Below are 55,650 nucleotides of genomic sequence, written 5' to 3'. Positions count from 1 at the left end.
GAGCGTGCTGGAGCTCTGAGCCCGGGTTAGCGATTTCTCCAACTCTTTCAGTCACCTTGGCGCGGACACCCATGCCGCACCGTCGCACCCATCTTCAGCCCAAGGCCATCGCCGTCGACGCCGCGTGGTTCGAGGCGATGGTCGTCGCCCATGAATCCTTCATCGCCGGACGGCGGGGCGGGGCCCGCGCCGTGCCCCGCTTCATCGTCGCCCACCGCATGGGCGCGGATCGTCGGGTCCTGGCCGACATCGATTTCACCGGGGCGGACCTGACGGGATCGAGCTTCATCGGCTCGGACCTCAGTCGCGCCGCCCTCTATTGCGCCAATCTGTCGGCCTGCGACCTGCGCGCCTCGAAGCTGGTCCGCGCGGACATGCGGGGCGCGACCTTCGCCGGCGCCCGGCTGGCCGGGGCCGTGCTGGACGAGGCCGACATGCGCGCGGCGATCCTCTGCGCCGCCGATGAGGACTTTGGCCTGAGACGGGTCGGCGGCGCGGGCGGCGCCAGCCTGGCCGGCGGCAGCCTCAACGGCGCCCAGCTGGATGACGCCCAGGCCTTCGCGGTCGATTTCTCCAATTGCTCGCTGAAGGGCGTGCGGCTGCGCAACGCCAATCTGAAGAACGCCAACTTCACCAACGCCAATCTCGACGGGGCCGACTTCGCCGGGGCTCGCCTCACGGGCGTTCAGTTCTCGGGCGCCATCCTGACCAATGTCGATGTGCGCGCCCTTTGCCTCACGCCCAAGGACCTGTCGGGTTGCGTGCTCGATCCGTCGCCAGCGGCTCAGGCCCGCCTGGGCGAGATCGCGGGCGCTTTGGAGGCGGTTGAGCTCTGGGCGCGGTCCGACGGCGGGGAGGCGGCGCCGGCCAGCCTGGACGCCTTCGACCTGCGGCCCGCGACTGACCTGTTCAAAGGCCGACTGCTGGCGGGGCTTGCGGCCCGCGGCGCCGTGGGGGTCGGGCTGGACTTCTCGGGGGCCCAGCTGATGGGCGCCGATTTCGAAGGCGCGGATCTGAGATCGGCCAATTTCACCGGCGCGGACCTGCGCGGCGCCTCGTTCCGCCACGCGCGGCTGTCGCACGCGATCTTCCGCGACGCCAATCTGAAGCCCCTGCAGCTGGTGCACGGCGGAACCCGGCCGGTCACCTTCGCCGGCGCCAGCCTTGAGGGCACGGGACTGGTGCGGGCGCCGCAGCCAGCGCCCCAACCGGCCTAGTCGGCGTCCATCTTCAGGGCGGCGATGAAAGCCTCCTGCGGGATCTCGACCTTGCCGAACTGGCGCATGCGCTTCTTGCCGGCCTTCTGCTTGTCCAGCAGCTTGCGCTTGCGGCTCATGTCGCCGCCGTAGCACTTGGCCGTCACGTCCTTGCGCAGCGCCCGGACAGTTTCGCGGGCGATGATCCGCCCGCCGATGGCCGCCTGGATCGGGATCTGGAACATGTGCGGACTGATCAGGTCCTTCATCTTCTCGACCATTCCGCGGCCGCGGGTCTCGGCCCGGTCGGCGTGGACCAGCATGGAGAGCGCGTCGACCGGCTCGCTGTTCACCAGGATCGACATCTTCACCAGATTGCCGGTCTTGTAGCCCTCGATGGCGTAGTCGAACGAGGCGTAGCCCTTCGAGACGCTCTTCAGCCGGTCATAGAAGTCGAACACCACCTCATTGAGCGGCAGGTCGTAGACGACGAGGGCGCGGCTGCCGACATAGGACAGCTCCCGCTGCTCGCCGCGTCGGTCCTGGCAGAGCTTGATCACCGAGCCGAGATACTCGTCGGGCGTCAGGATGGTGGCCTTGATCCAGGGCTCGGCGATGCTGTCGATCTTGACCGGGTCGGGCAGGTCGGCCGGGTTGTGCAGCTCGATCTCCGAGCCGTCGATCAGCTTGATCTTGTAGACGACGCTGGGGGCCGTCGCGATCAGGTCGAGGTCGAACTCGCGGGAGAGGCGCTCCTGGATGATCTCCAGGTGCAGCAGACCCAGGAACCCGCAGCGGAAGCCGAAGCCGAGCGCGGCCGAGGTCTCCATCTCATAGGTGAAGCTGGCGTCGTTCAGGCGCAGGCGGCCGATGGCGGCGCGCAGGTCCTCGAAATCGGCGGCGTCCACCGGGAACAGGCCGCAGAACACCACGGACTGCGCGACCCGGAAGCCGGGCAGGGCGGTCTCGGTCTGGCGGCGCTCCTCGGTGATGGTGTCGCCGACGGCGGCGTCGGCCACCTGCTTGATCTGGGCGGTGATGTAGCCGATTTCGCCGGGGCCGAGCTCGCCACTTCGGTCTGCTTGGGCTTGAAGACGCCGATCTTGTCGACCTGGTGGGTGACGCCGGCGTTCATCATCCGGACCTTCATGCCGGCCTTGAGCACCCCGTCGATGACCCGGACCAGGACGACGACGCCCAGATAGGGGTCGTACCAGGCGTCGACCAGCAACGCCTTCAGCGGCGCCTCGCGGTCGCCCTTGGGCGGCGGCAGGCGGGTGACCACGGCCTCCAGCACGTCGGCGATGCCTTCGCCGGTCTTGGCCGAGCAGAGGATGGCGTCAGACGCGTCGATGCCGATCACGTCCTCGATCTGCTGCCGCACCCGGTCGGGCTCCGCGGCCGGCAGGTCGATCTTGTTCAGGACCGGGACGATCTCGTGATTGTTGTCGATCGCCTGATAGACGTTGGCCAGCGTCTGGGCCTCGACCCCTTGCGAGGAGTCGACCACCAGGATCGAGCCTTCGCACGCCGCCAGGCTGCGCGAGACCTCATAGGCGAAGTCGACGTGGCCGGGCGTGTCCATCAGGTTCAGGACATAGGTCTCGCCGTTGCGGGCCTTGTAGTCCAGGCGCACGGTCTGGGCCTTGATGGTGATCCCGCGTTCCCGCTCGATCTCCATGTTGTCGAGGACCTGCTCGGTCATCTCGCGCTTGGTCAGGCCGCCCGTCTCCTGGATCAGGCGATCGGACAGCGTGGATTTGCCGTGGTCGATGTGGGCCACGATGGAGAAGTTGCGGATGTGGGAGAGCGGCGTCGTCATGCTGGCCTGCCTCTAGCACATTCGCGGGCCTGTGCGAGCCGTGACGCATCGCCCGGCGTGCGGAACGGCTCCGCCCAATCCGGGGCAGTCACTTGGCGTCGACCCTTGTCATTTGAGACCCGCTCCCGCCCCATTGGCCCTCCAAGAGCAAAAAGGGGGAAACGACATGATGATCGCAGCCATCGCCGCGGCCGGGGCCATGAGCCTGGCGCAAGGCGCCAGCGCCTATTTCTGGGAGAGCCTGGTGTCGTCCGACCAGATCGGATCCTGGGCCTATGATCCGCTGACCGTCAGCGCCTCGGGCGGGGTGAGCCAGGTCACCGTGAAGTTCACGCCCCTGCAGCCCACCGTCTGGCCGGGCAGCACCCAGCCGGTGGCCTATGCGGTCCATCGCTACGCCATCAACTGCGCGGCCAACACCTTCGCCACCCTGGGCGGCGGCAACTACGGCGTGGACGGCTCGGTGGTCAGCCCGGCCCAGGCCGCGCCCTCTCAGCCCGTGCAGGCGGGAAGCTTCATGCCCTATGTGGTCCGCAAGGTCTGCAACTAGGCGACCCGGCCGGGCGGGTCGCATCCCGCCCGGCATGGTTAATCCGCCGTTAAGCCTAGCGCCGCAATGAAGACTCGATGGGATGGGATCGTTTCGACCCAAACCCCGGGAGAGCCTTGTCCATGGATCGTCGCACGCTGATCGTTTCGGCCGCCGCCGCCCTCGGAGCGGCCAGCGCGGCCCGCGCCCAATCCTATCCCGCCGGCACGACCAACATGCCGGTTCAGGGACCGCCCCCGCCGCCCGTGACGCCGACCCCGGCCTATCCCGCGAACGCTCCGGCGGAGACCTTCAGCCGCGAAGAGATCGTCAACAACGTCTCCGACTTCATGGGCGTCACCGCCGAGACGGCGGGCGGCGTGGTCGAGCGGGTGTTCAAGGACAATGGCCGGCCCACCGCCTATATCGCGGGCGAAGAGGGCTCCGGCGCCGTGGGCGTCGGCCTGCGCTATGGCCGCGGCCTGCTCTATATGAAGAACAAGCCCCCGGTGGAGATCTGGTGGCAGGGCCCGTCGGTGGGCTGGGACGTGGGCGGCAACGCCAGCCGGGTGTTCACCCTGTGCTATAACCTCCAGTACCCGGACGTGATCTTCCAGCGTTTCCCCGGCGTCGACGGCTCAGCCTATTTCATCGGCGGTCTGGGCGTGAACTATCAGCGCGCGAACGACATCATCCTGGCTCCGATCCGGGCCGGCGTCGGCATGCGTCTGGGCGCCAATGTCGGCTACCTGTCCTACAGCCGGGCCCGGCACTGGTGGCCGTTCTAGTCGAGCGATCCGTAGACCTTGCCGCCGGCGTCGAACACGCCGCGTCCGGGCACGTGATTGACCTCCAGCCGAACCCCGTCGGGGTCTTCGAACAGGACGGAATAGTAGCCCGGGGCGTAGGCATCCTGCTGCGGGGCGTGGACGATGCGGGCGCCGATCGCGACGAGGAAGGCGTGGACCTCGTCGACGTCGCCCCGCTCGCGGACGCGGAAGCAGATGTGGTGCAGGCCGACCCGCCCCTGAACGAAGCGCTCGCCGGCGTGGCTGGGATCCGGGCGGCGGATCCCCACCCCCGTGCGGCCGCCCACGCAGTAATAGGTGTCGTGGCTTTCAGCGACCTCGCTCAGGCCCAGGAAGGGCAGCAACTGCCTGTAGAAGGCGACTGAGGCCTCGAAGTCGCCGGCGGTGATGAAGGTGTGCGCGACGCCGTTGATCTCCACCGCCATGGCGGCCTCCCTCAGTGTTTCTCGGTCTTCGATGTCACATAGTCCATCACGGCCAGAAGCACGCCGGACGCCACGAAGGTGACGTGGATGCCCACGAGCCACGCGAGGTGGCGGTCCTCGATCGCCTCGCCCTCGGCCAGCTTCATGAAGTCCTTGAGCAAGGCGATGGCCGAGATCGCCACGATGGAGGCGATCAGCTTCATCTTCAGGCCGGAGAAATCCACCGTGCCCATCCAGCTTGGCCGATCCTCATGGTCGCCGGTGTCGATCTTGGAGACGAAGTTCTCGTAGCCCGAGAAGATCACGATCAGCAGCAGGTTGCCGGCCAGTGACAGGTCGATCAGCGACAGGACCATGAGGATCGCCCCTTCGGGGCTCATGGTCATGACGTGGCTGAATTCGACCCACGCCTCGCGGAAGAACACGATGATCAGAACGGCGAGGGCCGCCACCAGGCCCACATAGAAGGGCGCCATCAGCCAGCGGGCGCGGAACAGGCCGGTCTCAAGCCAGCGCTCGACGGCGGGCTTGGCGGAGGGGCGGCGGGGCGCGGGAGTCTGGGTCATGGCCCGGATACTTATGGGGGAATCGCGCTGGAACAAGGCGCCAGGTGATGAGTCTCGACCGGATTCATTACTGTTCACGATCTGTATAGAGTCCCCAATCTGGGCCAGGGCCGAAGAAAAACGCACAACGGCCTGTCGTCTTAAATCAAATTGAACCCCGTTCTGTGACCTTGAGCACGAAGGTCCTCGGCGCCGTCCGCCCAGGCCCACGGGAGCTCGAGGACAGGGTGCAAGCTTTCGCGTCAGGCGATCGGACGCTGTCCTGGCGGGACGTGGCCGGATGGGACGAAGGACTCGACCCCCTGCGGGCCGAGGTCCGGGCCGCCCAGATCGGCGCCATCACCCGCGCCACGCCTCTGATGATGCTGGCCAATATCCTGAACATGGTCATCCTGGTGACCGTGGTCTGGGAGCACATCGCCCCTCTGGAAAGCCTGGGCTGGGCCGCCTCCGTGCTGCTCTGCGTGCTGATCTCGCTCAATGGCTGGCGCTACACCCTGGGCCGTCCGGCGCCCCGCCGGGCGTCGGCCCGCGCCGTGCGCCGCGCCTCCGCCTACGCCTCCCTGCTCGGCGCCCTGTGGGGCGTTGCGCCGGCCCTGTGGTTCTCCCGCGTGGACGGTCTGGACCAGGCGCTGATTTCGGCCCTGGTGGCCGGCATGATGGCGGCCGGCGCCTTCGCCTTGGCCACCGTCCCCACCGCCGCGATCGGCTACATGTCGCTGCTGGGGATCGGCGCGACCATCGCCCTGGTGTGCACCGGCGATCCGGCCGGGATCGCCGTCGGGCTCCTGCTCACCATCTATAGCGGGGTGCTCACCGCCGGCATCATGGGCACGGCCCGGCAGTTTGTGGCCCGGTTCCGGGCCGAGGCGGCGCTGGCCGAACATGGCCAGCTGATCGGCATGCTGCTGCACGACTTCGAGGAGAAGGGCTCCGACTGGCTCTGGCAGATCGACGCCCGGGGCCATCTGATCCATGTGAGCGACCGGATGGCGGACCTGCTCGGCCGCGTGCGGGAAGACCTGATCGGCGCGCCCCTGCTGGAGCTGTTCCGCGTGGAGGGCGTGCGCCCCCTGTCCCAGGCCATGGAGCGTCGTCGTCCGTTCCGTGACCAGCTGACGCCGGTGGAGATCGCCGGCGAACTGCGGTGGTGGTCGCTGTCGGCCAGCCCTGCGCTCGACAAGGACGGCGCCTTCATCGGCTATCGGGGCGTCGGCTCCGACGTCACCGAGCAACAGCGCGCCAAGGCCCAGATCGAGCAGCTGGCGCGCTTCGACGGCCTGACCGGCCTGCTCAACCGCACCCAGTTCCACCAGGAGGTCCGGCGGGTCATCGGTCCCGACAGCCTGGCGCGGCCGGGCTCCGCCGCCCTGCTGTGCCTGGACCTGGACCACTTCAAGGACGTCAATGACACCCTGGGCCACCCGGCGGGCGACGCCCTGCTCTGCGCGGTGGCCGACCGGCTGCGGGGCGTGCTGCGATCCGACGATCTGCTCGCCCGCCTGGGCGGCGACGAGTTCGCGGTCCTGGCGCGCGGCGAGCAGGACTTCGAGGCCCTGGCCGACCGATTGATCGGGGCGATCTGCCCGCCCTACGAGATCGAGGGCGTCGAGGTCAGTGTCGGGGTCAGTATCGGCGTGGCCGTGGTCGGCGAGGACGGGCTGGACGTCGATCACCTGGTGCGCAACGCGGACCTGGCGCTCTATCGCGCCAAGGAGGACGGCAAGGCCCGCGCCCGGCGCTACAATCCCTCCATGCACGCTCTGGCCGAGGAGCGCCGCGCGCTGCAGACCGATCTGCGCCACGCCCTGGAGGCCGACGAGTTCTATCTGGCCTATCAGCCCATTCTCGACACCCGCACCCATCAGGTCGTGGCCTTCGAGACCCTGCTGCGCTGGCGCCATCCCACCCGCGGCGAGGTCTCCCCCGATCGCTTCGTGCCGGCGGCCGAGGAAGCGGGCCTGATCAACATGATCGGAGAATGGGTGCTGCGCCGCGCCTGCGCCGAGGCGGCGAGCTGGCCCGAGCATGTGCGGGTGGCGATCAATGTCTCGCCGGCCCAGGTCATGAACCCCAACCTGACCGGCCTGGTGCTCAGCGCGCTGGCCACCGCGGGCCTGGCCCCCAACCGGCTGGAGCTGGAGGTCACCGAGGCCCTGTTCCTCAAGGAGACCGAGGCGACCCAGGCGGCCCTCCACAAGCTGCGCGCCATCGGGGTGCGGATCGCGCTGGACGACTTCGGCACCGGCTATTCCAGCCTGAGCTATCTGCGCACCTTCCCCTTCGACAAGATCAAGATCGACAAGTCCTTCGTCGAGGGCGCGACCCACCGGCCCGACTGCATCGCCATCATCCGCGCCATCGTCGCCCTGGCCGAGAGCCTGGACATGGTGACGACGGCGGAAGGGGTGGAGACCCAGGCCCAGCTGGATGCGATCAGCGCCATGGGCTGCCGCCAGGTCCAGGGCTTCCTGCTGGCCCGCCCGGCCCCGCTGGCCGAGGCTACGCGCTACGCCTATCACGGCCTGGACGTCGCCCAGGCGGCCTAGACGGGTCTAGCGCGCGCCGGCCAGGAAGCGGGCGACGGCGCGGTCGCCGGCCAATCGCATGACGGGCGTGTGCGGCGCGTGCTCGGCCAGGGCGGCGTCCAGCCGAGGCCGCGTGACCGTGTCGAAGTCCGCTGCATATCGCCAGAGCTCCAGGCTCGGCCGTTCCGGACACCCCTCGCCCATGTCCGGCCGGGTGCGCCCGAAATAGCGGAGCATGCGCCCATAAGCCCGCAGCGCGCACAGCCACACAGGCTGCTCGATCCAGACGATCAGGTCTGTGCGCGGCAGGACGATGTCAGCCGTCCGTCCCAGATTGCCGTCGAATATCCAGGCCGGGGCTGCGGTCAGGTCACGGATGTCGCGCCGGTACTGGTCGGTGTCCGGATCGGTCCAGCCTGGTCGCCAGAACACCTTGTCGGCGTGAATGACCGGCCGCCCGAGCATGTCGCCCAGGCGACGGGCCAGTCGCGACTTGCCGGCCCCGGCGCTCCCTACGATCGCAATACGGTGCATGGGGCCAGGCTAGCGCCCGGCCGGGGGTTTGTCCCTAGCGGGGGGCCATGCGGATCGCGCCATCCAGGCGCACGTCCTCGCCATTGAAATAGGCGTTGGTGATCATGGTCTCGGCGAGCTGGGCGTATTCCTCCGGCTGACCGAGACGCTTGGGGAAGGGGACCTGGGCGGCGAGCGCCGCCTTCACCGCTTCCGGCGCGCGGCCGAGCAGGGGGGTGTCGAAGATGCCGGGCAGGATGGTGTTCACCCGGATCGCCTCGCTGGAGAGGTCGCGGGCGACGGTCAGGGTCATGCCGACAATGCCGGCCTTGGAGGCGGTATAGGCCGCCTGACCGATCTGGCCGTCCTCGGCCGCCACCGAGGCGGTGTTGACGATGGCGCCGCGCTCGCCGTCCTCCATGACATCGAGGGTCAGCATGCCGGCGGCCGACTTGGTGATGCAGCGGAAGGTGCCGATCAGGTTCACCTGGATGATGCGCTCGAAGTTATCGAGCGGATATTCCTTGATCTCGCGGGTCTCGCGGTCGCGGCTGACGGTCTTCACCGAGCCGCCGACGCCGGCGCAATTGACCAGGATGCGTTCCTGGCCGTTGGCGGCGCGGGCCTTGGCGAAGGCGGCGTCAACCTCGGCGGACGAGGTGATGTTGACCTGGCAGAACACCCCGCCCAGCTCCTTGGCCAGGGCCTCGCCCAATTCGGCGTTGAGGTCGAACAGGGCGACCTTGACCCCATGGCTGGCCAGCCGCCGCGCGGTCGCCGCCCCCAGGCCCGAGGCGCCGCCGGTGATCACGGCTGAAATGGTGTTGTCGAGTTTCATGGAACGGCTCCGCCGGGCGTTGAGGTCTGTGGCGGCGGACCAAACACGGCTTTCCGCCTCCCGCCAAGATTCACCCAGCGGAAGGCGCCTGGCCGTCGATTGACTCAATCATAAGTCATGGCTTATGAAATTCGCCATGCACGAGTTCGCGGTGACCCAGCTGATGCGGACGCTGTCGGACCCTACCCGGCGGGCGGTGTTCGAGCGCCTGAGCCGAGAGGGCGAACTGACGGTCGGCGCGCTGACGGAGGGCGCCGGTGTCTCCCAGCCGGCGGTGTCGCAACATCTGGCGGCGTTGAAGATCGCCGGCCTGGTGCGGGAGCGGCGAGAGGGGCGGCGCACTCACTATCGCGTCGAGCCGGCCGGACTGGCGCCCCTGATCGACTGGTTCGCCCACTATTCCACCTTCTGGCCCGAGCGGTTCGACCAGCTCGAAGCCGTGCTCAAGGACATGGACTGATGACCGAAATCCCTGCCCAACGCGCCCTTGTCGAGGAACGCGTCATGGCCCATCCGCCGGAGAAGATCTGGCGGGCGCTGACCACATCCGACCTCATCGCCCGATGGCTGATGGCCAATGATTTCGCGCCTGTCGTGGGACACAGGTTCAACTTCCGCGCCACGCCAATGATGGGCTGGAACGGTGTGACCGACTGCGAGGTGCTGACGCTCGAGCCGCCGCAGCGGCTGGCCTACAGCTGGAACGCCTCCGGCGACCAGGCGGCGGACGGCCTGAAGACCGTCGTCACCTGGACCCTCACGCCCGTCGAGGGCGGGACGCGTGTGCGGATGGAGCAGAGCGGCTTCCGACCCCAGGACGAGGGCGGCTTCCGTGGCATGGGCTCCGGCTGGCCGGGGATCCTGGTGAGGCTGGAGGGGATCGCTGCGGAGCTCTAGCTCCGCAGCTTGCCCCCGACCGCCTTGTCCACCGCGGCCACGATCTTGGCCGACAGGGCCTCGATCTCGGCGTCGGTGAGGGTCTTGTCCTTCGGCTGGAGGATCACCTCGACGGCGACCGACTTGAAGCCCTCCGGCACGCCCTGGCCCTGATAGACGTCGAAGACGCGGGCGTCGGAGATCAGCGCCTTGTCGACCCCCAGGATCGGCCGCGCCACCTCGCCGGCCGCGACCTTGGCCTCGACCAGGAAGGCGAAGTCGCGAGACAGCGGCATGAGCGGGGACAGCTCCAGCGCCGGCTTGGTCTTGGTCGCCTTGCGCTTGGGCTCAGGCAGGACGTCGAGATTGAGCTCGAAGGCGTAGAGCGGGCCCTCGACATCCAGAGCCTTGCAGATGCGCGGATGGATCTCACCGAACTCGGCGACCACGGTCTTGGGGCCGAGCTGCAGGCGGGCCGAGCGGCCCGGATGCCACCAGTCGCTGTTGGCGCCCTGGACAGTCTGCAGGTTGGGGCCGGCGAGCTCCTCCAGCAGGCCCATCAGATCGGCCTTCAGGTCGAACAGCGGATCGGTCTTGGCGCCGTCCCAACGCCGCGGCGCGTGGGGGGCGACGAGGGCCGTGACCGTCGTCACCTGATCTTCCGGCCGGTCGCCGCGATAGAGCGGGCCGATCTCGAACAGGGCGACATCGGGGAAGCCGCGACGGGCGTTGCGGCCCGCCGCCTCGATCAGGTTGGGCAGGGCCGAGGGGCGCATGCAGTCGAGGTCCGAGGCGATCGGGTTGGTGACCACCAGCTCCGGCTGGCCGCCGCCGAACAGCACTGCGGTCTCGCGCTTGGTGAAGCTCCAGGTGATGGTCTCGGCATAGCCGCGGGCGGCCATGGCGCGACGGGCGGTGCGCACCGGCCCTGGCGCACGGTCAGAACGCCGCCGGCCGGCTTGGCGATCTCCGGCAGGGCGGTAGCCGGCAGGGCGCCATAGCCCTCGATGCGCGCCACTTCCTCGACGAGGTCGGCCTTGCCCTCGACGTCGCGCCGCCAGGACGGCGGGGTGATCTGGGTGGGTTCGACCGTGAAGCCGAGGTCGGCCAGGATCTGGTCGATGCGCTCGGGGCCGATCTCCAGGCCCGACAGCTGGCGGACATAGGACCGGTCAAAGGCGATCGGGCCGGGCGCGGCCGGCGCCTCGCCCACGAACACCACTTCCGACGGCTCGCCGCCGCAGAGCTCCAGGATCAGCCGGGTGGCCAGCTCCAGGCCGGGCTTAAGGCTTTCCGGGTCCACGCCGCGGGCGAAGCGGTACTGGGCGTCGGAGGTGATGCCCAGGCTGCGGCCGGTCTGGGCCGTGCGGATGGGGTCGAAATAGGCGCTTTCGACGAAGACCTCGGTGGTCGTCTCGGAACAGCCGGTCGACTCCCCGCCCATGACGCCGCCGAGGCCGATGGCGCCCGAGCCGTCGGCGATCACGCAGATTTCCGAGGTCGCCTCATAGGTCTTGCCGTCGAGGGCCAGGATGGCCTCGCCCGTCGCATGGCCCAGCCGGGCCTTGAGGAAATCGCCCGACAGCTTGGCCGCGTCATAGACGTGCAGCGGCCGGGCCCGATCGTAGGAGATCAGGTTGGTGACATCGACCAGGGCGTTGATCGAGCGCAGACCGACCGAGGCCAGGCGCTGCTGCAGCCAGGCCGGGGAGGGGCCATTCTTCACGCCCTTGATCAGCCGGCCGGCGAAGGCCGGGCAGGCGTCCGTGCCGTCGAGCTTGACGTCTATGGGGCAGGGGAACTTGCCGGGGACGGGGGCGACCGACACGTCCTTCAGCTTGCCGAGGCCGGCGGCCGCCAGGTCGCGGGCGATGCCGACGACGCCCAGCCAGTCGGGGCGGTTGGGGGTGACCTCGAAGTCGATCACGGCTTCCAGCCCGAGCGCCTCGGCGACCGAGGTCCCGACCGCGAGCGTGTCGGGCAGCTCCATGATGCCGTCGGACTCGGTGGCCACTTCCAGCTCGGAGGCCGAGCAGAGCATGCCGTTGGAGACCACGCCGCGCACCGGCTTCTCGACCAGGGTCACGCCCAGGCCCGGCACATAGGCGCCGATGGGGGCGTAGATGGTGGTCAGGCCCGCCCGGGCATTGGGCGCGCCGCAGACGATCTCCTTGCGGCCGTCACGGGTGTCGACCTGACAGACGCGCAGGCGGTCGGCGTTGGGATGCTGGACGGCCTCCACGATCTTGGCGACCGAGAAGGCGGCGAGCTTGGTGGCCGGATCCTCGACATGCTCGACCTCAAGGCCGGCCATGGTCATGGCGTCGACCACCTCCGGCGCGGTCGCCGTGGTGTCCAGGTGCTCTTTGAGCCAGGAGAGGGTGAATTTCATCGGTCGGCTCCTTCGCCGAGAATCTCAATCAGGCGGAAGCGCTCGCACCAGAGCATCATGTCCGGGGCGTATCCGCCGTTGCGGGTGAAATAGCGCTCGTGGGCGCGCCGCCAGCTTTCCAGCGTGCGATCGTCCTCGCCCTCCTGGAAGGCGAACTCGGCGTCCACGGCGTCGAAGCGGCGTTGGGTGAGTTCGAGGGTCTCCAGCACGGCGCGCGGCCGGCCGGCCCCGTCCTCGGCGACCCAGCGCTTGCCGACCTCCGAGCCCTTGAGCCCCTCGGCCACGCTCCAGCAGGTCGCGGTCTTCTTGCCCTCCAGGATGAGGGCGAGAAGCGCGTCCGCGAGGTCCGGACCGTCACCGAAGGGGAACCGGTCGAGATCACGCCAGTCCAGTTCGGTCTGCATCACGACAGCCCCGAAGCCTGGTTGGGCGCGGCGAAGGCCGAGAAGCCGTAGTGGGCCAGCCAGCGGGCGTCGGAGGCGAACATGTCGCGCAGGTCCGGCATGCCGTATTTCAGCACGCCGAGCCGGTCGACCCCGCAGCCGAAGGCGAAGCCCTGCCAGACGTCCGGGTCGAGGCCGCAATTGCGCAGCACATTGGGATGGACCATCCCGCAGCCCAGGATCTCCAGCCAGTCCTCGCCCTGACCGATCTTCACCTCGCCCCCGGAGCGGTCGCACTTCACGTCCATCTCGGCGCTGGGTTCGGTGAAGGGGAAGTGGTGGGGGCGGAAGCGGGTCTCGACCGCCGAGGTCTCGAAGAACCGGGCGATGAAGGTCTCAAGGGTCCACTTCAGGTGGCCCATGTGGATGCCCTTGTCGATCACCAGGCCTTCGATCTGGTGGAACATGGGCGTGTGGGTCTGGTCGGAATCCTTGCGGAAGGTGCGGCCGGGCACGATCACGCGGATCGGCGGTTCCTGGCCGTTGGCGACCCAGGCCGGGACCTTCTCATTGACCGCGTGCATGACGCGGACCTGAACGGGGCTCGTATGGGTGCGCAGCACCTTGCGCTCGCCGTGTTCGTCCTCCGGCAGGAAGAAGGTGTCGTGCATCTCCCGCGCCGGGTGCTTGGGCGGGAAGTTGAGCGCCGTGAAGTTGTTGAAGTCGGTCTCGATGTCCGGACCTTCGGCGACCGAGAAGCCCATCTCGGCGAAGACCGCGATCATCTCGTCCATGACCTGCATGGTCGGATGCACCGAGCCCTTGCGGCGCGGCGGGGCCGGCAGGCTGAGGTCGACCCGCTCGGCGGCCAGACGGGCGTCGAGCTCGGCGGTCTCCAGTTCCGCCTTGCGGGCGGCGATGGCGGTCTGGACGCGGTCGCGCAGGCCGTTGATCTTCGGCCCCTGCTCGCGCCGTTCATCGGGGCTCATGCCGCCGAGGGACTTGAGCAGCTCGGAGATGGAGCCGGACTTGCCGAGCGCCGAGACCCGGACGGTCTCCAGGGCGGCGGCGTCGGCCGCGGCGGCGATAGCGGCCGAGATGTCGGCCTCGAGGGTGGTGATATCGGTCATGACGAAGCGGTTCTTAGATGGGCTGGGCCTTGAGTGGAACCTCTCCTCCCCCGGGAAGCGTAGCGGAACGGGGGAGGGGGACCACGCGACCCGCGTGGTGGAGGGGGCGAGACCGGACGCGGAGCTTGGGGCCGCCCCCACCACCGCCCTTTGGGCGGTCCCCCTCCCCCGCGGGCGGGGGAGGATAGGGAGACAGCAAAAAGCCCTCCGGCGGTTCGGCCGGAGGGCTTTGCAAAGCAGGGGAGAGAACTCCCGAGGCTTTAGGCCAGCGCGGCGCGAACCTTGTCGGCGATGGCCTTGAAACCGACCGGATCAGCGCCCGCGATGTCCGACAGGACTTTGCGGTCGATCTCGATCCCGGCCTTATCAAGGCCGAAGATAAACTGCGAATAGGTGAAGCCCTCGAGACGGGCCGCGGCGTTGATCCGCTGAATCCACAGCGAACGGAAGCTGCGCTTGCGGACCTTGCGGTCGCGGTAGGCGTACTGTCCGGCCTTGTCCACGGCCGCCTTGGCGGTGCGGATGGTGTTCTTGCGGCGCCCGTAGAAGCCCTTGGCCTGAGCCAGAACCTTCTTGTGCTTGGCGTGGGCGGTCACGCCCCTCTTAACGCGAGCCATGTGTCAGTACTCCCGATCAAAGGCCATAGGGCAGGTACGACTTGATGGTCTTGCTATCAGCAGGGCTCATCACTTTCGTACCGCGGTTTTGACGGATGTACTTGGAATTGTGGCTGATCAGGCGGTGGCGCTTGCCGGCGACGCCGGCCTTCAGCTTACCCGTCGCCGTCAGTTTGAAGCGCTTTTTGGCGCCTGACTTCGTCTTCAGTTTGGGCATTTCACGTCGGAGCCTTGCGGCCCCGTCCTCTGGCGTATTGATGAACCGCCATGGCATGCCTTTGGCCAGGCGGTTCCGAAGGGGCGGGTGAATACGTCAAACCCGGCGGGAAGGCAAGGGCGCGGGGGCTCGGTCCTGACGCTAGGCGGCCTGGGGCAGGCGCTTCCAGACCTGCCAGGCCAGCACCAGGGCTGGCAGGATCAGGAGCGCGGTCAGCGCAAAGGGCGCGCCGGGATCGACCAGGGAGAACAGCTGGCCCGCATAGACCGGCCCTCCGATCCGGGCGAGCGCATTGTTGGATATGTTCAGGCCCAGCATCTCGCCCTGGCGATCGGGCGAGGTGGCCTTGGAGATCAGCCCGACCAGGTTCGGGAAGCAGATCGACTGGCCGAAGCCGACAATGGCCAGGCCCAGCACCGCCTGGGGCCAGACCATCGAGCTGAACTGCACCAGCATGCCGACGAACATCAGGCTCAGGCCCGCGATCAGCACCCGCGGCTCGCCAAACCGGCGGACCAGCCAGGAGGTGGCGATCCCCTGGCTGAAGGCGCCGATCACCCCGATCACCACGAAGGCCAGGCCGATCTGCTGCGGCCCCCAGCCGAACCGGGCGGAGGTCCACAGGCCGTAGGTCGCCTCGACGCCTGCGAAGCCGGAGACGATGACGAAGCTGATGATCAGGATGCGGCGGATGATCGGGTCGGCGAAGGCCTCGCCGATCGCCGCCCGGCGGCTGCGGGGGCGGATGTCCGGCGTGCCCGGTCGGGTCTCCGCCACGAAGAACACCACGCCAGCGGCCGAGGCCAGGCCCAGGATCGCGGCGGCGAACAGCGGCAGGTGGAAGCCCACAGCGCCCAGCTTCGGATGGGCCAGGAGGCCGCCGAGCGCCGGGCCAGTCATGAAGCCGAGCGAAAAGGCCGAGCCCATCACCCCCATGCGACCGGCGCGTTTCTCCGGCGGGGTAATGTCGGCCATGCAGCCCTGCAGGGTCGAGATGTTGCCCGAGAAGAAGCCGCTGGCGAAGCGGGCCAGGAAGGCGATCCAGATATTGGGCGAGAAGGCGAGCGCCACATAGCAGAGGGCGGCCGTGGCGATGGTGGCGATCAGCACCGGGCGACGTCCGACCCGGTCCGACAAGCGCCCCCAGAACGGCTCGCCCAGGAACTGGCCGGCCGAGAACATCGAGAACAGGAGGGTGATCTGCCAGGCCTGGGCGTGGAAGGCCTGGCCGAAGAACGGCAGCAGCGGGATCACCACCCCGAACCCCGCAATGTTCAGGAACACCACCGAGAGCAGGACCACCAGGGCCCGCGGGTCGTGATCCCGAACCGGCGTCACGGGGCGGCTTGGTAGGGTTCAGGCCTGGCTGTCGCCCGCCGGGTGGCCGAGAGCGCCAGCAGGATCGCCGGGGCGACCACCAGGGCGCCCAGGATGAACGGGCCGTCGCGGATCACCGGCACCATCAGGCCGGCGCAGACCGGACCCACCACGCGGGCGAGCGCGCCGGTGGCGTTGTTGAGGCCCAGGATCTGGCCCTGGCGATGGGGGTCGGCGGTGCGCGAGATGATCGCGCCGACATTGGGGAAGGCCACCGACTGGCCGGCGGCGGTCATGCACATCAGGCCGATGGTCATGACGCCGTTCACCGACACCACCTGCAGGGCGGCGGCGAGCGCGGTGATCGACATGCCGACCGCCAGCATGGTCCCCTCGCCGAACCGCTCGGACATGCGGCCGGTGACCAGGGTCTGGAAGAAGAAGGCCGTGGCGCCGGTGAAGGCGAAGCAGACGGCGATGTCGCGCGGCCCCCAGCCGAAGCGCGCCTGGGACCACAGGCCGAACTGGGACTCGATGCCGGTGAAGGCGAAGCCGACCAGGAAGGTCAGCAGCATCATCCGGCCGATCACCGGATGCTGCACCACCTCGCCGACCGCCTTCCAGCGGCTGGGGCGATGGCTGATGTTCTGCTCGCGGACGCGGCTTTCCTTGATCACCAGGGCGATGGCGGTGACGCACAGGGCCGCCAGGCCCGAGGCGATGAACAGGGGGATGCGGAAGCCGGCCGGGCCCATGCCCTCATGGGCGAAGAAGCCGCCGACCGAGGGGCCGATGATCAGGCCGACGTTCCAGGCCGCGCCCTGATAGGACATCTGGCGCGCGCGCTTTTCGGGCGGGGTGACGTCGGCGATATAGCCTTGCACCACGGCGCCGTTGCCGGCGGCCAGCCCGCCCACCAGGCGGATGGCGAAGGCCACCCAGATGTTGGGCGCGAAGGCCAGGGCCAGATAGCAGAGGCAGTTGCCCATGATCGTCGAGATCAGCAGGGGCTTTCGCCCGTACTTGTCCGACAGCCGGCCCCAGAAGGGTTCGCCGAAAAAGGCCCCCACGGAATAGGCGCCGAAGATCGCGCCGATCTGCCAGGGCGCCGCATTGAACGACTTGGCGTAGAAGGGCAGCAGCGGAACGATGATTCCGAAGCCCAGCATGTTGATGAAGATGACGGCGATCAACGACGCCGCCGCAAAGCGGGGGGCCGGGGCCTTATACGGCTCGGAGTCAGACATAATGCGGCGGTGTTAAGGGGACCCGCCCGCCGGGGCAAGCCCGACTACGCCGCTTGGTTGTTTCCGCAGACCCGCGCGGAACCCTCCCGCGCGCGGCGGGAGGGCGGGCGCAGTCCTAGAACCGCTGGCCGGCGTCCAGGCGGATGGTCGTGCCGTTCAGAAAATCGTTCTCGACGATGTGGGCCGCCAGGATGGCGTATTCGTCGGGATCGCCCATGCGCTTGGGGTTGAGCACCATCGGACCCCAGTGGGCCTGGGCCTGTTCATCGGTCATACGCGAGGCGTAGGCCAGCGTCAGGAAGGTGCCGGGCGCGATGGCCATGGCGCGGATCCCCAGCGGCGCGAGGTCGCGGGCGACGGTGAGCGTCATGCCGATGATGCCGCCCTTGGCCGCCGAATAGCCGGCCTGGCCGGGCTGGCCCTCATAGCCGGCGATCGAGGCGGTGTTGATGATCACCCCGCGCTGGTTGGAAGCGAGCGGTTCGTTGGCCGCCATGGCCTCGGCCGCCTGGCTGGTCACGGCGAAGGCGCTGTTCAGATAGATGTTCACGGTGTGGGCGAACTGGCTGAGCGCCAGGCGCTTGCCCTCGCGGTTCACGGTGCGGGCAGGACCGGTGGCGCCGGGCGCGGGCGGGCCGCCATGGACGACCACAGCGGCGCGCAGCGGACCCAGGCCGACGGCGGTCTGCACCGCGTTCTCGATCGAGGCCTCGTCCATGATGTCGGTGTGGACGAAGACCGAGCCGTTGCCGAGCTCCTTGGCGAGCGCTTCGCCGCGGTCGGCGTGGACGTCGGCGATCACCACCTTGGCGCCGCGCTGGGCCAGCCGGCGAACCGTGGCGCCGCCGAAGCCGCCGGCGCCGCCCGTGACCAGGGCCGATGCGTTCGTGAGGTCCATCTTGTTTCCTTCCCGGATGTGGTCTTGTCCCGCGATCATGCGGGGCCGGGCGGACCCTCCTCAAGTGTGTCGTCGGGGAAGGGGCGGCAGGTTTTCGACGGCCGAAAAGCAAAACGGCCGCCCCGAGGGACGGCCGTTCGCAAATTCCGGTCCGATCAGATCCTAGCGCGGGGCCAGGATCATGATCATCTGACGGCCTTCCATGCGGGGCTCGTACTCGACCTTGGCCACCGGTTCGAAGTCGACCTTGACCTGCTGGAGCAGCTTCATGCCGAGTTCCGGGTGGGCCAGTTCGCGTCCGCGGAAGCGCAGGGTCACCTTGACCTTGTCGCCCTCCTCGAAGAAGCGGTGCATCGCCTTCGCCTTGACCTCATAGTCATGCGTATCGATGTTGGGGCGGAGCTTGATCTCCTTGATCTCCACCACCTTCTGCCGCTTGCGCGCCTCGTTCTTCTTCTTCTGCTCCTGGAACTTGAACTTGCCGTAGTCCAGGATCTTGCAAACGGGCGGATCCGCGTTGGGCACGATCTCCACGAGGTCGAGACCCGCCTCTTCGGCGGCTTCAAGCGCGGAGGAAGTGGGCATGACGCCCTGCTTCTCACCGTTCTGGTCGATCAGGAGAACGCGGGGAACGCGGATGTCTTCGTTGATGCGCGGCCCGTCCTTGACGGGAGGCGCCTGCATGGGGCGGCGAATAGGTTTTGGCTCCGTGAGCTATTTCAACAAGCATAGGCTCGGCGACGCAGCCGCGTCCCGATCGTGACCCTCTATATGAACGCGGGCCCTGCGCTTATCAAGCCGCGCCGGGGGCCGGCGCCAAAGCATTCGCCGCCTGTGCGACCGTGGCCACAGCCAGATCGGTGAGCTCGGTCGCCGCCAGAACCGCGACGTGGCCGCGCGGGGCCGACAGCGCCGGGTTCGAGGCCTTGGAGAACAGGACGATGGTCGGCGCGCCGGTGGCCGCCGCCAGGTGCAGCGGGCCGGTGTCATTGCCCACCACCAGGGCGGCCTTGGCGGCGATCACCGCCACTCGGGCGAAGTCGGTGCGGCCGGTCAGATCGCGCGCCTTGCCGACGTCGCGCTGGATCTGGCGGGCCAGAGCGCTCTCCTGCGGGCCGCCGATGATCACGATGTCGAGGCCCCGGGCGTAGAGCAGCTTGCCCAGCTCGCCGAACTTCTCGACCGGCCAGCGCTTGTCCAGTCGGTGGGCTGAGCCGCCGGGGATGAAGATCACATAGGGGCGGGGACGGACCCCGCCGGCCACGGGGCGTTCCTGCGGCGCTTTGCGCAGCACCCAGGAGACGTCCGGCGGCGGCGCCTGGCCGGGCTCGATCGGGGCGTCGGGCCAGATGCCGGCGTATTTCAGCTGGTCGGCCTGGCGCTCCAGGGTGTGCATGTGGTCGCGGTTCTTGTTGCGGTGGGGCAGGGCGCAGCCCAGCGCATTGCCCGACCACTCCGGCGGGAAAGGCCGCAGCAGGTGGAAGATCCGCGACGAGGCGGCCGAGGTCTGGAGGTCGTAGACCCGGTCGTAGCGCGCCTTCTTCAGGCGCGCGCGCAGCGCCATCCATTCCCCGAAGCTCTCGGGTTTGCCGTCGGTCTCGACGGCGTTGAAATAGGGGCAGGACTTGGCGAGCGCCTCGAAGGGCGGGGTGGTCAGAAGGGTGATGTGGGCCTTCTTGTGCACCTCGCGGATGCGCTTCATGGCCGCCAGGGCCAGGACGAAATCGCCCAGGGCCGACAGCTTGATCACCAGGATTTTCTTGATCTCGCGAGCCATCAGCCGGTCACTCCGGCGCGCGCCGCCAACACCCGCTCATATGCGGCGAGGGTGGCATTGCACATGGCCTCGGCCGAGTACAGCTGCCTGGCCCGTTTGGCGGCGGTCTCGCCCATGCGGGCGCGCTTTTCCGGCCCGACGTCGATCGCCTTGGCGATGGCGACCGCCCAGGCCGGCGCGTCGTCGACCTTGACCAGCCAGCCGGTCTTGCCGGGCAGCACGGTCTCGGTGACCCCGCCGTGGTTGGAGGCTAGCACCGGGCGGCCCATGGCCTGGGGTTCGACGGCCGTGCGGCCGAAGCTTTCGGGAACGATGGTCGGGAGCATGGCGACATCGGCCAGCAGATAGGCGGCCGGCATGTCATCACAATGGCCGACCACCTTGATCTGGTCGTTCAGCCCGGCCGCCGCGATCGCCGCCTCGACCTCCTCGCGATAGCCGGTGCGGCCCTGGTCGTCGCCGGCGAAGATGATCACGAAGTCGTCCCGCCCCTTGGCCTTCAGGCTGGCGGCGGCCTCGACGATGCTGAGGTGACCCTTGATGCGGGTGAGCCGCCCGCCCAGCAAGAAGCTGGTGCGCGGGTCGTCGACCGGCAGGCCCCAGGCCCGGCGCAGGGCCTCGATCCGCTCGGGCGTGACCCGTGCGGGGTCAAAACGCTCCAGGTCCACGCCGCGGGGAATGGAGACGATGCGCTCGGCCGCCAGGCTGTGCTCGGCCAGGACGTGGTCGCGGGTGTAGTCGGAATTGGCGATCACCAGGTCGCCGCGGGTCATGACCGCGTTGTACCAGCGCTTCAGGCCGGACTTGGCCTTGTAGACCCCGTGATAGGTGGCGACGAAGGGCGTGCCCGTCGCATGCGCCGCCCACAGCGCCGAGAAGGCCGGGGCGCGCGAGCGGGCGTGGACCAGGGTCACCTTTTCCTTGCGGATCAGGTCGACCAGCCGGGCGGCGTTGCCCAGCATCACCAGGGGATTCTTGGACTGGACCGGCATGGGGACCAGACGGCCGCCGTCGGCTTCCAGCCGGGCGACCATGCGTCCGCCGCGGGCGGCGACCAGGGCCTTGCCGCCGGCGCGGACGACGGCTTGGGCCACGTCGATCGTGGTCTGCTCGGCCCCGCCTGTTTCCAGCTCGGGGACGACCTGCAGCAGGGTGAAATCCGGGGGCAAGGTCACGGATGCTTGCATAAACCACCCACGGGTGAGGTAAAGCGGGGCGATGAAAGAAGAGGCGGGATTCCTCGACCGGCCGGACGGCGAGAGGCTGGCCTGGCGCCGCATCGCCGGGCGCGGGCCGACCTTTGTCTGGCTGGGCGGCTTCCGGTCCGACATGGCCGGAACCAAGGCCCAGGCCCTGGCCGACTGGGCGGCGGCGAGCGGCCGCGCCTATGTGCGGTTCGACTATTTCGGCCATGGCGAGTCGACCGGCGCCTTCGAGCACGGAACCATCACCCGCTGGCGGGAGGACGCGCTGGCCGTGCTGGACGCCCTGGCCGAGGGGCCGCTGGTCCTGGTCGGCTCCTCCATGGGCGGCTGGATCGCGTGCCTGGCGGCCGCTGTGCGCGCCGAGCGGATCGCCGGCCTGATCCTGATCGCGCCGGCCGCCGACTTCACCAGCGCCCTGATGGCGCCGGAGATGACCGCCGCCGACCGCAAGGCGCTGGAGGACAACGGGGTCTGGCTGCGGCCCTCGGACTATGGCGATCCCTATCCGATCAGCCGTGAGCTGCTGGAGGACGGCGCCCGCTGGACGATCCTGCCCGGGCCGGTTCCGGTCACGGCGCCCGTGCGCGTCCTGCAGGGCGGCGCCGATCCCGATGTCCCCTGGCCTCACGCCCTGGCGCTCGCCCAGGCGCTGGCGACCGAGGACCTGGTGTTCAGCCTGATCAAGGACGGCGATCACCGCCTGTCGCGTCCCCAGGATCTGGCCCGGCTGATCGCCATGGCCGACGAGCTGTCGCGGCCCTAGGGCTCCCGACCCGGTCGGCGGGGTTGTTGATTGCGGTGTCAACTCTCCAGGGTGGAAATGATCTGCCCAAAACTCAATTTGGTGGCAGTAATCGCCTGTTTTTCCTGTCTGTTTGCTCTAGCCAGAGCGACGGAGTCATCGACGTTATGACCTCGTTATCGAATCCAGTGCGAGGCTCTCGTTCGGACACTCATGCACAATTCGACGGGAAAATCGGCTCAAGCAGACGACGCGCGGGAGGCCAGGCCGGCCTCGCGCCTGCCCTATGGCATGACCGGTCAGGAGCCAGTGCTCGAGCGGGCGCCGGCGTTGGCGTCGGCCCTGTTCGGCAAGGTCTATGTCAGCCTGGTGATCGTCTCCGAGGGCGCCGTCTGGCGCAATATCGATCCTGACGGCCGGCTGATCCGGGGCACGCCCTTCGCCGACCCGGTGACCACGTCGGGCCAGGCCATGTGGTGGGAGGATGTCACCACCGATCCGGTTCTGTCGCAGAGCCCGCTGGTCTCGGGTCCCCCCTTTGTCCGGTTCGCCGCGGCCGCGCCGATCCAGCTGCCCGGCGGAGAGGTGCAGGGCGCCCTGGCCGTCGCCGGCCTGGAGCCCCGTCCGCTCGATCCCCTGCTGCTGGCTAATCTGGAACGGCTGGCGGCGATGGTCGCCGACGAATGCGACCGGGCCCGCACCGCCCAGGCGCTGCAGGTCCAGGAGGCGGCGGCGCGACGCAGCCATGTGATCCAGGGCGTGTTCGCCAAGGCCGCGCCGGCCTCCATCGTGATGACCGATCGGGATCTCAGGATCCTCAAGGCCAGCCAGCGGTTCCTCGACGCCATTCCGATGAGCCTGGACGAGGCGGTCGGGCGCACGCTGCAGGACGTCGTCCCCGGCTATTACGAGCGGTTCTCGGCGTTCTTCGACCGTTGTCTGGCCGGAGAGTCGATGATCGCCGAGCGCATGCCGATCGTGACCCGCAAGGGACGCAAGGCCTGGCTGCGCGGCGAACTCACCCCGTGGCTTGATGAGCATGGCCAGATCGGCGGGCTGATCAGCGTCACCAGCGACATCACCGACCTGCTCGAGGCCCTGGAGCGCACCGAGCGCTCGGAACAGCGGCTGAACCTGGCGGCGGAGATCGCCGATCTGCATGTCTGGGAGCTGGACTATGTGCAGCGCACCCTGACCCAGGCGGGCGCGCCGCAAAACCTGTTCGGCCGCGAGTTCACCTATGACGAGCTGGCGCGCGACACCAATCTCACCATCGATCCCCGCGACCGGGTGAGGATCGAGACCGAATGGGCCCAAGCGGTCGCGGAAGACCGCCCCTATTGCCCGGAATACCGGGTCGCCCGAGATGACGGCAAGGAAGTCTGGGCCGCCTGCACGGTCAAGCTGGTCAAGACCCCCGAGGGCCAGCCCGTCCGGCTGATCGGGGCCATGCTCAACATCACCGACCGCAAGCAGGCCGAGGCGGAGCTGCTGCAGGCCAAGGAGGAGGCGGAGGCCGCCAACCTGGCCAAGTCGGCCTTCCTCGCCACCATCAGTCACGAGATCCGTACGCCCCTGAACGGGGTGCTGGGCATGGCCCAGATCATGGCGGCCGACCCGCTGTCCGAGGATCAGAGAGCTCGGCTGCAGGTGATCCGGCAGTCGGGCGAGAGCCTTCTGGCGATCCTCAACGATGTGCTCGACCTGTCGAAGATCGAGGCGGGCAAGCTGGAGCTGGAGGAGATCGAGTTCGATCTCGAGGACCTGGCGCGCGGCGCCCATGCGGCCTTCCAGGGCGTGGCCGAGAGCAAGGGGCTGTCCTTCGACCTGACCATCGAGCCCGAGGCCCAGGGCGTCTATCGCGGTGATTCCACCCGTCTAAAGCAGGTGCTGTTCAACCTGGTCTCCAATGCCCTGAAGTTCACCGAGCAGGGTCGGGTCGAGGTGCGGCTCTCGCGGGCGGATGGCGAACTCTCGATCGTCGTCACCGACACCGGGGTCGGCATTCCGCCCGAGCGGCTGGCCCGGCTGTTCGACAAGTTCGACCAGGGCGACATCTCGACCAGCCGTCGCTATGGCGGCACGGGCCTGGGCCTGTCGATCTGCCGCGAGCTCGTGCAGCTGATGGGCGGCGAGATCGGCGCTGACAGCGCGGCCGGCGCCGGCGCCCGGTTCTCGGTGCGCCTGCCCTTGCCCTATCTCGGCCGTCCGGATCCGACGGCCTGGGTTGAGCCTGCGACCGTCGAGGCCCAGGCCCTCCCGACCCTGCGGATTCTCGCGGCCGAGGACAATCCGGTGAACCGCCTGGTGCTCAGCGCCATGCTGCAGCAGGCCGGGCTGGAGGTGGTGATGGCGGGCGACGGCGCCGAGGCCCTGGAGCTGTGGCGACGCGAGAGCTGGGACCTGATCCTCATGGACGTCCAGATGCCGGGCATGGACGGGCCGACGGCCGCGCGCCTGATCCGGGCCGAGGAAGCGGCCGCCGGACGACCGCGGACCCCGATCATCGCTCTGACCGCCAACGCCATGTCGCACCAGGTGGCGGACTATATGCAGGCTGGCATGGACGATTTCGTCGCCAAGCCGCTCGACGTCGCCCTGCTGTTCGCCGCCATCGAGCGGGTGCTGGACAGCGACGCAGAGCGGGCCTGCGCCTGAACCGGCGTCAGCCGCCCGCGGCCAGGATCGCCGTCAGACCTTCCCGATAGCTCGGATAGAGCGGCCGCCAGCCCAATTCGGCCTTGGCCCGGGCGTTCGAAACCCGCTTGGTCTCGGCGTAAAAGCGGCGCGCCTGGGGGCTCAGGGCGTCGAGGTCGAGGGCGGTCTCAGGCGGCGGGGCCATGCCCAGCAGGCCGGCGGCGAAGGCCACCACCTCGCTGTTGGGCGCCGGCTCGTCGTCGCAGACATTGTAGATTCCGCCGGGCCTGGGTCGGGCGATGGAGGCCTCCAGCTCGGCGGCCAGGTCGTCGACATGGATGCGGCTGAAGATCTGGCCGGGCGCGCCGACCCGCCGGGCGCGACCCTCGCGCAGGCGGTCGAAGGCTGAGCGGCCCAGGCCGTAGATGCCGGGCAGGCGGTGGACCGTGACGGTCAGGCCCATGCCGCGACCGACCTCCAGCCAGTCCCGTTCGGCCCCGACGCGGCGGGCGCCCTCCACCGACTGGGCGGCCAGGCGGCTGTCCTCGAACACCCAGCGGCCGCCGCGATCGCCATAGACCCCGGTGGTCGAGAGGTAGCCGATCCAGTCCGGAAAGGCCCGGGCCCGCGCCAGGGCCGGGACCAGGGCGGGCAGGGCCGGACAGCCGTCCGCGCCGGGCGGGGCGGTGAGCAGGATGGCGTTCGCCTCGGACAAGGCCGCCTCCAGGGCGGCGGGATCGCCGAGGGGAACCGGCGTGACGCCGGCGTCGGTCAGGCGGGCCGGATCAGCTCCCGGCCGCAGCGAGGCCGACAACGTCCATCCCTTCGGCGCAAGCCGGTTGTGCAGGGCCTTGCCGCTGAACCCGTAGCCGAAGACGAAGAGCTTCAATCGGGCCTCCGCGGCGGTCGCCTCTAGAGCAGGTCCGAGATCGCCGCGCGGGCCGCGCCGCCCAGCTCGGGATGGGCGAGGGCGAAGGCGATATTGGCGCGCAGCAGGCCGATCTTGTCGCCGCAGTCATAGGTCACGCCGTCATATTCCAGGGCGTGGAAGCTCTGCAGCTTCATCAGTTCGGCCATCGAATCGGTCAGCTGGATCTCGCCGCCGGCGCCCTTGCCCTGGTTTTCCAGCAGCTGGAAGATCTCCGGCTGCAGGATATAGCGGCCGGAGATGAACAGGTTCGAGGGCTCGGTTCCGAGCGGCGGCTTCTCGACCATGCCGGTCATGCGGTTCAGGCGGCCATCCCGGCCCTCCAGGGCCACGATGCCGTACTTGTGGGTCTCGCCTTCCGGCGCGGGCTCGACGGCGATGATGTTGCCGCCGACCTGCTCATAGGCCGCGACGCACTGGGCCAGCGCCGGCGGGCTGGCCATCATCAGCATGTCGGGCAGCATGACGGCGAAGGGTTCGTCGCCGATGATGTCGCGGGCGCACCAGACGGCGTGGCCCAGGCCCAGGGGGGCCATCTGGCGCACGAAGCTCATCTGGCCGGGCTTGGGCAGGTCGCGGCGGACGTCGGCCAGGATCTCGTCCTTGCCCTTGGCCGCCAGCGCGTTCTCGATCTCGGGGTTGGAGTCGAAATACTCCTCGATCGCCCCCTGTCCGCGACCGGTGATGAAGACGATGTGCTCGATGCCGGCGGCCCGCGCCTCCTCGACCACATAGGACAGGATCGGACGATCGAACACGTTGAGCATGTTCTTCGGCGTCGTCTTGGCTCCGGGCAGAACTCGGGTTCCCAGGCCGGCCACCGGCAGAACGGCTTTGCGCACGCGTTTCGTCATTCGACCCTCCAGAATGCAATCTGCCTAGAGGAGCGCGGCCGGGAAATCCATCCGCCTCGTGTGACGTTCCAAAAAAGGGCGGCGCGATACTGATCGCGCGCCCACTTGGGCGTGCAACGCGGGCGCGAGAGCTTGAGCGTTCGGCGCCTATTCCACCGTGACCGACTTGGCGAGGTTGCGCGGCTGGTCCACGTCGGCGCCCTTCTGAACGGCGACATGATAGGCCAGCAGCTGGATCGGCACTGACATCACCAGGGCCGAGACCAGGGGGTCGGAGGAGGGGGCGGTCACCACCACCTTGGCGCCGGCTGGCGCATGGCGGGCGCCGTCCGGGTCGGTGATGAAGATCACCTGGCCGCCGCGGGCCATCACCTCGCTCATGTTCGAGGCCGACTTCTCGAACCAGCTGTCGAAGGGCGCGAGTATGATGATCGGGGTCTGGTCGTCGACCAGGGCGATCGGGCCATGCTTCAGCTCGCCGGCGGCGTAGCCCTCGGCGTGGATGTAGCTGATCTCCTTCAGCTTCAGGGCGCCTTCCAGGGCGAGCGCCGACATCGGGCCGCGGCCGAGATAGAGCACGTCGCGGGCCTTGGAGACCTCGGCGGCGATGTCCTTGATCGCGTCTTCCAGGCCGATGGCCTCGGCGATCAGGCGCGGCGCGCCGAGCAGCACATTGACCAGCCGGGCCTCCTCGATGGCGTCGATGCGGCCCCGGGCCTTGCCGGCGGCGATGGCCAGGGCGGTCAGCACGCTGACCTGGGCGGTGAAGGCCTTGGTCGAGGCGACCCCGATCTCCGGGCCGCAATGGATCGGCCAGACGACGTCGACGCTGCGGGCGATGGTGGATTCGGTGGCGTTGACGATGGCGGCGCTCTTCATGCCGCGCTCCTGGCAATAGCGCAGGGCCGCCAGGGTGTCGGCGGTCTCGCCGGACTGGGACATGGCGATCACCAGGGCGCCTGAGCGGATCGACGGCTGGCGGTAGCGGAACTCCGAGGCGATCTCGACGTCGACGGGCAGGTCGGCCAGCTGTTCGATCAGATAGCGGCCGATGACCCCGGCGATATAGGAAGTGCCGCAGGCGACGATCTGGATCCGCTCGATCGTGGAGAAGTCCAGTCCGCCGGGCACCGCCACGAGGGAGGCCAGGGGGTCGACATAGGCCGCGATGGTCCGCTGGCAGCCTTCCGGCTGGTCATGGATCTCCTTCTCCATGAAGTGGCGGTAGTTGCCCTTCTCCATCATGACCGCCGAGGCCGGCACGATCTTGATCGGCCGGTCGGCGGGCGCGCCGGTCTGGTCGAAGATGCGCGCAGTGTCGTGGTCGAGGATCGCGAAATCGCCGTCCTCAAGATAGGCGATGCGGTTGGTGAAGGGGCCGAGCGCCAGGCCGTCGGAGCCGACATACATCTCGCCGTCGCCATAGCCGATCGCCAGGGGCGGGCCGTTGCGGGCGGCCAGGATCACCTCGTCCTCGCCGCCGATCAGGATGCAGAGCGCGAAGGCGCCGCGCAGGCGGGCGAGGGTGGCCTTGAAGGCCTCCAGGGGGGGCAGGCCGGTGGCCAGCTCGGCGTCGAGCAGATGGGCGACCACCTCGGTGTCGGTGTCGCTCTGGAAGACCCGGCCGGCGGCGATCAGCTCGGCCTTCAGCTCGGCGAAGTTCTCGATGATGCCGTTATGGACCACGGCGACGCGGCCGACGATGTGCGGGTGGGCGTTGCGCTCGGTCGGCGCGCCATGGGTGGCCCAGCGGGTGTGGCCGATGCCGGTGGTGGCGTTGAGCGGTTCACGCTCCAGCACAGCCTCCAGCTCGCGCAGCTTGCCCGGGGCGCGGCGGCGCTCGAGCACGCCGTTGATCTGGGCGGCGATCCCGGCCGAATCATAGCCCCGGTATTCCAGGCGCTTGAGGCTCTCGATCAGCCGCCCCTGGACGGGAGAGGTTCCCACGATGCCGATGATGCCGCACATATGCCGCAGTCCTTTTGTCCAAGCGCGAAGCCGCGATATGCTTCTGTTTGAGCGTCGCCTTTAGCATTCGAAAACGGCGCGTCGACTAAATCTGGGTTTCGGATCGTTTCCACGCGCCGAACCCCACCTCCGAAGAGACCCCTTCATGACCAAACGCGCCTATTTTGGGACCGACGGCATCCGCGGCCAGGCGAACACCCACCCGATGACGGCGGAGGTGGCGCTGCGAGTCGGCCTGGCCGCCGGCAAGCTGTTCATGTCGCAGGACGACCGCCGCCACATGGTGGTGATCGGCAAGGACACGCGGCTGTCGGGCTATATGGTCGAGCCGGCCCTGGTCGCCGGCTTCGCCAGCGTGGGCATGGATGTGCGCCTGCTGGGCCCGATGCCGACGCCCGGCGTGGCGATGATGACCCGCTCCCTGCGCGCCGACCTGGGCGTCATGATCTCGGCCTCGCACAACGCCTTCACCGACAACGGCATCAAGCTGTTCGGCCCGGACGGCTACAAGCTGTCGGACGCCCGCGAGCTGGAGATCGAGGCCCTGATGGATCAGAGCCTGAGCGAAGGCCTGGCCGGTCCGACCCGGCTGGGCCGGGTGTCGCGGGTCGATGATTCCCAGGCCCGCTACGTCGAGATCGCCAAGGCCACCTTCCCGCGCCGGCTGAGCCTCAACGGCCTGCGGGTGGTGATCGATTGCGCCCATGGCGCCGCCTACAAGGTCGCCCCCGTGGTGCTCTATGAACTGGGCGCCGAGGTCATCAAGATCGGGGTCGATCCGAACGGCACCAACATCAATGAGGAATGCGGCTCCACCCATCCGGAGGCCATGGTCCGGGCGGTGAAGGAATACCGCGCCGACATCGGCATCGCGCTCGACGGCGACGCCGACCGACTGGTGATCTGCGACGAGAAGGGTCACGTGGTCGACGGCGACCAGATCATGGCCCTGATCGCCGACAACTGGGCCAAGCGCGACCGACTGACCGGCGGCGGGGTGGTGGCCACGGTCATGTCGAACCTCGGCCTCGAGCGCTTCCTGCAGGCGCGCAATCTGAAGCTTGAGCGCACGGCGGTGGGCGACCGCGCCGTCATGGTGCGGATGCGCGAGGGCGGCTTCAATCTCGGCGGCGAGCAGTCGGGCCACATGATCCTGTCGGACTATTCGACGACCGGCGACGGCCTGCTGGCGGCCCTGCAGGTCCTGGCGGTGCTGAAACTGGCCGACAAGCCGATGAGCACCCTGGCCCATCAGTTCGAGCCGGTGCCGCAGCTCCTGGAGAATGTCCGCTTCGGCTCGGGCAAGCCGCTGGAGGCCGCGCCGGTCAAGGCGATGATCGCCGACGCCGAGCAGCGGCTGAACGGAACGGGCCGGATCGTGGTCCGGGCCTCCGGCACAGAGCCCCTGATCCGCATCATGGCCGAGGGCGACGACGCCAAGCTGGTCTCCCAGGTGGTCAAGGACATCGCCGGCGCCGTGAAGAAGGCTGCGGCCTAACCGCTCCGCTCTTCCCTGACTGCCCCTCTCCGCCGGCCCTCATCGGGGCCGGTCGGCGTGTGTCGCCGTGACCCGTTCCGGGGCGTGGGAACCTTTGCCGCACTTGCAAATTGGAGGATTCATGTCAGCCTGTTCATGTTCCTCCCGCTCGACCGGGGGGAGCGTAAAAAATACGGGAGAGAAACATGTCGCGCAGAGCCGCTTTTGCGGGTGTGGCGAGAGAACCGGCCAAGGGCGTCAGCTCGGTCGCCTGCCTCGCCTTCGTCGCCGTCCTGGCCCTGGCCTTTTGGGCCGGCGCCGTCTGGTTCGGGACCCTACTGATCCAGCTGTTCACAGCCTGATTTTCGCATCTCGGCCGAGGTGAGCGCGCCCGTGCGGCGCGCGCCTATTTGCGGCCGATGGAGGCGTATTTGAAGCCCTTGGAGGTGACGTCCTCGGGCTTGTAGATGTTGCGCAAGTCGACAAGGACCGGGGTCTTCATGGCGCCCTTGAGCCGGTCGAAGTCCAGCGCCCGGAACTGATCCCATTCGGTGATGATCACCAGGACGTCGGCGCCTTGCGCAGCGTCATAGGCGTCGGTCTTGAAGGCCACGTCCTTCAGCATGTGCTGGGCTTCGTGCGCCCCTTCCGGGTCATAGGCCTGGACCGTGGCGCCCTGGGCCTGCAGGGCCGGGATGATGTCCAGCGCCGGGGCGTCGCGCATGTCGTCGGTGTTGGGCTTGAAGGTCAGGCCCAGCACGCCAACCGTCTTGCCGGCCAGGTCGTTGCTGAGGCTGGCGGCGACCTTGCCGGCCATGGCCTTCTTGCGCGCGTCATTGACCTGGACCGTGGTCTCGATCAGCCGGGTGGGCGCGCCATAGTCCTGGGCGGTCTTGACGAGCGCCAGCGTGTCCTTCGGGAAGCAGGAGCCGCCATAGCCGGGGCCGGCGTTGAGGAATTTGCCCCCGATCCGCTTGTCCAGCCCGATGCCCTTGGCCACCTGCTGCACATCGGCGCCGACGGCTTCGCAGAGGTCGGCCATCTCGTTGATGAAGGTGATCTTCATGGCCAGGAAGGCGTTGGCCGCATACTTGATCAGCTCGCTGGTCCGCCGCCCGGTGAACACCATCGGGGTCTCGTTGAGGAACAGCGGGCGATAGAGCTCGGCCATCACCGGTCGGGCGCGCTCGTCCTCCAGACCCACCACCACGCGGTCAGGATGCTTGAAGTCCTCGATGGCCGCGCCCTCGCGCAGGAACTCCGGGTTGGAGACCACGGCGAACTGGGCGTCCGGCCGCTTGGCCTTGATGATCTTCTCGATCTCGTCGCCGGTGCCGACCGGCACGGTCGACTTGGTGACGATGACGGTGAAGCCCTCGATCAGGCCAGCGATCTCCTCGGCCGCGGCATAGACGTAGGACAGGTCCGCATGGCCGTCGCCGCGCCGCGAGGGCGTGCCCACCGCGATGAACACCGCGTCCGCGCCCTTCACCGCCTCGGCGGCCTCGATGGTGAAACTGAGCCGGCCGGCCTTGACGTTGTTGGCCACCAGCACGTCCAGGCCCGGCTCATAGATCGGAATGCCGCCGGCGTTCAGTCGCTCGATCTTGGACGGGTCCTTGTCGATGCAGACCACGTCATGGCCGAAGTCGGCGAAGCACGCCCCGCTCACCAGGCCCACATAGCCTGTGCCGATCATCGCAACGCGCATGGTCTCATCCTGTGCGGGGACAGTGGGTCAGTCGGGCATATAGCCAAGGCGTGTCGGTCCTGCGACCCCGGCCTCAGATTTCCTGGTTGTAGGCGCCGACCTGCGGACGCTTGCCCAGGCGGGGCTTCACTTCCTCGCGGAACAGGGCGCGCATGTCGTCCTCGGACTGCGAGCTTTCGACCACCACGACGATCTCAGGCTTGTTGGACGAAGCGCGGACCAGCACCCAGGAGCCGTCCTCCAGGGCGACGCGGACGCCATTGACGGTGATGACCTCAAGGATCTTGCGCCCCAGGATCTTGCCGCCCGCCTCGGCCAGCGCGGTGTATTCGGCGACCACGTCCTCGACCACGCCGTACTTCACCTCGTCCGGGCAGTGCGGCGACATGGTGAGCGAGGTGTAGGCGACGGGCAGGGCCTTCTTCAGGTCCGAGAGCTTCTTGCCGGGATTGCGGTCCATCATCGCCAGGATGGCGGCCGCCGCGGTCAGGCCGCAGTCGTAGCCGTAGCCCAGGGGCGAGTTGAAGAAGAAGTGGCCCGACTTCTCGAACCCGGCCAGGGCGCCCAGCTCGGCGGTCTTGCGCTTGATGTAGCTGTGGCCGGTCTTCCAATAGACGGTGTTGGCGCCGTTGGCCTTCAGGATCGGGTCGGTGGCGTAGAGGCCGGTCGACTTCACGTCGACGATGAAGGTCGCGTCCTTGTGCAGCTCCGACAGGTCGCGGGCGAGCATCAGGCCGATCTTGTCGGCGAAGATCTCCTCGCCCTCGTCGTCGACCACGCCGCAGCGGTCGCCGTCGCCGTCGAACCCGAGCGCCAGGTCGGCGCCATGCTCCCGGACGGCCTTGGCCATCTCGTGCAGCATCTCGTGATCTTCCGGGTTCGGATTATAGCGCGGGAAGGTGTAGTCGAGCTTGCAGTCCATCTCGATGATTTCGGCCACGCCCATGCGGCGCAGGGCCTCCGGCGCATAGTGGCCGGCCGTGCCGTTGCCGCAGGCGGCGACCACCTTGAGCGGACGCTTCAGGCTGACCCGGGTGGCGACGTCGGCGATATAGCGCTCCGACACGCCCTCGATATGGGCCAGGCTGCCGCCCGGACGCTGCTTCCACTGGCCGCCGAGCACGATCTCCTTCAGGCGGCCCATCTCCACCGGGCCGAAGGTCAGGGGCTTCTGGGCGCCCATCTTCACCCCGGTCCAGCCGTTCTCGTTGTGGCTGGCGGTGACCATGGCCACGCAGGGGGCGTCGAGGTCGAACTGGGCGAAATAGGCGACGGGCGACAGGGCCAGGCCGATGTCCAGCACCTCGCAGCCCGCGGCCACCAGGCCGATGGTCAGGGCCTGCTTGATCGACATGGAATAGGAGCGATAGTCGTGGCCGACCACGATGCGCTTCTGGCCGAGCTCGTGGATGTAGGTGCCGAGGCCGAGGCCCAGCGCCTCAATGCCCAGCAGGTTGATCTCGGGGCCGAACAGCCACCGCGCGTCGTATTCCCGGAACCCGGTCGCCTTCACCAGGGGAAAGCTTTCGAACTCGGCGGTGTTCGGGATGAGATCGCTGCGCGGGGTGGGAAGCATTGGAACTCCGTCGGTGAGGTTCGGCTGGCTGTCTTAATGGTCGCACGGTCTTAAGACCATCCGAACACGCGCCATAGTCTTCGAGACCGTGACGATTTCTACATCACCCCGGCGCGGAGCAGGTCGTGAACGTGCAGAATGCCCACCGGTTCACCGTCCTCGACGACGAACAGCACGGTGACCGCCGGCGGCGGGTCGCTCATGAGGGCGAGCGCCTCTGAGGCCAGCATGCCGGGCGGCACAGTCTTCTTGGGACCGGGGGTCATCACCTCGGCGGCGGTGCGGTCCATCAGGCCGTCGATGTGGCGACGCAGGTCGCCGTCGGTGATCACGCCGCAGAGGCCGCCGTCTGCGCCCCGCACGCCGACCACGCCCCAGCGCTTCTCGGTCATGACCAGCAGGGCCTCCGACATCGGGGCGTCGCCGCCGACCAGGGGCAGCTCGGCCTCGCCATGCATCATGTCGCGCACGGTGCGCAGCATGGCCCCCAGCTTGCCGCCAGGATGGAAGGTCTTGAAGTCGCGGGCGGTGAAGCCGCGGCGTTCCAGCAGGGCCACGGCCAGGGCGTCGCCCAGGGCGATCTGCAGGGTGGTCGAGGTGGTGGGCGCCTTGACCTCGGCGGTGGCCTCGGCGGCGTCGGCGAGCTGTAGCACCACGTCGGCGGCGCGGCCGAGCGCGCTGTCGCGGGCGGCGGTCAGGGCGATCAGCGGCACATGGAAGCGCTTGGAGTGGGCCAGGACGTCGGCCAGCTCCTGGTTCTCGCCGGACTTGGAGAGGCACAGCACCACATCGCCCTCGGTGATCATGCCGAGGTCGCCGTGACTGGCTTCATTGGCGTGCACGAAGAAGGCCGGGGCGCCGGTCGAGGCGAAGGTGGCGGCGATCTTGCGCCCCACATGGCCCGACTTGCCGATCCCGGTGCAGATGATCCGGCCCTTGGCGGCGTGCAGGATGTCCACCGCCCGGACGAATTCGTCACCCAGGGTTTCGGCCTGCAGGCGCAGGGCGTCGGCCTCGGCGCTCAGAACGCGGCGACCGACGGAGATCGCGTCGAATTCGGACATCAAGCCTCGCTGGCCGCCGGACGGCTCATTGGGTGGGGGCGATCGCCTGGCTCTGCAGATCCGACACCGCCTGGCGGGCGCTGGAGATGCGGCGGTTGGAGGCGTCGGCCTCGCGCTTCATCGCCGCCTTCATGGCCGGGGTCTGCTGCAGGGGCGTATGGCCGAAGGGGCCGGGCGAGCGGTCGCCCAGGCCCTGGGGCCAGACCATGGCCAGCGCCACCATCATCAGGGCGATCGCGGCGAGCGCGGGCAGGATCAGTCGGTCGGACATGCTGGTCGGGATATAGCCGCCGCCGCGCCCGCGCGCCAGTCGCGCCGGCCTCGCAAGCTTGACGCCCGCGCCCCGCCGCCCTAGCCCAAGCCCGTCCGGAAAGAGGAGATCTTCGCGTGCCGACCCTGATCCTGCTGCGCCACGGCCAGAGCCGCTGGAACCTGGAAGACCGCTTCACGGGCTGGGTGGACGTGGACCTGACGGCGGAGGGCGAGGCCCAGGCGCGCCTGGGCGGCGAGCTGATCAAGGCCGCGGGCCTTCAGATCGACCGCGCCTATACCTCGGTCCTGACCCGGGCGATCCGCACCTGCTGGCTGGCGCTCACCGCAGCTGGCCAGGTGTTCATCCCCGAGACCAAGGACTGGCGCCTGAACGAGCGCCACTATGGCGGCCTGACCGGCCTCAACAAGACCGACACTGCGGCCAAGCACGGCGCCGACCAGGTGAAGGTGTGGCGCCGGTCCTACGACGTGCCGCCGCCGCCGCTGGAAGCCGGCGGCGAGTTCGACTTCACCAAGGATCGCCGCTACGCCGGCGCCGTCCTGCCGACCACCGAAAGCCTGAAGACCACGCTGGAGCGGGTGCAGCCCTATTGGGAGGCCGAGATCGCGCCGCACCTGACGGCCGGCGAGACCCTGCTGGTCGCCGCCCACGGCAATTCCCTGCGCGCCATCGTCAAGCTGCTGTGGAACCTGTCCAGCGAGGCGATCATCGACATCGAGATCCCGACCGGCAATCCGCTGGTCATCGAGCTGGACGCCGGGCTGAAGCCTCTGTCGGCCCGCTATCTGGACGCGGGCCGCGCCCAGACCCTGCCGAACTAGCCATGTCGGCGTCCGACCGGGATCATATGCGCCGGGCCATTGCGCTCGCCCGGGCCCAGGTCGGACGGACCGGCGACAATCCCGCCGTCGGCTGCGTGATCGTGGCGGACGGCGTCGTGGTGGGCGAGGGGGCGACCCAGGCCGGCGGCCGCCCCCACGCCGAGGAGATGGCGCTGGCCCAGGCCGGGGATCGGGCGCGGGGCGCCGTGGCCTATGTCACCCTCGAGCCCTGCGGCAAGAGGTCCACCGGCGCGGCCTCCTGCTCCGAACTTCTGGCGCTCGCGGGAGCTGTGCGGGTGGTCGTGGCCTGCGAGGATCCGTCGACCTTCGCCGCCGGCCAGGGGGCCGAACGCTTACGGGCCAAGGGCGTAGTGGTGGAGCTTGGTCTGCTGGCCGAAGAGGCGGCTTCGCTCTATGCGGGTTATCGCCCCGCCCAGGGTTAGCGGATATTCATCCTGATTCCGCTAAGTCACGGAAACAACGCGTTAATCGCCTTTGATCTAGGGTTGCGACCAGTAATCTCTGGGGCCTGTCTCCATGGCGCTTCTCGCAACCACGACGGCGGTGGATCTTCGCCGCATCGAACAGCCCGAACTCGACGCGATCTGCGTGCGTCACGATCGGCTGTGGAGTTCCAAACCGGGCGGCGCCCGGGCCGTGTTCGCCTGGCTTGATCTGTCGGGGTTGGACCTGCGCGGCAAGAACCTGTGCGACGCGGACTTCACCGGCGCGGTGATGGCCGGGTGCCTGTTCCAGGGCGCGCGGCTCGACCAGGCCAACATGTTCGGCGCCGACCTGCAGAACGCCGACCTGACCGACGCGAGCCTGCGTCGGGCCGACCTGCGCGGCGCCTGCCTGCGCAACGCCAACCTGACCGGGGTCGACATGTTCGAGGCCGACCTGCGGGAAGGCTCGATCGCCATCGGCGACCGGGACAAGGGCCTGAGGGTGATGGAGCACATCAACCGGGTGGGCGAGGTCCAGGGGGCGATCCTGGCCGGCGCCAATCTGGAGCGCTCGCGCCTGTCCGGCGTGATGGCGGTGCGCGCCGACTTCACCGACGCCAATATGAAGGACGCCAAGCTCGTCCGGGCCAATCTCAAGCAATGCACCATGACCGGGGCGAACCTGGCCGGCGCGGACCTGTCCGGCGCGGATCTGGCGGGGGCGGACCTGCGCGACTGCATCCTGGTCGGCGCCAAGACCCTGGCCTGGAACGTCAGTCGGGCCGACATGCGCGGCGCCCTGACCGACGATCCGGTCGGCAAGGCCGTGGCCGATCTGCCCTATGAGACCATGATCCGCGACCATGCCCGCTGGTGCGAGACCGGCGGCGCCGAGGGTAGCCCCAGCGTCTTCGACAACGCCGACCTGCGCGCCCTGAAATCCGTCCGTGGCTTCAACCTCACGGCCCTCTCGGCCAAGGGCGCGATCTTCTACGGCCTCGACATGGAGGGCGTGCAGCTGCAGGGCGCCCACCTGGAAGGCGCCGATCTGCGGTCCTGCAATCTGCGCCGGGCCGATCTGCGCGGGGCGAGGCTGGTCGACTGCAAGCTCGCCGGCGCCGATCTGCGCGACGCCCAGATGGGCCCCCTGCTGCTGGGGGGCGACCGCGTGCTGCCCTGCAATCTGACCGGCGCCGGGCTCAAGGCCGCCGATCTGGCCCGCGCCGACATGCGTTACGTGATCCTGCAGAACGCCGACCTGTCCCGCGCCAATTTCACCAACGCCCAGCTCGCCCACGCCAATCTGATCGGGGCGCAGAAGTGGGGGGCGAGGGGGCTCGGCGACACGCTCTAGGGTGCGACAATTTAACGCTTCGGTGGTGTCTCGGGTTTAGACAGTTCGTCCACCCAGACCATCCCGGGGGAATAACCACAGATGTCCGCAGTCGCCCTGACCGGCCGCCGGAGGCTCTCCGCCGGCGAAATCGAAATGATCGTGGCCGCCCACGAGAGGTTCGTCACCGGTCGTCCCGGCGGCAAGCGCGCCGTGCTGAAGTTCGTGGATCTGACCGGGGTCGACCTGTCCGGCCGCAATCTGTCCGACGCCGACCTCTCCGCCTCGATCCTCGACCGCGCCAAGCTCGCCGTCACCAATCTCGAACGCGCCAATCTGTTCGGCTGCGACCTGCGCAAGGCCGACCTGCGCGGCGCACGCCTGGTCCGCGCCGACCTGCGCGGCGCCTGCCTGCAGGGCGCCAATCTGACCCAGGCCGATCTGACCCAGGCCGACTTCCGGATCGGCCAGGTCGCCATCCCCCATCCCAGCAAGGGCCTGTCGTCCCTCAGCCACGAGTCCCGGCACGGCCAGCTCGACAACGCCGTGCTGTGCGGCGCGACCTTCGACGGGTCGCAGATGAACGACGCCTCGGCCTATGCCGCCGACTTCACCGACTGCTCGCTCAAGGGCGCCAAGATGACCGGCGCCAATCTGAAGGACGCCAAGATGAGCGGCGCCATCCTCGATGGCGCCGAGGTGACGGGGACCAATTTCGAGGGCGCCGACCTCTCCTATGCGGCGATGAACGGGGTCGACGTGGCCCGCGCCCGCACCTCGGCCTCAACCAAGATGGGCGGGGCGATCCGCGCGCCCAGCTCCGAGGCCATGACCCGCGCAGCCGGCCTGCTGGCCCAGGCCCAGGCCAATCATGCCTGGTGCAAGACCAGCGGCAAGGAAGGCCGCCCCGCCAATCTCGACCGCCAGGACCTGCGTCCGCTTGGGGCCCGTCTGCGCGGCCTGCGCCTGACGGCCTTGAGCGCCAAGGGGGCGGTGATGGTCGGCATGGATCTCACCGGCGTCCATCTGCAGGGCGCCAATCTGGAGGGCGCCGATCTGCGCGGCGCCATCCTGCGCGGCGCGGACCTGCGCGGCGCCCGCCTGGCCGGCGCCAATCTGACCAAGGCCGATCTGAGGGACTGCGTCATCGCCCCCCTGCCGCTGGGCGGGGCGCGTGAGGCGCCGGGGTCGCTGGATCACGCCCGGGTGCGCTACGCCCTGGCCCAGGGCGCCGACATGAGCGGGGTGATCCTGGACGGCGCCGACGTGCGCGGCTGCGACTTCACCGGCGCCCGGCTGACCGGCGCGAGCCTGAAGGAGACCGACTATCAGGCGGCGGTGGGGCTCGACGCGGCCCGGGCGGCCTGACCTGCAAAAAGGGCGGTGCAGTCGCTGCGCCGCCCAGTCTCGCATGGGGGAGAAATCAAGGGTGGGCGGCGCGAGAGGGGTCGCGCGCCGCCCGGTCTTGGTCGCCTAAGAGGGGGGGAGATTAGGCGGCCTTCTCACCTTCGATCAGGGGGGACTGATCGGGGGTGGCGATTTCGATCCGGCGGGGCTTGAGGGCCTCGGGGAGTTCACGCTTGAGCGAGATCTGGAGCAGGCCGTCGGCCAGCTTCGCCTCGGTCACGACCACATAGTCCGCCAGTTGGAAGCGGCGATCGAAATCGCGCTCGGCCAGACCACGGTGCAGGAAGCGCCGCTGGTCGTCATTGGCGGCCTTGCGGCCTTGGACGGTCAGGAGGTTTTCCTTGACCTCGATGTTGAGTTCGTCCGGCCGGAAGCCGGCGACCGCGATCTCGATGCGGTAGGCGTTCTCGTCGGTGCGCTCGATATTGTAGGGCGGATAACCGGTCGCCGCGTCGGCGGAAGCGGTTTCCAGGAGCGCGGCCAGACGGTCGAAGCCGACGACGGAGCGGTACAGGGGGGAGAAGTCGATCGTACGCATGGGGTCACATCCTTCTTGGCTTAAGCAAGGTTGTCATTCATGGGCGGAACGGTGCGAGCCGAAGCCTCGCCGTGTCCCGGAAGGCCCGGTTATCCAGCGCCTTCGGAACTTAGGTGGTGACCGCATGACGGGTTTCAAGAGGCCCCTGGTCGGGGATTGTGATCGGCTTTTGACCCGGCGGTCCGGGCAGGTTAGGTCCATGGCCGGGGAAACGGGGAAGAGGTCTTGATGGGTCTGCCAACCGCCGCTCTCGGCGCCCTCTCCCGGCGCAATCTGCTGCTGACCGGCGGGGCTTTGACCCTGACCGCCTGCGGTCGCAAGGGGGGCGAGGCGCCTGCGACGGCGGACTCCAAGACCCCGCTCACCCTCGAACAGGCCGTGGCCGGCGCCTGGCGCACCCCTGCCGACAAGGCTCGCGATGTCTGGCGCCATCCGCTGGAGACCCTGCGGTTCTGGGGGCTGAAGCCGGGCGCGACCGTGGTGGAGTTCTGGCCGGGGGCCGGCTGGTATACCGACATCCTGGCGCCCTTCCTGGCCGCCACCGACGGCAAGCTCTACGCCGCCGACCTGCAGACCGACGACGCCGGCGAGCCGGCCTCGGCCGAGATGGTGTCGGCCTATCGCCGCAAGCTGCGCGAAAAGCCCAAGCTCTATGAGGCCGTCGAGATCACCGCCTTCGGCCCGACCAGCGGCCCCGTCGCCCCGGCCGGCTCCGCCGACCTCGCCCTGTTCCTGCGCAACCTGCACAACTGGATGGCCGCCGGCATCGCCGAAAAGGCCTTCCACGACGCCTTCGCCGCCTTGAAGCCGGGCGGGGTGCTGGGGGTCGAGGAGCATCGCGCCAGTCCGGGCGGGGTGCCCGACCTGCTGGCCGCCGACGGCTATGTGCAGCAGGCCTATGTCATCCAGATGGGCAAGGAGGCGGGCTTCCTGCTGGACAAGACCAGCGAGATCAACGCCAACCCCAAGGACACCAAGGATCATCCCTTCGGGGTCTGGACCCTGCCGCCCGTCCGCCGGTCCTCGCCCCGCGGCCAGCCGGAGGATCCCACCTTCGACCACGCCAAGTACGACGCGATCGGGGAATCCGACCGCATGACCCTGCGGTTCGTCAAACCGACCTAGACATTGTGCTCGCCGTCCGAGATGAACGCCGCCTTCGCAAGGTCCGGTGCATGCGCGCAAAGACAGTCCCCGCCGTTCTCCTTCTCGCCCTAGGGCTCAGCGCCCCGGCTTGGGCCCAGGAGCAGCAGACGATCCTGCCGGGCTATTGGGACGTGACCAACAAGGTCCAGGCGGTGGTCGCCAAAACCAGCCACGAGCTGCGCTGCGTGAAGCCGGCCGAGGTCGCCAGGTTCGTGATGGGGCCGAGCAACCACCACTATGCCTGCGCCTACTCCACCCGCATCTTCCTGGACGGCAAGATCACCCTGAAAGGCCAGTGCGCCAGCAAGAAGGGCCGCCAGGTCGAGATCGCCGCGACCGGCAGCTATTCGCCGACCACCTTCAAGCTGATCGCCGACCTGGACACCTCCTATGCCGGCATTCCCCTAGGCGGCCGATTCACCACGGACGCGCGGCGCATCGGCGATGTCTGCCCGCCTGACGCCAAGGGCGGCTGAGCCGCGCCGCGGCGTTTACATCATTCCCGCCAGAGGCGAAGGTGCGGCGATCGCAGTATCGGAGCTTCGCATGGCCACTCTTGAGGAACTGACGGAACGGGTGCGCGCCGGGGTCGGCGACGACGCCGGTCTGGGCAAGTCCTTCAAGCTCGACCTGAAGGGCGAGGGGTTCATCCACATCGACGGCGGGACCGTCAGCAATGACGACCTGCCCGCCGACCTGACCGTTCGCATCAGCCGCAAGGACCTGCAGGCCATGGGCGACGGCAAGCTCAATCCCATGACCGCGGTGATGACCGGCCGCCTGCAACTGTCCGACATGGGGCTGGCGATGTCGCTGCAGCCCCAGATGCAAGCCCTGTTCTCGAAACTCGCCTGAGGAAGACACCCCATGACCGACGCGGCGCCCCTGGTTTCGACCCCTGACAGCCCGATCCCGCCCGGCGGCGGGGCGGAATGGTTCACCGGCGCGGGCGGCGCCAAGCTGCGGGCGGCGCTGTTCGCCCCCAAGGGTCCGGCCCGGGGCACGGTGGTGCTCTCCACCGGCCGGACCGAGGCGATCGAGAAATATTTCGAGGTGATCGGCGACCTTCTGGGGCGTGGGTTCGTGGTGCTGGCCAATGAGTGGCGCGGCCAGGGCCTGTCCCACCGCGATCTGCCGGACCGGCTCAAGGGCCACGCCGTCGGCATGGCCGCCTATGTCGCCGACTATCACGCCCTGCTGGCGGCCTTCGAGGACCGCATGCCCAAGCCCTGGATGGCCGTGGGCCATTCCATGGGGGGCTGCCTGACCCTGCTGTCCCTGGCCAAGGGCGAGGCGGACCGCTTTGTCGGCGCCGTGCTCTGCGCCCCGATGCTGGGGGTGCGCACCGGCGGCCTGCCCCTGCCGGTCGCCAAGATCCTGGCCGGCTTCAACCTGCTGGTCGGCAAGGGCGGCGACTATGCCCGTCCGCCGCCCGCCGATCCCTATACCGAGGCGTTCGAGGGCAATGTCCTGACCCACGACCCGGTGCGCTTCGCCCGCGCCCGGGGATTGATCGCGGCTGACAAGGACCTGGCGCTCAGCGCGCCAACCTGGGGCTGGCTGGACTTCGCCTTCAAGGCCACGACCTGGCTGGGCTCGGCCGACAATCTGCGCAGCGTGCGGATCCCGGTGGTGATCGTCTCGGCCGGCGACGACAAGCTGGTCCGCGACGACGCCCAGAAGCTGATCTCCAACTATCTGCCCGACGGCCGTTTCGTGAGCGTCGCCGGAGCCGAGCATGAGATCCTGATGGAGACCGACGACCGCCGGAACCAGTTCTGGGCGGCGTTCGACGCCCTGGCCGACAAGCTGGTCCCCAAGCCGGCGGCGCCGGCCAAGGCCGCGCCCGCGCCAAAGGCTGCGCCTGCGGCCAAGGCGGCGGCTCCTGTCGACGCTGCGCCGGCCAAGCCCAAGGCCGCGCCGAAGAAGGCGCCTGCCAAGACCGCGCCTGCGCCAAAAGCCGCGGTGGCGGCCAAGGCCGTCGAAGCCGCGCCGGTCAAGGCGAAGACGGCTCCGAAAAAGGCGCCGGCCGTGAAGGCCGCGGCGCCGGCAAAGGCGCCCGCGAAGACGCCGTCAAAGCCTGCGGCCAAGGCCGCGCCCGCCGCCAAAGCCGTGAAGGCCCCTGCCAAGCCGGCGCCCAAGGCCGCCACTGTCAAACCCACCGCCAAACCCGCCGCCAAGCCGGCGGCCAAGCCCGTCGCGGCGTCGAAAGCCCCGGCGGCGCCCAAGTCCGCGCCCAAGGCTAAGGCGCCCGCCAAGCCGGCGGCTAAGGCCAAGCCGAAGAAGGCCTGATCAGTCGGCGGAGCGCTTGAGGGCGACCAGGGCCTCATCCAGGCAGGCCCGGTCGCCGGCCATGGCGATCTGGCCGCCCTGGCGGCCGATCGGTTCGCCGCGCCAATTGGTGACCACCCCGCCGGCGCCCTCGATCAGGGGCACGGCGACCTCGATGTCCCAGCACTTGCAGACCCGGGATTCCACGACCAGGTCGACGGTCCCGGCCGCCACCATGGCGTAGGCGTAGGCGTCGCAGCCCAGGCGGGTCAGCTTGGCCGCCGCGCGCACCTGGTTCCAGGCGCCGAGCTCCGCGCCGTCGAAATAGGAATGGGGATCGGTGGTCATGACGATGGCGTCGGTCAGGTTGGGACAGGGCCGAACCTTGAGCGGCCGTTCGCCGAACCGGTTGATCAGCCGTGAGCCGCCCGCATGGCCAATGAAGACCTCGCCGTTATAGGGCTGGCCGATGGACCCCAGCACGGGGTCGCCCTGCCAGCGCAGGCTGATCAGGGTGGTCCAGACCGGCAGGCCGGCGATGAAGGCCCGCGTGCCGTCCACGGGATCGAGCACCCAGACGAACTCGGCGTCCGGGCGGTCCTCGCCGTATTCCTCTCCGATCACACCGTGGTCGGGATAATGCTGGGCGATCAGCTTGCGGATCGCCGCCTCGGCGCCCTTGTCGGCCAGGGTCACCGGATCGAAGCCCGCGGCCCCGCCCTTGTCCTCCAGGCCGTGATCCTGGATGCGGAACAGCGGCAGGATCACCTCGCCGGAGGCGCGGTTCAGATCGAGCATGAAGGCGTCGAGCGCCTGAAGCGTGTGGGGTGCGAGCATGGGCCCGCTTTACCCTGTCGGTCGCCCCCGCGAAATCCCCTTGCAGGGGCGTCGCGGGGGACAGCCGAACGGGCGCTTCAGATCTAGACGGCTTCGTGGTCGCCGTTGAGCGACTTGGCCAGGTCCAGCAGGCGGCGGCGCGGGCGCTCGCCGAGCTGGTAATAGGCGCGGATCAGGTCGAGGGTTTCCTTGCGGGCGAACATTTCGCCGCCGCCTTCGCTCTCCTGGGCCGGCTCGCGATGAGCCACGTCCGAGAGACCGTCATAGAAATACCCGACCGGAACTTCCAGCGCCTCGGACAGCTGCCACAGGCGGGCCGCCGAGATGCGGTTCGCGCCGCACTCATACTTTTGGATCTGCTGGAAACGCACGCCACAGGCGCCAGCCAGTTGCTGCTGGGTCAGGCCCAGCAGACGGCGCCGCCGGCGCAAACGCTTACCAAGGTGAACGTCGATGTCGTTGCCCATGGGCTCCATCGCCCCCTCATTCGGTTGCCTAGCGCCCGTCCCAAAGCGAGACGGTCTGACCCGAATTCCGCAAGTCGCGCGCCAAGCGATTTCGGTTCGCGTTGCGCGGAGGGGGGAGGGGCGGGTAGGAGTGGTCCATGACGGCGCCCCGCCCTTCCCTGGCTCAGGACATAGCCTGGCGGCTCGAAGCCTTCGCCTTCGACCTGATGACCGGTCTCGCCCGCCTGTTCCCCATCGACGCGGTGTCCGACTTCGGCGCCTGGCTGTTCCAGCGCCTGGGGCCGCTGACCAGCGCGCACAGGGTGGCCGAGACCAATCTGCGCATCGTCTTTCCTCAGGCCGACGACGCCGAGATCGCGCGGCTGCTGCGCGAACAATGGGACGGGGTCGGCCGCTGGGCGGTCGAGTTCCCGATCCTGGACAAGATCATCGCCGATCCGGCCCGGGTCGAACTGGTCAATGGCGAGCGCCTGGCCGAGATCGCCCGCACGGGGGAGACCGTGGTGTTCATCTCCGGACACTTCTCGTCCTTCGAGATCATGCCGGCGGCCATCATCCATGCCGGGATCGCCTGCCAGATCACCTACCGGGCCACCAACAACCCCTATGTGGACGAGCGCATCCGCAAGAGCCGGGAGCGCTACGGCGTGCGGCTGTTCGCGCCGAAGGGGACGGACGGCGCCCGCGAACTGATCCGCGCCCTGTCGCGGGGCGAGTCCGTGGCCCTGATGAACGACCAGAAGTTCAATGGCGGGGTGGCCGCCCCGCTGTTCGGCAAGCTGGCCCACACCGCGCCGGGCCCCTCAAGTTTCGCCCTGCGGTTCGATGTGCCTTTGCAGCCCATGTCGGTGGAGCGGATCGACAAGGCGCGCTTCCGCGTCGTGGTCCATGATCCGATCCGCCTGACCAGCACCGGCGACCGCAATGCCGATATCGAGGCGGGCGTCCGGCGCGTGAACCAGTTCATCGAGGAGCGGGTCTATGCCCGCCCCGCCGAATGGTTCTGGGTCCACAAACGCTGGCCCAACGAGACCTACAAGAAGAAGCGCGCGGCCAAGGCCTAAGGCTGCTTGGCCCCCACCATCAGCATGGGGTCGAGATTGCGGCCGTGCCACTTCATGCGCCAGCACAGGTGCGGGCCCGTGGCGCGGCCCTCCTTGCCCACGGCGCCGATCACCTGCCCGCGTCGGACCGTGTCGCCCACGGCGACGTCGATCCGCGACTGGTGCAGGTAGCAGGTGATCAGGCCCTGGCCGTGATCGATCAGGGTCAGGCCGCCGTCGAAATGCAGTCCGGTCTCGGCGAAGGACACCACCCCGCCGGCCGGCGCGCGGATCGGGGTTCCGACGGGCGCCGCAAGGTCGTCGCCATAGTGCGGCTTCTTGGGCTCGCCGTTCAGGATCCTCTGGCCGCCGAACCGGGCGGAGAGGCGATAGGTCTTCACCGGCGTGATGAAGCCCTGCCGGAAGTCGTCCAGGTCGGCCAGGCTGGCGAAGCCCTTGGACTTGCGCTCGACCTCGGCGGCGATGCGGGCCAACAGCGCCTCGTCCTGAGGCGCGACCTGGTCCTCCGGCAGTCCGTCGATTCGCTGGATATTGAAGTCGCCCGGGGCGATGACCGCGACATGGGTCGCCTCGCCATCCTCGGTGACCACCCGGATCCGCGCCTCGGGGCCGGCGTCGCGGTCGAAGCCGACGACGAAGTAACCGGCCTGCGAGGCTAGGCCCTCGGCGACGTCGTCCACGAAGATCTGGGCGCGGGGGGCCGTGCGCCCCATGGCGAAGCCGCCCTGCTGGAAGCGACCGGACAGGGTGAGGCCCGGCGCGGCGGCGAAGGCCGGCCGCCACAGGGCGGCGACGCCCAGGCCGGCGAGGGCCGCGCGGCGGTCGAGGCCGCTCAGCTCTGGGTTTCCGTCCAGCGCGCCAGGGATTCGGCGGGGCCGGCATAGGCCTCCTGCAGCGGGGCGCTCCAATAGCGCAGCGCCTCCAGGGGGATCTTCACGCCCGAGACCGCGCAGACCACATAGCGGCCCGGCTTCAGCACCACAAATTCGCCGTCGCCATAATGGACGACGGCCAGGTCGGCGGGGGCGCCCGGAAGGTTGCGGTCGTGTGCGTTCATGGGCGCAATGTAGCGCGCTTCAGGCCGTCAGAACAGGTCGCCCTGATTGGGCGGCGTGACGGGTCCTCGCGGGGCGCGGGTCATGTGCGGGCGGGGCTTGGGCGCGGGCACAGGCGCAGCGCCGGGATCGGCCTCGCCGTCGATCACCGCCTGGCGGGCCTGATCGGCGAAGACCAGCCGCACCTCTTCGCCGCTGGCCAGCGATCCGCCCTCACGGACCAGGCTGCCGTCGGCGCGGTGCACGCGGGCGAAGCCGCGCTTCAGGGGCGCGCTGGGATCGACCGAGGCATGCAGCTTGGACAGGGCCGTCAGGCGTTCGGTCAGCCGCTCCAGCCGGCGACCCACCGCCGGCTCAAGGCGTACGGCGATACGGGAGAGGCTGTCGGCCTGGGTCTGCTGCGGCCGTTGCAGCAGCGCGGGCGCCAGCCGGGCGCTCAGCCGGGCGAGTTCGGTGCGGTGGACTGAGACATTGCGCTCCAGGCCGGCGCCGAGCCGCGCGCCGACCCCGGCCAGCCGTTCGGCCTGGGCCTGTTGCGGCCGTTGCAGCAAGAGCGGCGAGAGCCGCGATGCGACCCGCACCATCTCGGTGCGGTGGACGGCGACGTTGCGGTCCAGGGCCGCGCCGAGACGGCTCTTGACCAGATTGAACCTCTGGCCGGCCAGTTCGACCAGGTCCGGAACCCGCGCCAGGCTGCGGTCCAATGTGGCGATGCGGCCGCGGCGGTCCTCGACCAGCCGGCCGCCATGGCGGTGCAGGCGGGCCGACAGGTCGCCAATGGCGGCGCGTAGCTCGGCCAGCACCGGGGTGGCGATCTCAGCGGCGGCAGTCGGCGTCGCGCGCGCCGGTCGGAGACGAAGTCGATCAGGGTGGTGTCGGTCTCGTGGCCCACCGCCGAGATCAGCGGGATCTGAGAGGCGGCCACGGCGCGGGCCAGGGTCTCGTCGTTAAAGGCCCAGAGATCCTCCACCGATCCGCCGCCGCGGGCGACGATCAGCACGTCGGGGCGGGGCAGGGGGCCGTCGACCGGCAGGGCGTTGAAGCCCTCGATCGCGGCGCGGACCTGGGCGGCGGCGGCGTCGCCTTGCACCACGACCGGCCAGACGATCACCCGGCAGGGCCAGCGGTCGCGGATGCGATGCAGGATGTCGCGGATCACCGCCCCGGTCGGGCTGGTGATGACGCCCACCACCGACGGCATCTCCGGCAGGGCCCGCTTGCGGGCGGGATCGAACAGGCCTTCGGTCTGCAGCTTGGCCTTCAGGCGTTCGAGCTGGGCCAGCAGGGCGCCGATGCCGGCGGCCTCCATGCTCTCGATGACGATCTGATAGCGGGAGCCGGCGGGGTAGGTGGTGATCTTGCCGGTCACCACCACTTCCAGACCCTGTTCGGGCCGGACGGAGAGATTGCGGACCGAGCCCTTCCAGACCACCCCGTCGATGGCGGCGCGCTCGTCCTTGAGGGTCAGATAGACGTGACCGTTGGAGTGGAAGGTGACCTTGGACAGCTCGGCGCGCAGGCGGACGAAGCCGTACTGGTCTTCCAGGGTGCGCTTCAGCGCGAAGGCCAGCTCGGATACGGAATAGGGCTTGGCGTTGCCCTCGGCGATGTCGGAGCCGGTGTCGGTCATGCCGGAGACGTTAGCGGGAGCCGGGCCGAAACCCAAACCCCCGCCAACTCATCCCCAACGGATCTTTTTAGATGTAGCGGCGCAGCGAGCGGGCCAGCTCCGAGGCGCCCGAGCGCTTCTTGGTCTGGGCCGGCTGATAGGCGACGCGGGCGTGTTCGCTGCAATAGGGGCCTTCCGACTGGCGGCGGCCGCAGAAGGTGAAGCCGTCGCTCGACGGATCGCCGATCGGCCACTTGCACATGTGGGCGCCGAGCGTCAGCACGGTGGCCGAGCCGGGGGCTTCGTCGATATAGCGGACGGGCGCCGGGGCGGGCGCGGCGCTCTGAGGCGCGACGGCCGTGGGCTCTGCGATGCGGCGCGGGGCGGCCGGTTGGGCGGCGGGGCGCTGCGGACGCGGCGCCTTGAACACCGGGCGGGCGGGCTTGGAGGGGCCGCGCGGCCCGACAGGCCCAGGCGGTGGACCTTGCCGATCACAGCGTTGCGGGTGACACCGCCCAGCTGTTTGGCGATCTGGCTGGCCGAGAGGCCATCCTGCCAGAGCTTCTTCAGCGTCTCGACGCGCTCGTCAGTCCAACCCATGTTTCCGCCTCCACCGCGCTTCTCAAAAATCCTGGCGGCGCCCCCGCGGCCGAGCCAGGATCAACATCTTGTGGCGTTTCGTTTTCTCGCCACCAGCAACTACCAGATATCGTAAACAGTTCCTTAATGACCACAATAGGCGCCCCGGGGTTCGTCCACAGGAACCATATATAGCGTCGCACTGTCGCACCCTTGGCCGCTCTTGCGCCGGCGCGCGTGAGCGCGCACATGGCGGATATGAAGGATATGCCGATCGACGAAGCCGTCCTGCCGCCTGAGCCCCGCAACTATCATGGGGTGAACTGGGCCGGACTGAAGACCCTCTATCAGCGCGAAGTACGCCGCTTCTGGAAGGTGGGGATGCAGACCCTGGCCGCGCCGGTCGTAACCTCGCTGCTCTACATGATGGTCTTCGTGGTCGCCGCCCAGGGCGCCCGGCCGCCGGTCCATGGCGTCGCCTTCGGCACCTTCGTGGCGCCCGGCCTGATCATGATGGCCATCCTCAACAACGCCTTCGCCAATTCGTCGTCCAGCCTGCTGCAGGCCAAGATGAACGGCCTGATCGGCGACTTCCTGACCCCGCCGCTCACCCCGCCGGAACATGTGGCCGGCTTCGCCCTCGGCGCGGCGACCCGTGGCATCCTGGTCGGGCTGGTCACCGCGATCGTGGTCATGCCCTTCGCCCATGTGCCGGTGACCCACCTGTGGGCGGTGCTCTATTTCGGCCTGGGCGCGGCCCTGATCCTCGGCCTGCTCGGCGTCATGGCCGGGCTGTGGGCCGAGAAGTTCGACAACATGGCGGTGGTGACGAACTTCATCGTCATGCCCATGACCTTCCTGTCGGGCACCTTCTATCTGGTCGATCGCTTGCCGGAGCCGTTCCGGACGGGCAGTCACTTCAACCCGTTCTTCTATCTGATCGACGGCTTCCGCTACGGCTTCATCGGTCATGCCGAAGGCTCGCTTTATACCGGCGTCCTGATGACCGCCGGCCTGGTCGTCGCCCTGACCTCGGTCTGCCTGTGGATGTTCGAGACCGGCTACAAGATCAAAACCTAAACACCTTCAAAGGTTTGGGGTTCCGAAAGGCCCGCGCTCCTGGCGCGGGCCTTTTTCATGTTGCGCCGCCCATATTGATGTAATACGTACTATCATCATGAGTGAGGCGAGAACATATAATTCCCTCCTCCGCCAGTCCCAGGCGGAGGCGACGCGGGAGAAGATCCTGGCCGCCATGGCTGCGATCTATGAGGAGGACGGCCGCGTCGAGGCCGCCACCGTGCGGGCCGTCGCCGCCCGCGCCGGCGTGCGGGAGATCACGGTCTATCGCCACTTCCCCAATCGAGACCTGCTGCTGCAGGGACTCTGGACATGGCTCAATCGCCGCAGCGGCGTGACCGTGGGCCTGCCGGAGACCAGCGACGAGATCGTCGGCAAGCTTGCGCCGCTCTATGCGAGCTTCGACGCCGCGCCGGCCCACATCCTGGCGGCGATCCGCACCGAGGAGGGACTGAAGGTCCGGGAGAGCCTGAACGCCGAGCGCGAAGCCGCCTTCATGGGGATCCTCGACGCCACGGTTCCGGACCTGCCCTCGCCCGAGCGCCGCAAGGCGGCTGCGGTCCTTCAGCTGCTCTATTCCGCCTACGGCTGGGTCTCCATGCGCGAGCAATGGGGCCTGGACGGCGAGGCCTCCGCACAGGCCGCCGCCTGGGCCGCCCAAACCCTCCTGGCCGATCTGCAAGCCCGCGGATCGGCCCCCATCCGGCCCGCACAGGCGGGCGCCCCCGAAAAGGACCCCGCAGAATGATCGCCCATTTCTCCATCCCCGCCCGCGACCCGCAGCGCGCCGCGGAAGTCTTCGGCCGGATCATCGACGGCGCCGTCATGCCCTTTCCCGTGGTCGAGGGCGCCTGGGTGGCCATCGCCCGGGACGGGTCGGGCCTGGGGGTCGAGGTGGTGCCCGCCGCGACGGCCCATCACATGGGCCGCGGCGAAGCGGGCCAAGCGGTCGGCGGCCCGGTGGTCATGCCCTGGGAGACCCAGATCCGCCAGGACGGCGACGACCAGTCGCCCAGCGGCTTCCATGTGGCGATGACAAGCCGGCTTTCCGCCGAGGAGATCGTCGCGCTCGGCGAGGCCCAAGGCTGGCGCGCGGTCCATTGCGACCGGGGCGGCGTGTTCGACCTGGTTGAGCTGTGGGTCGACAACCGCAACCTGGTCGAGGTGCTGCCGCCGGAGGGCACGCGGCGGTATCTGGCCTTCTACACCCCGCAGGTCGCGGGCCAGATGTTCGGCGCCCACCCCTGAATCCCTGATCCGCCAAGGGACCCGCGCGCGGCGATGTCACATCCTTGCGATTGACAACCGGGGCCCTTGGCTTGAAAACGCAAAGCCTTCAAGTCCCCGTCGCCCCGCGCCGGGGACGCTATCTTTTGAGAAGGCTTCCACCGTGACTGAAAAGACGGCGACGCAAAGCCCGCCCGTTCCCAGCGATCACATCATGGGCGTGTACAACCGCACCCCGCTGGCGTTCGAGCGAGGCGAGGGCGCGCGACTTTTCACCACCGACGGGGACGCCTATCTCGACTGCATGGCCGGCATCGCGGTCAATGCGCTGGGCCACGCCAATCCCAAGCTGGTGCAGGCGGTGAAGGACCAGGCCGAAAAGCTCTGGCACGTCTCGAACATCTTCACGATCCCGGGCCAGGAAAAGCTCGCCAAGGTGCTGACCGACGCGACCTTCGCCGACGTGGTGTTCTTCACCAATTCCGGGACTGAGGCGGTCGAGTGCGCCATCAAGACCGCGCGCAAGTATCACTGGGCCAAGGGTCATCCCGAGCGGATCGACATCATCGGCTTCGAAGGTTCGTTCCATGGCCGCACGCTGGCCGCCGTCAACGCGTCGGGCAACACCGCCTATCTGGAGGGTTTCGGCCCGCCGATGCCGGGCTTCATCCAGCTGCCCTATGGCGACCATGAAGCGCTCAAGGCCGCCATCGGCCCGACCACCGCGGCGATCATCATCGAGCCGGTGCAGGGCGAGGGCGGGCGCGCGCCCTGCCTGACGTGTGCCTGCGCGGCCTGCGTAAGCTGTGCGACGAAAACGGGATCCTGCTGATCCTGGACGAGATCCAGTGCGGCCTGGGCCGGACCGGCAAGCTCTTCGCCTATGAGTGGGCCGGGATCGAGCCGGACATCATGGCGGTGGCCAAGGCGCTCGGCGGCGGCTTCCCGGTCGGCGCCTGCCTGGCCACGGCGGAAGCCGGGTCGGGCATGACGGTCGGCTCCCACGGGTCGACCTATGGCGGCAACCCGCTGGCCATGGCCGTCGGCCTGGCGGCGATGGAAGAGCTGAACAGCCCCGAACTCCTGGCCCATGTGCGCGAGGTCGCCGGCTATTTCACCCAGCAGTTCGAGGGCCTGAAGACCCGCTTCCCGGATGTCATCGCCGACATCCGCGGCAAGGGCCTCTTGATCGGCCTGAAGCTCGTCACCCCGAACCGTGAATTCATGCAGCACGCCCGCGACCAGCATCTGCTGATCGCCGGCGGCGGCGACAATTGCGTGCGCCTGCTTCCTCCGCTCACCCTCACTCTCGACGAGGCCCGTGAGGCGGTGGAGAAGCTCGAGCGCGCCTGCGAAGCCGCGCGCGCCCAGGCCAAGGCCGCCGCCTAGTCCATCCGGTTTCCGGCGGAGGCCGGGACTCAAACATCAGGATTCTCGCGACCAGGCCGAACCTGGACCCCGGGCTATTTCCCGGGGAAAGCGGGAATTGGGGGATCGCAATGACCCAAGCTCCGAGACACTTCCTCGACCTGTGGCGGCTTGAGGCCGCCGACATCCGCGCCATTCTCGACGACGCGCACGCGCGCAAGAAGGCCCGCGCCGGCTGGCCCCAGGGCCGCGTGGACGCCGACGCCCCCGGCCGCGACCGCGTGCTGGCGATGATCTTCGAGAAAAACTCCACCCGCACCCGCTTCTCCTTCGACGCGGCGATCCGCCAGCTGGGCGGCTCGGGCATCATCTCGACGGCTTCCGACATGCAGCTCGGCCGCGGCGAGACCATCGAGGACACCGCCAAGGTGCTGTCGCGCATGGTCGACGCCGTGATGATCCGCGCCAACAACCATGAGGACGTGGAGCGCTTCGCCTTCTCGTCCTCCGTGCCGGTGATCAACGGCCTGACCGACAAGAGCCACCCCTGCCAGATCCTGGCCGACATCATGACCATCGAGGAGTCGCGGGGGCCGATCCGCGGCAAGACGCTGGCCTGGGTCGGCGACGGCAACAATGTCTGCTCCAGCTTCATCCATGCCGCCCCGAAGCTGGGCTTCAAGCTGAACATCGCCTGTCCGGCGCTGTACCATCCCGATCTGATGGACCTGGCCCGGGCCGAGGAGCAGCAGGGCCGCATCGAGATCACCCGCGACCCGCGCGAAGCCGTCGCCGGCGCCGACTGCGTCATCGCCGACACCTGGGTCTCCATGGGCGACAAGGACCATGACGAGCGCATCGAGGCGCTTGAGCCCTATCAGGTCGACGACGGCCTGATGGCGCTGTCGGCCAAGGACGGGGTGTTCCTGCACTGCCTGCCGGCCCACCGCGGCGAGGAGGTCACCGACGAGGTGATCGACGGTCCCAAGAGCCTGGTCTGGGACGAGGCGGAAAACCGCATCCACGCCCAGAAGTCGATCCTGGCCTGGTGCTTCCGGGCGATCTGAGGCCGGCGTGTTTTGACGCGGGGATCGGGGCGCCCTCGCAACGGGCGGCGTCAGCCCCTATATCACCGCGTCACTTCCCGCGAGACCCGACACCCCATGACCGCACACGCGACCGTCGCCGCCGACAACCTTGTCGCGCCCTTCCAGATCGAGGGCGAGCCCGTGCGCGGCCGCCTGGCCCGGATGGGCGCCGCGGTCGACAAGATCCTGAAAGGTCATGACTATCCCGAGCCGGTGGCGAACCTGCTGGGCGAGGCCTGCGCGCTGGCGGCCCTGGTCGGGTCGAACCTGAAGTTCGAGGGCCGGCTTATCGTCCAGGCCCAGGGCAATGGCCCGGTCCGTTACGTGGTCTGCGACTACGACACGTCCGGCTCCCTGCGCGGCTATTGCCGCTATGACGACGTCGCCGTGGCCGAGGCGGCCAAAGGCTTCGTACGGCCGGGCGCCAAGACCCTGCTGGGCGAGGGCGTGTTCATCATGACCGTGGACCAGGGCCCGGACATGGACCGCTATCAGGGCATCACCACCATCGAGGGCGAGACCCTGGCCCTCTGCGCCGAGCAGTATTTCGCCCAGTCGGAACAGACCCCCACCCGCGTGCGCCTGGCCGTGGGCCAGCTGGACACTGGCGACGGGCCGACCTGGCGCGCCGGCGGCATGCTGATCCAGAACATCGCCGAGGACGAGGCGCGGGGCCCCACGGCCGAGGCCTGGGTCCGCACTCAGGCCTTCTTCGAGACCATCGGCGAGGACGAGCTGATCGATCCGACCATCTCGGCCGAGACCCTGCTGTTCCGCCTGTTCCACGAGGACGGGGTGAGGGTGTTCGAACCCATGGCCCTGCAGGCCTTCTGCCGCTGCTCGCCGGCCCGCATCGCCAGCGTGCTGAACTCGTTCAGCGCCGCGGAGCGGGCGGAGATGGTCGAGGACGACGGCCGTATCCGCGTGACCTGCGAATATTGCTCGACGGTCTACGCCCTGACCCCGGACGAACTGACGGCGGAGTAGGGGCCGCCTCTAGGCGGCCTTGTCCAGCGCCCGCATCAGGGTCTGGATCTGGTGCAGGACCTTGGGTTCGCGCGACAGCTCCTCGGTGGTCTCCGGCTGGTTCATCACCCGGTTGGCCTCCCGCTTGGCGCGGTCGGCCGCCGGGCCCGGCGGCGCGGTTTCCCCCGCGGCCATGCGGATCAGGACCTGCAGCTTCTGGACCGGCGGGGTGTAGCCGCGATGGAGGTTGGCGATCAGCTTGGCCTCGGCCTCGATCTTGCCGCCCAGTTCGCCCAGCAGCATCAGCAGCGGCTCCACCCCGGCGGCGTCCTTGCCGGTGCGCGCGACCCGCCGATAGAGCCCGGCCAGCTGGGCGAGGCGCTCGGCCGCCGGAAGGCCCGGCGAATGGATCTCGGTCTCGAAGCGCAGGGAGGTCACGCTGGAGAGCAGCCAGCGGACGGCCTGGCGCTTGTGGGCGCCGCCCACCACGCTTTCCAAGAGGCGGGTGAGCGCCAGGGCCTCGGCCATGGCCGGGCGCGGGGTCTTCAGATAGGCCGACACGAACTCCGAGCCGACCAGGGCCGCGGAGCGGGCGATGAAAGCCTCGCGCACGGCCTCCGAGGTCATCTGCTTGTCGGCCGCCACGGTCAGGGTGGTGGCCAGAGCGCGCGCGATCTCCACCTCCTGTGCGGCGTCGGCGGGCCTCAGGCGCTTCTGGCTGGCGATCTCGGCGAGAATACGCTTGCCGACCAGGCCGCGCAGCACGCCCATCCGGCTGTCGGCGAGCAGCTTGCCGATCCGGGCCGCCGGGCGGGTCGGCGGCGGGATCAGGGCCGCCGCGGTCGGATCCATCTGCGCGACCACGGCGATCGCTGCCGGCGCGATCAGCTGGGCGGTGGCCGCCAGGCGCGCCCCCAGATCCAGGTCCTCGCCCAGGACGTCGTTCATGACCTGGGCGCTGTTGAGCATCTCGCCCAGGGGCTGGGCCAGGACGTGGAGCGCCAGGTCGCGGCCGGCCCCGGCCTTGGGCGCCGCCTCGGCCAGGGCGAGCAGCCGGTCGAGCTTCCCGCTCCAGGTCTCGGCCAGGCCGAGGTCGGCGGCGACCGCGCCGGCCAGCAGGAAGAGGCGCTCGTCCTGCTCGACCAGGGCCTCGCAGGCCGCCGCGAAATCCGACGGGGTGACCAGCGGAAACTGCTGGCCCTTGGTGGCGGCGCGCAGGCGCGAGGCCGCCTGGTCGATCAGCGGATGCAGGCTGCGGATCACCTCGTGCACATTCGAGCCGCGCGACAGGGCCTCAGGCACGGCGAATTTCTGGATGGCGTGCTGGAACTCGCTGCCCGCATTGCGCAGGGAATCGACCAGATCCATGCGGTGCAGCAGTTCAAAGGCGGTGACCGACTTGCGGCCCAGCCAGCCTTCGAGGAACTCGGCGATCTTCACCCGGGCCTGGGGCCCGTAGAGGTCCGCCGCCGCCTTGCAGGTCGGCGGCGCGCTCACCCCAGGGTTTGGGCGCTTGGGCGCGGGCGCGCTGAAGTCCCCCTCCTTGCGGATGATGCTGCTGGTGAACTCGCCCGTCTCGGGATCGCGGGTCTCGCGGCTGACCTTGATGGCGACGAACTCGCCGCTGGCCAGCATGTCATTGGCCAGTTGCACTGCATTCTCTTGATTTTCAAGAGAATGTTCCAGATTTAGCACGCGCCGGCGGCGACCAAACACCTCAAAATGGGTAAGCGTCTGCATGGGCCGGACTATCCGGCGCAGGTCTTTACGCAAGATGAAATTACCCGGTTTGGGGATGCAATGCCCGGGTGTGGCGCGCGGTCGCGGCTAAC

52 protein-coding genes and 5 pseudogenes (1 of these 57 only partly in view) are annotated in these 55,650 nt (G+C 68.9%); 26 read left to right on the top strand and 31 right to left on the bottom strand.

Annotation, left to right across the window (positions count from 1 at the left end; translation table 11 throughout):
* Together MQH10_RS02105 and MQH10_RS02100 are read left to right on the top strand one after the other, a co-directional pair.
* A protein-coding gene (locus MQH10_RS02105; protein ID WP_242562421.1) for a pentapeptide repeat-containing protein crosses the window boundary here: on the top strand, window positions 1–19 show its 3' portion. Its footprint begins 1,145 nt before the window's first position; only the last 19 of its 1,164 coding nucleotides appear in the window; the start codon falls outside the window, past its left edge; its stop codon occupies window positions 17–19.
* 52 nt (window positions 20–71) lie between these two features.
* Window positions 72–1,217: a pentapeptide repeat-containing protein gene (locus tag MQH10_RS02100; protein WP_242562420.1), complete on the top strand. Its 1,146-nt coding sequence runs from the start codon at window positions 72–74 to the stop codon at window positions 1,215–1,217.
* Here the strand turns inward: MQH10_RS02100 and lepA are convergent.
* Window positions 1,214–3,018, bottom strand: a pseudogene (gene lepA / locus MQH10_RS02095) (translation elongation factor 4). The gene MQH10_RS02100 and the pseudogene lepA sit on opposite strands and share 4 nt — an antisense overlap.
* A gap of 166 nt (window positions 3,019–3,184) precedes the next feature.
* Between lepA and MQH10_RS02090 the strand changes: the two are divergent.
* Window positions 3,185–3,568, top strand: coding sequence for a hypothetical protein (locus MQH10_RS02090; RefSeq protein WP_242562419.1), 384 nt, complete (start codon window positions 3,185–3,187; stop codon window positions 3,566–3,568).
* Between the two features lie 122 nt (window positions 3,569–3,690).
* On the top strand, window positions 3,691–4,335 hold the full coding sequence (locus MQH10_RS02085; RefSeq protein WP_242562418.1) for a DUF1134 domain-containing protein: 645 nt from the start codon (window positions 3,691–3,693) through the stop codon (window positions 4,333–4,335).
* Here the strand turns inward: MQH10_RS02085 and MQH10_RS02080 are convergent.
* Together MQH10_RS02080 and MQH10_RS02075 are read right to left on the bottom strand one after the other, a co-directional pair.
* The gene (locus MQH10_RS02080) at window positions 4,332–4,781 is read right to left on the bottom strand and encodes a VOC family protein (protein WP_242562417.1); all 450 of its coding nucleotides are present in this window, start codon (window positions 4,779–4,781) and stop codon (window positions 4,332–4,334) included. The genes MQH10_RS02085 and MQH10_RS02080 overlap by 4 nt on opposite strands.
* Window positions 4,782–4,792: 11 nt before the next feature.
* Window positions 4,793–5,347: a TIGR00645 family protein gene (locus tag MQH10_RS02075; protein WP_242562416.1), complete on the bottom strand. Its 555-nt coding sequence runs from the start codon at window positions 5,345–5,347 to the stop codon at window positions 4,793–4,795.
* A gap of 227 nt (window positions 5,348–5,574) precedes the next feature.
* On the opposite strand from MQH10_RS02075, the gene MQH10_RS02070 reads away from it, so the two are divergent.
* Window positions 5,575–7,896: a putative bifunctional diguanylate cyclase/phosphodiesterase gene (locus tag MQH10_RS02070; RefSeq protein WP_242562415.1), complete on the top strand. Its 2,322-nt coding sequence runs from the start codon at window positions 5,575–5,577 to the stop codon at window positions 7,894–7,896.
* A gap of 6 nt (window positions 7,897–7,902) precedes the next feature.
* Here the strand turns inward: MQH10_RS02070 and MQH10_RS02065 are convergent, their stop codons facing one another.
* Together MQH10_RS02065 and MQH10_RS02060 are read right to left on the bottom strand one after the other, a co-directional pair.
* Window positions 7,903–8,409 carry a P-loop NTPase family protein gene (locus MQH10_RS02065; protein ID WP_242562414.1) on the bottom strand — a complete coding sequence of 169 codons (507 nt, stop codon included), beginning with the start codon at window positions 8,407–8,409 and terminating at the stop codon, window positions 7,903–7,905.
* A 34-nt stretch (window positions 8,410–8,443) separates the two neighbouring features.
* Window positions 8,444–9,226: an SDR family NAD(P)-dependent oxidoreductase gene (locus MQH10_RS02060; protein WP_242562413.1), complete on the bottom strand. Its 783-nt coding sequence runs from the start codon at window positions 9,224–9,226 to the stop codon at window positions 8,444–8,446.
* Window positions 9,227–9,362: 136 nt separating this feature from the next.
* On the opposite strand from MQH10_RS02060, the gene MQH10_RS02055 reads away from it, so the two are divergent.
* Together MQH10_RS02055 and MQH10_RS02050 are read left to right on the top strand one after the other, a co-directional pair.
* Window positions 9,363–9,686, top strand: a complete 324-nt coding sequence (locus MQH10_RS02055) for an ArsR/SmtB family transcription factor (protein WP_242562412.1) — start codon at window positions 9,363–9,365, stop codon at window positions 9,684–9,686.
* Window positions 9,686–10,123: an SRPBCC family protein gene (locus tag MQH10_RS02050; RefSeq protein ID WP_242562411.1), complete on the top strand. Its 438-nt coding sequence runs from the start codon at window positions 9,686–9,688 to the stop codon at window positions 10,121–10,123. The genes MQH10_RS02055 and MQH10_RS02050 overlap by 1 nt, the downstream gene beginning before the upstream one ends.
* On the opposite strand, the pseudogene pheT reads toward MQH10_RS02050, so the two are convergent.
* The 11 genes and pseudogenes from pheT to MQH10_RS01995 all read right to left on the bottom strand — a co-directional run bounded on the left by pheT (window position 10,120) and on the right by MQH10_RS01995 (window position 21,255).
* Window positions 10,120–12,494 (bottom strand): annotated as a pseudogene (gene pheT / locus MQH10_RS02045) (phenylalanine--tRNA ligase subunit beta). The gene MQH10_RS02050 and the pseudogene pheT sit on opposite strands and share 4 nt — an antisense overlap.
* On the bottom strand, window positions 12,491–12,898 hold the full coding sequence (locus MQH10_RS02040; RefSeq protein ID WP_242562410.1) for an ASCH domain-containing protein: 408 nt from the start codon (window positions 12,896–12,898) through the stop codon (window positions 12,491–12,493). The pseudogene pheT and the gene MQH10_RS02040 overlap by 4 nt, the downstream one beginning before the upstream one ends.
* Window positions 12,898–14,007, bottom strand: a complete 1,110-nt coding sequence (pheS, locus tag MQH10_RS02035) for a phenylalanine--tRNA ligase subunit alpha (RefSeq protein WP_242562409.1) — start codon at window positions 14,005–14,007, stop codon at window positions 12,898–12,900. The genes MQH10_RS02040 and pheS overlap by 1 nt, the downstream gene beginning before the upstream one ends.
* Before the next feature lie 260 nt (window positions 14,008–14,267).
* Entirely contained in the window at window positions 14,268–14,624 is a 357-nt protein-coding gene (rplT, locus tag MQH10_RS02030; protein ID WP_242562408.1) for a 50S ribosomal protein L20, read from the bottom strand.
* A gap of 16 nt (window positions 14,625–14,640) precedes the next feature.
* The gene (gene rpmI / locus MQH10_RS02025) at window positions 14,641–14,841 is read right to left on the bottom strand and encodes a 50S ribosomal protein L35 (RefSeq protein ID WP_242562407.1); all 201 of its coding nucleotides are present in this window, start codon (window positions 14,839–14,841) and stop codon (window positions 14,641–14,643) included.
* Window positions 14,842–14,982: 141 nt separating this feature from the next.
* Window positions 14,983–16,179, bottom strand: coding sequence for an MFS transporter (locus MQH10_RS02020; RefSeq protein ID WP_242562406.1), 1,197 nt, complete (start codon window positions 16,177–16,179; stop codon window positions 14,983–14,985).
* Entirely contained in the window at window positions 16,176–17,351 is a 1,176-nt protein-coding gene (locus MQH10_RS02015) for an MFS transporter (protein WP_242562405.1), read from the bottom strand. The genes MQH10_RS02020 and MQH10_RS02015 overlap by 4 nt, the downstream gene beginning before the upstream one ends.
* A 169-nt stretch (window positions 17,352–17,520) precedes the next feature.
* Window positions 17,521–18,303 carry an SDR family NAD(P)-dependent oxidoreductase gene (locus MQH10_RS02010; protein ID WP_242562404.1) on the bottom strand — a complete coding sequence of 261 codons (783 nt, stop codon included), beginning with the start codon at window positions 18,301–18,303 and terminating at the stop codon, window positions 17,521–17,523.
* Between the two features lie 162 nt (window positions 18,304–18,465).
* Window positions 18,466–18,987: a translation initiation factor IF-3 gene (infC, locus tag MQH10_RS02005; protein ID WP_242562403.1), complete on the bottom strand. Its 522-nt coding sequence runs from the start codon at window positions 18,985–18,987 to the stop codon at window positions 18,466–18,468.
* 109 nt (window positions 18,988–19,096) lie between these two features.
* Window positions 19,097–20,080: a glycosyltransferase family 9 protein gene (locus MQH10_RS02000; protein WP_242562402.1), complete on the bottom strand. Its 984-nt coding sequence runs from the start codon at window positions 20,078–20,080 to the stop codon at window positions 19,097–19,099.
* Entirely contained in the window at window positions 20,080–21,255 is a 1,176-nt protein-coding gene (locus MQH10_RS01995; protein WP_242562401.1) for a glycosyltransferase family 4 protein, read from the bottom strand. The genes MQH10_RS02000 and MQH10_RS01995 overlap by 1 nt, the downstream gene beginning before the upstream one ends.
* Window positions 21,256–21,298: 43 nt before the next feature.
* On the opposite strand from MQH10_RS01995, the gene MQH10_RS01990 reads away from it, so the two are divergent.
* Window positions 21,299–22,048: an alpha/beta fold hydrolase gene (locus tag MQH10_RS01990; RefSeq protein ID WP_242562400.1), complete on the top strand. Its 750-nt coding sequence runs from the start codon at window positions 21,299–21,301 to the stop codon at window positions 22,046–22,048.
* Window positions 22,049–22,240: 192 nt separating this feature from the next.
* Window positions 22,241–24,685: a hybrid sensor histidine kinase/response regulator gene (locus MQH10_RS01985; protein WP_242562399.1), complete on the top strand. Its 2,445-nt coding sequence runs from the start codon at window positions 22,241–22,243 to the stop codon at window positions 24,683–24,685.
* Between the two features lie 7 nt (window positions 24,686–24,692).
* On the opposite strand, the gene MQH10_RS01980 is transcribed toward MQH10_RS01985, so the two are convergent.
* From MQH10_RS01980 to glmS, 3 genes are all read right to left on the bottom strand, one after another.
* A complete protein-coding gene (locus tag MQH10_RS01980; protein WP_242562398.1) occupies window positions 24,693–25,553 on the bottom strand; it encodes a Rossmann-fold NAD(P)-binding domain-containing protein in 861 nt (286 codons plus the stop codon).
* Between the two features lie 23 nt (window positions 25,554–25,576).
* The gene (locus MQH10_RS01975) at window positions 25,577–26,446 is read right to left on the bottom strand and encodes a UTP--glucose-1-phosphate uridylyltransferase (RefSeq protein WP_242562397.1); all 870 of its coding nucleotides are present in this window, start codon (window positions 26,444–26,446) and stop codon (window positions 25,577–25,579) included.
* A gap of 147 nt (window positions 26,447–26,593) precedes the next feature.
* Window positions 26,594–28,414, bottom strand: a complete 1,821-nt coding sequence (gene glmS / locus MQH10_RS01970) for a glutamine--fructose-6-phosphate transaminase (isomerizing) (protein WP_242562396.1) — start codon at window positions 28,412–28,414, stop codon at window positions 26,594–26,596.
* 145 nt (window positions 28,415–28,559) lie between these two features.
* On the opposite strand from glmS, the gene glmM reads away from it, so the two are divergent.
* Window positions 28,560–29,912 carry a phosphoglucosamine mutase gene (gene glmM, locus MQH10_RS01965; protein ID WP_242562395.1) on the top strand — a complete coding sequence of 451 codons (1,353 nt, stop codon included), beginning with the start codon at window positions 28,560–28,562 and terminating at the stop codon, window positions 29,910–29,912.
* 185 nt (window positions 29,913–30,097) lie between these two features.
* Window positions 30,098–30,253, top strand: a complete 156-nt coding sequence (locus MQH10_RS01960; protein WP_242562394.1) for a hypothetical protein — start codon at window positions 30,098–30,100, stop codon at window positions 30,251–30,253.
* Between the two features lie 44 nt (window positions 30,254–30,297).
* Here MQH10_RS01960 and MQH10_RS01955 read toward each other — a convergent pair whose 3' ends face one another.
* The 4 genes from MQH10_RS01955 to MQH10_RS01940 form a co-directional block, all read right to left on the bottom strand.
* On the bottom strand, window positions 30,298–31,602 hold the full coding sequence (locus MQH10_RS01955; protein WP_242562393.1) for a UDP-glucose dehydrogenase family protein: 1,305 nt from the start codon (window positions 31,600–31,602) through the stop codon (window positions 30,298–30,300).
* A gap of 73 nt (window positions 31,603–31,675) precedes the next feature.
* On the bottom strand, window positions 31,676–33,178 hold the full coding sequence (locus tag MQH10_RS01950) for a phosphomannomutase/phosphoglucomutase (protein WP_242562392.1): 1,503 nt from the start codon (window positions 33,176–33,178) through the stop codon (window positions 31,676–31,678).
* Between the two features lie 98 nt (window positions 33,179–33,276).
* Window positions 33,277–34,242 (bottom strand): KpsF/GutQ family sugar-phosphate isomerase, encoded by a 966-nt coding sequence (locus MQH10_RS01945; protein WP_242562391.1) that lies wholly within the window; start codon window positions 34,240–34,242, stop codon window positions 33,277–33,279.
* Window positions 34,243–34,267: 25 nt separating this feature from the next.
* Entirely contained in the window at window positions 34,268–34,513 is a 246-nt protein-coding gene (locus tag MQH10_RS01940) for a hypothetical protein (protein WP_242562390.1), read from the bottom strand.
* A 116-nt stretch (window positions 34,514–34,629) separates the two neighbouring features.
* Between MQH10_RS01940 and gpmA the strand changes: the two genes are divergently transcribed.
* The 4 genes from gpmA to MQH10_RS01920 all read left to right on the top strand — a co-directional run bounded on the left by gpmA (window position 34,630) and on the right by MQH10_RS01920 (window position 38,484).
* Entirely contained in the window at window positions 34,630–35,337 is a 708-nt protein-coding gene (gpmA, locus tag MQH10_RS01935) for a 2,3-diphosphoglycerate-dependent phosphoglycerate mutase (RefSeq protein WP_242562389.1), read from the top strand.
* Between the two features lie 2 nt (window positions 35,338–35,339).
* Entirely contained in the window at window positions 35,340–35,780 is a 441-nt protein-coding gene (locus MQH10_RS01930) for a bifunctional diaminohydroxyphosphoribosylaminopyrimidine deaminase/5-amino-6-(5-phosphoribosylamino)uracil reductase RibD (protein WP_336605026.1), read from the top strand.
* A 94-nt stretch (window positions 35,781–35,874) separates the two neighbouring features.
* The gene (locus MQH10_RS01925) at window positions 35,875–37,137 is read left to right on the top strand and encodes a pentapeptide repeat-containing protein (protein WP_242562387.1); all 1,263 of its coding nucleotides are present in this window, start codon (window positions 35,875–35,877) and stop codon (window positions 37,135–37,137) included.
* Window positions 37,138–37,218: 81 nt separating this feature from the next.
* Window positions 37,219–38,484, top strand: a complete 1,266-nt coding sequence (locus tag MQH10_RS01920; RefSeq protein WP_242562386.1) for a pentapeptide repeat-containing protein — start codon at window positions 37,219–37,221, stop codon at window positions 38,482–38,484.
* Window positions 38,485–38,605: 121 nt separating this feature from the next.
* On the opposite strand, the gene MQH10_RS01915 is transcribed toward MQH10_RS01920, so the two are convergent.
* Window positions 38,606–39,061 (bottom strand): Hsp20 family protein, encoded by a 456-nt coding sequence (locus MQH10_RS01915; protein ID WP_242562385.1) that lies wholly within the window; start codon window positions 39,059–39,061, stop codon window positions 38,606–38,608.
* Between the two features lie 228 nt (window positions 39,062–39,289).
* Here MQH10_RS01915 and MQH10_RS01910 point away from each other — a divergent pair, with 228 nt between their 5' ends.
* The 4 genes from MQH10_RS01910 (at window position 39,290) to MQH10_RS01895 (ending at window position 42,499) form a co-directional block, all read left to right on the top strand.
* Window positions 39,290–40,186, top strand: a complete 897-nt coding sequence (locus MQH10_RS01910; protein WP_242562384.1) for a class I SAM-dependent methyltransferase — start codon at window positions 39,290–39,292, stop codon at window positions 40,184–40,186.
* A gap of 50 nt (window positions 40,187–40,236) precedes the next feature.
* Window positions 40,237–40,683 (top strand): DUF3617 domain-containing protein, encoded by a 447-nt coding sequence (locus tag MQH10_RS01905; RefSeq protein WP_242562383.1) that lies wholly within the window; start codon window positions 40,237–40,239, stop codon window positions 40,681–40,683.
* 70 nt (window positions 40,684–40,753) lie between these two features.
* The gene (locus MQH10_RS01900; protein WP_242562382.1) at window positions 40,754–41,062 is read left to right on the top strand and encodes an SCP2 sterol-binding domain-containing protein; all 309 of its coding nucleotides are present in this window, start codon (window positions 40,754–40,756) and stop codon (window positions 41,060–41,062) included.
* Between the two features lie 12 nt (window positions 41,063–41,074).
* Entirely contained in the window at window positions 41,075–42,499 is a 1,425-nt protein-coding gene (locus MQH10_RS01895) for an alpha/beta hydrolase (RefSeq protein WP_336605025.1), read from the top strand.
* Here the strand turns inward: MQH10_RS01895 and hisN are convergent, their stop codons facing one another.
* On the bottom strand, window positions 42,500–43,315 hold the full coding sequence (gene hisN / locus MQH10_RS01890; protein ID WP_242562381.1) for a histidinol-phosphatase: 816 nt from the start codon (window positions 43,313–43,315) through the stop codon (window positions 42,500–42,502).
* An 83-nt stretch (window positions 43,316–43,398) separates the two neighbouring features.
* On the bottom strand, window positions 43,399–43,791 hold the full coding sequence (locus MQH10_RS01885; RefSeq protein ID WP_242562380.1) for a helix-turn-helix domain-containing protein: 393 nt from the start codon (window positions 43,789–43,791) through the stop codon (window positions 43,399–43,401).
* Window positions 43,792–43,919: 128 nt separating this feature from the next.
* On the opposite strand from MQH10_RS01885, the gene MQH10_RS01880 reads away from it, so the two are divergent.
* Window positions 43,920–44,846 (top strand): lysophospholipid acyltransferase family protein, encoded by a 927-nt coding sequence (locus MQH10_RS01880; protein ID WP_242562379.1) that lies wholly within the window; start codon window positions 43,920–43,922, stop codon window positions 44,844–44,846.
* Here the strand turns inward: MQH10_RS01880 and MQH10_RS01875 are convergent.
* The 4 genes and pseudogenes from MQH10_RS01875 to gcrA form a co-directional block, all read right to left on the bottom strand.
* Window positions 44,843–45,754: a M23 family metallopeptidase gene (locus tag MQH10_RS01875; RefSeq protein WP_473828306.1), complete on the bottom strand. Its 912-nt coding sequence runs from the start codon at window positions 45,752–45,754 to the stop codon at window positions 44,843–44,845. The genes MQH10_RS01880 and MQH10_RS01875 overlap by 4 nt on opposite strands.
* Entirely contained in the window at window positions 45,679–45,903 is a 225-nt protein-coding gene (locus MQH10_RS01870) for a DUF2093 domain-containing protein (protein ID WP_242562378.1), read from the bottom strand. The genes MQH10_RS01875 and MQH10_RS01870 overlap by 76 nt, the downstream gene beginning before the upstream one ends.
* Window positions 45,904–45,930: 27 nt before the next feature.
* Window positions 45,931–47,531, bottom strand: a pseudogene (xseA, locus tag MQH10_RS01865) (exodeoxyribonuclease VII large subunit).
* Window positions 47,532–47,598: 67 nt separating this feature from the next.
* Window positions 47,599–48,110, bottom strand: a pseudogene (gene gcrA, locus MQH10_RS01860) (cell cycle sigma 70 cofactor GcrA).
* A 237-nt stretch (window positions 48,111–48,347) separates the two neighbouring features.
* On the opposite strand from gcrA, the gene MQH10_RS01855 reads away from it, so the two are divergent.
* The 6 genes and pseudogenes from MQH10_RS01855 to MQH10_RS01830 all read left to right on the top strand — a co-directional run bounded on the left by MQH10_RS01855 (window position 48,348) and on the right by MQH10_RS01830 (window position 53,839).
* A complete protein-coding gene (locus MQH10_RS01855; RefSeq protein WP_242562595.1) occupies window positions 48,348–49,169 on the top strand; it encodes an ABC transporter permease in 822 nt (273 codons plus the stop codon).
* A 97-nt stretch (window positions 49,170–49,266) separates the two neighbouring features.
* On the top strand, window positions 49,267–49,917 hold the full coding sequence (locus MQH10_RS01850) for a TetR family transcriptional regulator (RefSeq protein WP_242562377.1): 651 nt from the start codon (window positions 49,267–49,269) through the stop codon (window positions 49,915–49,917).
* On the top strand, window positions 49,914–50,417 hold the full coding sequence (locus MQH10_RS01845; protein ID WP_242562376.1) for a hypothetical protein: 504 nt from the start codon (window positions 49,914–49,916) through the stop codon (window positions 50,415–50,417). Before MQH10_RS01850 ends, MQH10_RS01845 begins: the two co-directional genes overlap by 4 nt.
* 193 nt (window positions 50,418–50,610) lie before the next feature.
* A pseudogene (locus MQH10_RS01840) lies at window positions 50,611–51,785 on the top strand (acetylornithine transaminase).
* A 110-nt stretch (window positions 51,786–51,895) separates the two neighbouring features.
* Entirely contained in the window at window positions 51,896–52,831 is a 936-nt protein-coding gene (gene argF / locus MQH10_RS01835) for an ornithine carbamoyltransferase (RefSeq protein ID WP_242562375.1), read from the top strand.
* Between the two features lie 12 nt (window positions 52,832–52,843).
* Window positions 52,844–53,839, top strand: a complete 996-nt coding sequence (locus MQH10_RS01830) for an Hsp33 family molecular chaperone (protein ID WP_272886675.1) — start codon at window positions 52,844–52,846, stop codon at window positions 53,837–53,839.
* 9 nt (window positions 53,840–53,848) lie between these two features.
* On the opposite strand, the gene MQH10_RS01825 is transcribed toward MQH10_RS01830, so the two are convergent.
* Window positions 53,849–55,471 (bottom strand): hypothetical protein, encoded by a 1,623-nt coding sequence (locus MQH10_RS01825; protein ID WP_242562373.1) that lies wholly within the window; start codon window positions 55,469–55,471, stop codon window positions 53,849–53,851.
* Window positions 55,472–55,650: the final 179 nt, after the last annotated feature.

The organism is Phenylobacterium aquaticum (assembly GCF_022695515.1).
Taxonomy (GTDB): domain Bacteria; phylum Pseudomonadota; class Alphaproteobacteria; order Caulobacterales; family Caulobacteraceae; genus Phenylobacterium; species Phenylobacterium aquaticum.
This window is presented reverse-complemented; position numbering and strand designations above follow the sequence as displayed.

Bases quoted from the DNA above. Each gene is read 5' to 3' on its own strand.
- MQH10_RS02100 (WP_242562420.1), top strand. From the start codon at position 72: ATGCCGCACCGTCGCACCCATCTTCAGCCCAAGGCCATCGCCGTCGAC.
- MQH10_RS02090 (WP_242562419.1), top strand. From the start codon at position 3,185: ATGATGATCGCAGCCATCGCCGCGGCCGGGGCCATGAGCCTGGCGCAA.
- MQH10_RS02085 (WP_242562418.1), top strand. From the start codon at position 3,691: ATGGATCGTCGCACGCTGATCGTTTCGGCCGCCGCCGCCCTCGGAGCG.
- MQH10_RS02080 (WP_242562417.1), bottom strand. From the start codon at position 4,781: ATGGCGGTGGAGATCAACGGCGTCGCGCACACCTTCATCACCGCCGGC.
- MQH10_RS02075 (WP_242562416.1), bottom strand. From the start codon at position 5,347: ATGACCCAGACTCCCGCGCCCCGCCGCCCCTCCGCCAAGCCCGCCGTC.
- MQH10_RS02065 (WP_242562414.1), bottom strand. From the start codon at position 8,409: ATGCACCGTATTGCGATCGTAGGGAGCGCCGGGGCCGGCAAGTCGCGA.
- MQH10_RS02060 (WP_242562413.1), bottom strand. From the start codon at position 9,226: ATGAAACTCGACAACACCATTTCAGCCGTGATCACCGGCGGCGCCTCG.
- MQH10_RS02055 (WP_242562412.1), top strand. From the start codon at position 9,363: ATGCACGAGTTCGCGGTGACCCAGCTGATGCGGACGCTGTCGGACCCT.
- MQH10_RS02050 (WP_242562411.1), top strand. From the start codon at position 9,686: ATGACCGAAATCCCTGCCCAACGCGCCCTTGTCGAGGAACGCGTCATG.
- MQH10_RS02040 (WP_242562410.1), bottom strand. From the start codon at position 12,898: ATGCAGACCGAACTGGACTGGCGTGATCTCGACCGGTTCCCCTTCGGT.
- pheS (WP_242562409.1), bottom strand. From the start codon at position 14,007: ATGACCGATATCACCACCCTCGAGGCCGACATCTCGGCCGCTATCGCC.
- rplT (WP_242562408.1), bottom strand. From the start codon at position 14,624: ATGGCTCGCGTTAAGAGGGGCGTGACCGCCCACGCCAAGCACAAGAAG.
- rpmI (WP_242562407.1), bottom strand. From the start codon at position 14,841: ATGCCCAAACTGAAGACGAAGTCAGGCGCCAAAAAGCGCTTCAAACTG.
- MQH10_RS02010 (WP_242562404.1), bottom strand. From the start codon at position 18,303: ATGGACCTCACGAACGCATCGGCCCTGGTCACGGGCGGCGCCGGCGGC.
- infC (WP_242562403.1), bottom strand. From the start codon at position 18,987: ATGCAGGCGCCTCCCGTCAAGGACGGGCCGCGCATCAACGAAGACATC.
- MQH10_RS02000 (WP_242562402.1), bottom strand. From the start codon at position 20,080: ATGGCTCGCGAGATCAAGAAAATCCTGGTGATCAAGCTGTCGGCCCTG.
- MQH10_RS01990 (WP_242562400.1), top strand. From the start codon at position 21,299: ATGAAAGAAGAGGCGGGATTCCTCGACCGGCCGGACGGCGAGAGGCTG.
- MQH10_RS01985 (WP_242562399.1), top strand. From the start codon at position 22,241: ATGCACAATTCGACGGGAAAATCGGCTCAAGCAGACGACGCGCGGGAG.
- MQH10_RS01975 (WP_242562397.1), bottom strand. From the start codon at position 26,446: ATGACGAAACGCGTGCGCAAAGCCGTTCTGCCGGTGGCCGGCCTGGGA.
- glmS (WP_242562396.1), bottom strand. From the start codon at position 28,414: ATGTGCGGCATCATCGGCATCGTGGGAACCTCTCCCGTCCAGGGGCGG.
- glmM (WP_242562395.1), top strand. From the start codon at position 28,560: ATGACCAAACGCGCCTATTTTGGGACCGACGGCATCCGCGGCCAGGCG.
- MQH10_RS01960 (WP_242562394.1), top strand. From the start codon at position 30,098: ATGTCGCGCAGAGCCGCTTTTGCGGGTGTGGCGAGAGAACCGGCCAAG.
- MQH10_RS01955 (WP_242562393.1), bottom strand. From the start codon at position 31,602: ATGCGCGTTGCGATGATCGGCACAGGCTATGTGGGCCTGGTGAGCGGG.
- MQH10_RS01950 (WP_242562392.1), bottom strand. From the start codon at position 33,178: ATGCTTCCCACCCCGCGCAGCGATCTCATCCCGAACACCGCCGAGTTC.
- MQH10_RS01945 (WP_242562391.1), bottom strand. From the start codon at position 34,242: ATGTCCGAATTCGACGCGATCTCCGTCGGTCGCCGCGTTCTGAGCGCC.
- MQH10_RS01940 (WP_242562390.1), bottom strand. From the start codon at position 34,513: ATGTCCGACCGACTGATCCTGCCCGCGCTCGCCGCGATCGCCCTGATG.
- MQH10_RS01930 (WP_336605026.1), top strand. From the start codon at position 35,340: ATGTCGGCGTCCGACCGGGATCATATGCGCCGGGCCATTGCGCTCGCC.
- MQH10_RS01925 (WP_242562387.1), top strand. From the start codon at position 35,875: ATGGCGCTTCTCGCAACCACGACGGCGGTGGATCTTCGCCGCATCGAA.
- MQH10_RS01920 (WP_242562386.1), top strand. From the start codon at position 37,219: ATGTCCGCAGTCGCCCTGACCGGCCGCCGGAGGCTCTCCGCCGGCGAA.
- MQH10_RS01915 (WP_242562385.1), bottom strand. From the start codon at position 39,061: ATGCGTACGATCGACTTCTCCCCCCTGTACCGCTCCGTCGTCGGCTTC.
- MQH10_RS01910 (WP_242562384.1), top strand. From the start codon at position 39,290: ATGGGTCTGCCAACCGCCGCTCTCGGCGCCCTCTCCCGGCGCAATCTG.
- MQH10_RS01905 (WP_242562383.1), top strand. From the start codon at position 40,237: ATGCGCGCAAAGACAGTCCCCGCCGTTCTCCTTCTCGCCCTAGGGCTC.
- MQH10_RS01900 (WP_242562382.1), top strand. From the start codon at position 40,754: ATGGCCACTCTTGAGGAACTGACGGAACGGGTGCGCGCCGGGGTCGGC.
- MQH10_RS01895 (WP_336605025.1), top strand. From the start codon at position 41,075: ATGACCGACGCGGCGCCCCTGGTTTCGACCCCTGACAGCCCGATCCCG.
- hisN (WP_242562381.1), bottom strand. From the start codon at position 43,315: ATGCTCGCACCCCACACGCTTCAGGCGCTCGACGCCTTCATGCTCGAT.
- MQH10_RS01885 (WP_242562380.1), bottom strand. From the start codon at position 43,791: ATGGAGCCCATGGGCAACGACATCGACGTTCACCTTGGTAAGCGTTTG.
- MQH10_RS01880 (WP_242562379.1), top strand. From the start codon at position 43,920: ATGACGGCGCCCCGCCCTTCCCTGGCTCAGGACATAGCCTGGCGGCTC.
- MQH10_RS01870 (WP_242562378.1), bottom strand. From the start codon at position 45,903: ATGAACGCACACGACCGCAACCTTCCGGGCGCCCCCGCCGACCTGGCC.
- MQH10_RS01855 (WP_242562595.1), top strand. From the start codon at position 48,348: ATGAAGGATATGCCGATCGACGAAGCCGTCCTGCCGCCTGAGCCCCGC.
- MQH10_RS01850 (WP_242562377.1), top strand. From the start codon at position 49,267: ATGAGTGAGGCGAGAACATATAATTCCCTCCTCCGCCAGTCCCAGGCG.
- MQH10_RS01845 (WP_242562376.1), top strand. From the start codon at position 49,914: ATGATCGCCCATTTCTCCATCCCCGCCCGCGACCCGCAGCGCGCCGCG.
- argF (WP_242562375.1), top strand. From the start codon at position 51,896: ATGACCCAAGCTCCGAGACACTTCCTCGACCTGTGGCGGCTTGAGGCC.